Consider the following 55,402-nt stretch of genomic DNA (forward strand, 5'->3'; position numbering starts at 1 on the left):
GTGAGGAGCTTCATGACCTGATTTACAGGGGTGGACGAATTTACCAGGGGCGGTAATGGGGCCATAACGTCCACCGCCTTCAAGTTTCTTGAGGATGGAAGAGCAAGCTTCCTCATGAGAATGTAATCGTAAATCATTCCCATGAGTTTCCCGCCAGAGTTAACAACGGGCACCTGAGATATGTTATTGCTCTCCATCAACTCCACCACGTCCTTAACCCTGTCATCCATTTTAGCGGAGATTACGGGAGAATGCATCAGATTGACCGCTACCTCGGATACCTCAATCAGAGGCGTGAGTTCATCCAGGATCTTTCTGACCACCGAAAGCTTGGGGTCAATCTTTCCCTTCTCGATCTTGGCAATAAGGGACTGGGAAACACCCACCCTCTTGGCCAATTCCGTCTGCGTTAGCCCTGCCATCTCTCTCATTTTTCTTATATCCGATAAATTGACGAACAATTTGGAAGCCCTACGGTGGAATTATCTTGGTTATGGCCACCACTACGGCAACCAGCACCACGCTTGCAATGATCACGTAAATGGGATCCACCTTATATTTCTCATGCTCCTCTTCGTAGTACCTGATCAAGCCAGCCATAGACATTACGGGAACGTTTTCCTTTTTCTTCTTGGTGGAGGGCATTACTCAATCTTGTAAACTCTCTGCATGGCCTCTATTATTTTTATTGCCCTTTCAATATCACTCTCAATAACATTTCCGGTCACGATAGCCTTTGCTCCTGCCCTCACGAGTTCCACGGCCCTTTCAGGGGTCCTAATTCCACCGCCAACAATGAGGTTTATGTTGGAGTACTTGGACACGAACTTAACCATCTCCGGCCTTACGGTCTCCGGTGCGCCCGAACCTGCCTCTAGGTAAAGATACTCCATCCCCATGTATTCCGCTGCCAGGGCGTAGGCCACCGCCAGTTCCGGATTGTCATAGGGGACAACCCTAGCCCTCCCTATATGTGCTGCTGTTCCCCCATGCCCCACGATAAGGTAACCGGTGGGTATGGGTTCCAGGCCTATGGTCTTCACGATTATTGAAGCAGAAACCTGTGCCCCTATCACGTAGTATAGGTCGTCCGAATTGAGAAGGGACATGAAGAGAATTGCGTCAGCCTTCTCCGATATCAGGTTGATGTTGCTGGGGAAAATTATCTTTGGAATACGGAAGTCCTGGAGGACGTGTATTATTCCGTCCAGTTTCTCCTTTGAAACCCCCAGAGTGCCACCAATGAGAAAGGCCGAGGTGCCAGCCCTGTACAGGCTTGATGCAACTCTACCCAATCCCTCTAGGTCCTTCACCTTATCAGGGTCTATTAGAGAAAAATGAATTGGCTGCCCTTCGTCAATTAGTTTCTGCAGATAGCTCGCTGTCTTCCCCTTGATCCTCATGATCTTCAGTCTCTTCTTGATTTCCCTCTTTTATTTCCAACTTTCCTTCAAGGTAAAGATCGAGGAACTTTCCGTAAACGTTGGCCTCGTCATAGACCGGGGGAATTCCATCCAGATCCGCGCTGAGCCCGCAATTACCGCACTTTATATGGGCAGTTTTGGGACCACTATCTGACTTGTCGAATTTGATGGTAATTGCTATTTTACCGCACCTTGGGCATTCGAAGGTTTTAGGTAGCTGAGGCTTAACCCTTACAATCTTAGTCCTTTTCTTTCTTTTACCTCCCATGAGATCCACCTTTTCTCTTTCTCTCCACCTTAACCTGTTCCTTCTTTGTGGGAATCCCGGTTAATATTTCCTCAAAGGTCGCATAGGTCACTCCACCTATCACTGCCACGGCAGCAGCTATTAGCACAATTTGAATGGTTGCTAAATCGGTCATCTCGATGAAATTAGTTTTCTCAGTTTTAAGGATTTTCCGTAAGCGAAAATCTCGGTGAGTATCTGCTTAAGTTCATTCCTCTCCACGGTAAGTTTTCTGAAATTCTCCCTCTTTGATGCCAGGTTGTACGCCTCTATGTGTATACAGCTTCCCCCATCCTCCAAGATACCATGGAAAAGGAAGGACTCGCAATCGCAGGATCTGGGACCCACTATGTGATCCCTGTGTAGTCCCTTCTCCCTTGCCATGAAAATGAAAAGGGGAGGCCCACCTTCCCTAGATCTAAGCTCGATAATCCTCCCTTCCTTAACAGCCCTTTCAGCCTCTCTGAAATACCTGGAGTCTTCCTTCGCTATCCCCCACCACTATGGAATCATATAGGTTTTCACAAAATATACCCGTTTCCACTATCCCGGGGATTGTCTTGAGTTCTCTCTCTAGTCTGCATAGATCCTCAACCTTTACGTTAATATCGAGGATGAGGTTACCATTGTCCGTTACTATGGGACCCATCTTTCCTGTGCCTTCCCTTGGTGCTGGGTTGAGACCCATCTGACTCAGTCTGGCGAGAATCAGAGAGAAACCTGCAGGGACAATCTCTACCGGGACCTGGATCTCCTTTCTGGACACGAATTTGGATACCTCTCCTATAAATATTCTTTGTAGAGAGAAAAATGATAGTATCTTCTCCCTGAGTAATGCTCCTCCTCCACCCTTGATGAGCACCTTTCTCCCGCGGGATTCAACCAGAAAGTCAAAGCTATCCACGTAAATCTCTGGAATAACCCCGGAGAAGGGGGAAAGAACCATGGCTCCCTTACTAGAGGCCAACATATCAGTGTCGGTGGAACTGGTAACCACTTTCTTGTCCTGAAGGGAATTGTGTAGGGCCATGACTTCCACGAGTTTACGCACCGTCTTGCCGGTTCCCAAACCAATGATCTTCTTGTCGGCCAGAATTGGCAGGACGTATTGAGCTAGGACTTCCTTGGGGTCGGCCATGGAGTTTAGGTTAAATAACTTGAAAATAAAGGTTATGACGGACCCGTAGCTCAGCCAGGATAGAGCGTAGGCCTCCGGAGCCTAAGGTCCCGGGTCCGAATCCCGGCGGGTCCGCATTATCACACGGTGATTGAAGGGATCAAATCCACTATTGTCATTTTAGGGTCTGAACCTGAGATATGGTAACTTTAAGGGCTTTCTATGACCAGCTCAGAAATACCTGGGTGTCCAGTTCGGTTTGTTGTGTATTTTGCGTTAGAGTCTTCTTAAATACAAAATATTGAGTAGCCCCTTCTTGATTGATTCGACGCTTAAAACTCAGTAAGGGAGGACTCGCAACATCATGGGCACTTGCCATCGTAATTGAAGTCCTACACATATGTGCAGGGATACTGGCAACAGATAAACTAGCGTTATGCGGAATCTGGGAGGGATAATTGTTAAGGAGTTGAAAGAGAGGCATATGTAAAGGTGTCCGCTTCAGAAGAGAGGTGGGCCCGTTGGGATTTGAACCCAAGACCTCTGGCTTGTAAGGCCAGCGTCCTAACCAGGCTAGACGACGGGCCCAACACCTTACCAAGGGCTTATAATGCGAACTACATTTCCTTCATGTGGTATTAATATGTTTCTGAAGGAAATCCAGCCTAAACTCTCTTTCCTCCCACTAGTGCACAGTATAGAACTGCACTGGCATAGGGTATAGGTCCGGGGTCCATCTTCATGGACCTCAAGGTTACATGATCCCCTAATGATTGCTCTATTTTTGTAAATCCGTTTTCTATTCCAGAAAAAACCAGCAAGGAATCTTGAGATAGATCCAGCTCGTCCACTTCCCTATCAGCAAGGGGAGACAGGAGGTATACCTTTCTGGAACCAAGTAATTCTATGGCGTCCTTTAGGTCTGGTAGAACTATCAATGACTTCCCTGTCTTGACTGCAAGCCTTCCCACGTCCGGTATTCCAGCTTGTGCGGCCGTACCACCTACCTTGGTTAACACAAGTCTCTTAACGTCTAGGCCAAACACGAGTTTGGCGAAATCCACCAGCCGCTGCGAACTTGTTACGTTATGTAGAACCACGCTTATCTCCACTAAAGAGCACCGAGTATACTCGATGCTATTCCTCTTGATAAGACTACTGGTACAGCCTCGCCCACTTGATTGTACTGCTCTTCCTTGCTGCCATAGAACACGTGATAGTCTGGATAGCTCATCAATCTGGCCTGTTCCCTAACCGTCAAATACCTGGGACTGAAGGGATGGACAAACTTGGAATTCCCCATGACCGTGGGCGCAATATCCATAGGATCTAGCCTCACATAAAGCGGAATGTCCTTATTATGACCACGGAACATCGTCATGTAGTCTCCATACTCTAGGGATGCCATTTCCCTCAACTTCCTCTCATTTACCTCCACAACTTCGTGATTAGGAACATCGAACCTGTTCTCCAGGTCTGAGATCGCATCCCACACAGTTCGTTTGGGCACAGTCTTCAGTTCAAGCTTAAGATTGGAAATGAAAACCCTGGCCCTTCTTGAGGGATTCCCGTAGTCCTCAGCCCGTAAAAGGTTGAACACGGGTTCATATCCTACCTTTCTAAACTCGTGGATGAGGGCCTCTCTCAATTCCTTGGTCTCCACCAGGGATGGAACGTTTTCCATGACGAAAACCTTGGGTCTTAGCTCTCCCACCAGTCTGATAAACTCCAGAGTTAATGCCCCTCTATCATCTTCATACAGCCTATCCACCGGGTTGTCCATCCTTAGAGGGTTGGCGGCGGTGAAGGGTTCACATGGCGGGCTTCCTATTACGACGTCTGGCTCAGAACCAATCTCCGCCATTATCTCCCTCCCTGTGATCTCTCGAACGTCCTCCTCCAGGACTGTGGTTGTGGGAAAATTAGCCGAGTACGTTCTCGAAGCAGCGTGATTTAACTCCACAGCGACAGCGATCTGAAATCCTGTCTCCTTAAAACCTCTCCCGAATCCTCCGGCTCCTGAAAAAAGGTCCACTACCTTAGGAACTCCCAACCTTAGTCTCCCTGGAAATCTCCTCTTCTATTTCCCTGATTTTGCGTTCCAGGAATTCCCGCATCTTGGCTGAGTCGTAATAAACCAGCTGAACGCCACACTTGGGGCATTTGAACTCATTCTCAAAGGCCTCCTCAAAGGTATACTTGGTTTTGTCCTCCGGGCAAATATAGAATTCGTTATTGGTTTCATATTCAAGTCTGGCCTTGAGCTTGTTCAGGATTTCCCTCTTGCGCGATAGAAGAAGTTCATTTATCTGATCCACGTTAGCCTTCCAGTAATACACATACCATCCGGTCTCCTTATCTCTGGTTCTCCTGTAACTCACTAGCCCGTGTTCGGCAAGAGCATATAGTTTCTTTCTGACTTCGTTAACCTTAACATTGAGTTTGTTGGCCATGTCCTCGTCAGTCAGCTCTGTCTTGTTGTCAAGAAGGAACGAAAGTACGTCTATAACGTCCTCCCCCAAGAGATCCCTTGCCATATCCTTCATGAGCTGATCAATGTTACTGGTCGTCACGTCTGGTCACCTTCTTACCTCTCTCCATAGGGATAACACTAATTTTGCCGTCCCCAAACATAATATTTAGCTGTTCTCCCTTATATAGTCTATCAAGAAAGAGAGCTAGGGATGCCACCTCTGAGTGTGGCTGATTGGAGATGGCGACGTTGAAGTCTGCCATGTGATAGTACCACCCCTCAACCTTTTCTGCGCCCACAATCACTAGAATTTTGTCCAGCTCACGTATCTTTTCCTGCACGTCTGGCAAGTTTATTCCATACATGGTGAGATGTACAACCTTACCGCCCGTAGCTTTCCAGTCCTTTACTAATTTTCTTGGATTGGATATCATTTCAATTCTGAAATACTTTCCTCCCCAAATATTGATTACGTCCTCAATTTTCTTGATAAGTTTCCGATCATCCCCTTGAATGTAAATACCCTTGGCCCCAAATGCCCTCGCAACTAGGGCTACGTGTGTGGTGACCCTCTTATCCCTTTGAGGCCTGTGACCAAGCCTGAGCACGTATACATCTTTCAGTTGACTAGGGAGAATATCTTATCCCTCAGACTATCTAAGTTCCAGCCCCTTTTAGCTGAAACTAAAATAGTATCTGTTATGGGGGAGTATAGCTTGTCGCTCAGGGAGTATATCATTTCCATTTTCTCCTTAGATCTCCCGTCCACTAGGTCAGCCTTATTCCCCACTATCACCATGGGTTTGCCCGAGATTCCCAACTCCCGGAGAATTTCGAAGGAGGATCTGGTCATTTCTAGGAGCAGGGAGTCCTCCAGCGAGATATCCACCACGAGTAACAGGGCATTAGCGTATCTTATCTCTGACAAGGTCACGAAGAAGGCATCAATTATCTGGGGTGGAATTCCCCTGATGAAACCCACCGTATCAACCAGCGTCACCTTCTTGGGCCCGATGGAGATCGCGTATCTCTTGGGAGCAGTGGTGGTGAACATTGATTGATCCGTTGGCTTGTTCAGCCCCGTCAATGCGTTAAAGATCGAGGTCTTCCCGGCGTTTGTGTAGCCCGTGATTGCCACATAGGGAAACTCCTCTCTTCTGTTCCTGAGCTGTACCTCTCTGAACTTTCTCAGTCCCTCTAGCTCTTTCGTAATCTTCGATATTTTCCTGTTGTAAAGTCTTAACGTGGACTCGACGCCGTAAGTACCTGCACCCAGAGGTCCCTGTTGCTCTGATATTTTGGTTTTACTATATATATCCTTGATAATTGGTAATTCGTATTTTAATCTGGCCAGTTCAATTTGAAGTTTGGCCTCCTTGGATCCGGCGTGGAGGGCGAATATTTCCAGCAGAAGGAGGAGCTTATCGAGGACCTTCTTTCCGCTCAGCGACCTGTTTAAATTTATGAAGTGCCTAGGAGATAGGAGATCAAAGACCACGACGGCGTCGGTTTTCTGTTCCTGCAGGAGCTTCACCTTGTCCTGAGGAATGTAGTAAAGCCTGTTGGGTCTAGATGGGAGAGGATATGTCTTCTCAACCTCGTATCCAGCAGTTTCAAGCAGGGACATCGCTTCGTCGGCAAACTCGTGTGATACGAAGAGGGTTGCTTTCACTTCTTCCCCTCCCTGATCCTGATGATATCTCCTAGGGTTAGAGTTTGATCCTCAGGCTCCTGAGACTTGCCCTTTCCCTGGCTGACCTGTATCACAAGCTTCACGTTTAGTATGCGCTCCAGCATTCTTGCCTCACCTATGGTAGGTTTCAGTCTCCCCATCTCCATTCTCTTTATAATATTCTCTTGTACCTTCATCCTCTCCGCTAGTTCCTTAGTGCTCAGGTGTAATCTTTCCCGTGCCTCCTTGATTATCTTGGGATAATCCTCATCTATGTCAAGTTCCGTCTCCTCGGTCTTAGCCACCTTCTTCTGCTTAGCAGGCTGGGGTTTGGTCTCCCTGGGGACTAGGGTGGAGTGTTTTTTGATTTTCTCATAACATGACTTACAAACCGTTATGGTACTACCCTCAAATTTCACTGAGAAACTAGGTCCATCAATCCTGTTTCCACACATTTCGCAATATGTCTCTACGCCTTTTTTCATTGGTCTCATGTATAATAGTTGGCGATAAACATTTTTAGTCTAACTTAACAAATGAGTTATTCGATCTAGTTTGTCTGATGAACTAGAATTTTCAAGGGATACTTCTGTTACCGATGAGCACGCGGTGAGGATTCTGGAGGAGAAGATAAGGACCATGCAGATGGAGGCCGAGAGCCTGAGAAAGGAGCTGAACTACTACAAGTCTGAAATGGAGAAATTACTGAGTCCGCCACTAATAGAGGCAATTGTCCTGGATATTCTTGAAGATGGTAGAGTTGTGGTTAAGAGTACTTCAGGTCCAAACTTGGTGGTGAACGTATCAGGAACGGTTGACTTTAGCTCCATTAAGGTGGGCAAATACGTGGCCCTAAATCAAAGAGGTTCTGCAGTTGTTGAGGTCCTGAGGGACAGGGATGATCCTTTGGTAAGATCCATGGAAGTGGTGGAGAGACCCAATGTAAGGTATCAGGATATAGGGGGCCTAGATCAGCAAATTCAGGAAGTCAGAGAGGTAGTGGAGCTTCCCCTCAAGAAGCCTGAACTATTCAAGGAACTTGGGATTACTCCCCCTAAGGGGATACTTCTTTATGGTCCTCCAGGTACCGGGAAAACTATGCTGGCCAAGGCCGTCGCCTCCGAGAGTAATGCCTCATTTATACATGTTGTGGCCTCGGAGTTCGCTCAGAAGTTTGTGGGAGAGGGAGCTAGGGTAGTCAGGGACGTATTTGAGCTGGCTAGAAAGAAGGCGCCTTCCATTGTATTCATTGACGAGATAGATGCTATTGGCGCCAAGAGAATTGATTTGGGGACCAGTGGGGAGAGGGAAGTTCAGAGAACATTGATGCAACTCCTTGCAGAGATAGATGGTTTTCAACCTTTGGACAACGTAAAGATCATAGCTGCCACGAACAGGATAGATATACTTGATCCAGCACTTCTGAGACCTGGAAGGTTTGACAGACTGATAGAGATATCTTTGCCCAACGTTGATGGAAGGAAGCAGATACTAAGAATTTACCTGCAGAAGATGAAGGTGGATAACTCGGTTAACGTGGATGAGCTCGCCATGATGACTGAAGGATTCAGTGGCGCAGATCTCAAAAATCTCTGCACAGAAGCAGGTTACATTGCAATAAGGAACGACAGCAACGTGATTAACATGGCCCATTTCAGGAGTGCCATTGAGAGGTTAAGATCCAAAAAATTAAGTAAGGAAGTAGTGGATAGGGGAGAGAAGTATGTATGAATCAGAACCGATACAAGCAATTTGTAACAGAACCAGAGGACGCTCTCCCCTATCTTGACGTGTTAAAGGCCATAGCCGATTATCAATTTGGTTTTGGTATTGGTAACTGTTTATTTGACTCCCAAGAGTCGTTCAAGATTCAGAGGTCTGTGAACACGTGGCGTATTAGGAACGTTGTTTCGGATGATGGCCTTTTCCTGGTCTTAAGACCTCAGGATGGCCTTTTCTCCTTAACCATTAACGCAGGAAGAAAACTGAAAGAGTGTACTCCCTTCCCAAGCCTCAGGGTGGTGGTAAGGAAGGAGGTGGAAGATGCAATACTGAGGGAGGGTAATGTTTTCGCCAAGCATGTGGAGAACGTGGATAGGAGATTGAGAGCCGGAGACGAGGCCATTGTTGTGAACAAGGATGACGAGTTGTTGGCAATAGGAAAAATGAGGCTATCAGGCGAGGAAGTGATGGAATATAAAAGGGGAGTAGCATTAACAGTTAGGGAGAGGTGGAAGATACGAAAGTAATTCTAAAGGACATCTCAGAGAACGAGCTTGCAAATTCCAGGTTCATCTCAGGATTTAGGACCTTGGGAGAGGTTGGTTACCTGTCAGTGAGACATATCGTTTTATCCAGAAGAATGAGAAGAGTGGGGTTTGTGACCACAAAGTATCTCAGGGATGTTACCTTTCTGGACGATTACGGAGTTGCAACACCCTTCGAGCTATTCTATGACGATGAGTTCAAGGTTCTAGTGCTCCTGAATCATCTACTACCTTTTCAGAGGGAGTGGAGCAACTTCGCTCATGGTTTAGTTAAATGGTTGAAGAAGGTTCAGGTGAAGGACTCAATCCTAATAGGAGGTCTAGATAAGAGATACAAGGACGTCAATGAGTCCATAAAGTGGATGAAAACCAGCAAAAGTTCAATAGATTTACCCTATCCCACTCTTAACAAACAACTTATCATGGTTGGACCGCTTGCCCTCTTCACGGTTTATGCTGAAATAGAGGACCTTCCAGCCACTATCCTGCTTCCCTACGCGGACAGAGAGAGATTGGATCCAGGTGCGGCAGCTGTAGCCGTGGATGTTATAAACAAAGTTATTGGCTTCAACATAGACACCAAGGAACTTTATGAGGATGCCAAAAAGATAGAACAGGAACTTCAAAGGCAACTTGAAATGATACAGAAGGAGCTTTCAAAGAGTGGTGTTGATAGACATTACATGTGACAGTGCAGATTTTTCACATTCCATGAACTTTATCTCTGCGTAGTTTTTATTGCGCAATATCTCCTTTATTTTGGAGACCGTCTCGCTTATTGTGATTTCGTCGAGCGTATCTGGAATCTCAAACTGTGATAGGGGAAAGGCCTCCGATGCCATTACAGGAACTAAACCGTAGAAGGGAAGTGCAACGAATAGGTCGTAATCCTTATTCTTTCCCTGTATCGATTTAACCTTAGGATCTGAGATAAAGGGGCTGTTCAATCTATCTCCACAGATTATCAATGCCTTAGCTTTCTTGGGGCTTAACTCCTCCATAAATTCAGAATGCCTTAAAAGCTCAGGTCTCTTCATCGAGTTGGCGTCAAATAGGAGGACTCCCTTAACGTTACCCTTGACCCTCGGATCGTACTTTTCTAGATAACTGGAGTACTTGAGCATGGACTTGAATGCCGAGTAAAGGGCCGGATGGGAATAGGCCTTCTGATGAATATACTCGAATAATCTCCCCTCCTTTATGGCCTGCTTTACTCTGTTCATCTCTTCCTTTATCTTCCAGAGGTTGTGGATAGCTAGAAGTTTGTACCTATCCTCCGATTTCATCTCCAATAACTCAGATGGATCGTATCTAGAACATACGGGACAACTACAGGGGAAGTACTCAAGATCCTCAAGCCTATATGTTCTCTCCCCCGTTAAGTACCTATTATCTCTAGCGAAAATTGCATAGGAGGCGGAGTCAAAGGAATCCACACCTAACGCCACTGCAAAGGGGATGATGTGAGGTACTCCTCCCCCGAATAGGTGAAATGGAATTCCCCTGCTAACGTTAGATTTGGCGGTGTAAATCAGGTCCATTAGGGTGTCATACTTGTATTTCTCCAAAAAGACTGTAGGGCTTCCAAGGGCTAGCATTTTGTAGCTTGCCCTTCTACTGGCTTCCTTAGCGGAGTATTCCACGAGGTCAAGAAACGGGCCACCTTGGATGGGGTGAACCCAGATTATATCTTGGTTTTGATCTACTATGTCAATAACTTCCTTTCCTCTCTCTAGGGTTGTCTCCACGGAAAGTTTGGCTTCCTCTCTATCGTCTGCATTTCCTGTTGGTATGTCCAAAAACACTGCTATGTCTGGCCTGATTTTGGCCTCGTATGATACAATATCCCTGTTTGTCTGTTCTATTTCCCCATATTCAAGTATCTGATAGGCTCCCGAATCCGTCATAATAACGAAATTGTCTCCAAACTTCTCATGAATGGTATTGGGAATAACACCGTTCTTCTTTAAAATAAACGAATTCGTAATAAAATTATTGAAACCTATGGATCTGAGCTCCTCAAGGGAAATCTCCTGTTTCAGGGGATTTATGACGGGGAAAAAAGCAGGAGTTTCTAGCTTGCCGTGCTTAGTTTCCAGTACCGCTATCCTACCGGCCAGATCCTCATCCTTGACCTCAAAGTCACCTATCATTTCGTGTCTCCTTTCTTCTTGGCAATATACTCGTTGTAAAGGTCATATATTCTCTGAGCCATAGGACCGCTACCTTCAACTCCGCTTTCAGATACCTTAATTCTCTCCATCACTGTGATAATTCCAACTTCTTCGTACACTTTTACGTCACCAGGTCTCAGGCCTAGGTTCTTCTGAACCACTTCAGCAAACTCTCTAGCATCGAAGATTGGAACGGACTTTACTAGGATCTCTGAAATAACGTTGCCATTTATTAATACCTTGTAAAAGGAGTTATTTTCACTGTCCTTCGCATTAATTAGGCTTATCATAAATGGAGTCAGCTCGTATGAGGATAACTGCCCCGAATAGCTTTTACCATTACTTAGTTTAACCACCACTGTTTTATCCAGTAGTGAGTTCATGTCAGCCACGATTCTTTTTGAGGCGCTCATAACCAAACCCACATAAAGTTAAAATATGGGGATTTAAATAGTGGAGTGATTCCCGTGCTCAGTAGTTATGCATTTTCAGAAACTTGCAAAATAGATTCTATAAAAAGAGGAGAACTGAGAGACCTTTTGGTGATTTCCATGAAGTGTCAGGACACTGAATTTAATCTGGATATGATATCCTCGCTTAACATGTTTAATGACGGAGAAAGTGTAAATATAGTGCTTTCCAAGGAAAGACCGGATTTCACCGAAAGGGATTTCTGCGCACATGGTTATGTAGTAACCCAAAAGAAGAAGAATGAGGGTGCATATGTAACCATCATCTCATTCTTCGGTCCACTTCTAAGAATATCTAGCAAGGACGACTTTCTGAAGAGAGCAGGACTAAATGTTATGGACCATGTATACTTCTGTGTAAAGAAGAGTGGGTAAATGTGAGAAGGCTAAGCGATATAGTTCCTTTAAAATTTGAGAATGGAAAGGTGGTCTGGCTAAACACCAGCGCCATACCATGGAAAGAGGAGTACAAGGAGTCTTCTAACTATGAGGACGTTGCAAGAGCTATAGAGACCATGGAGGTGAGAGGTGCCCCCGCAATAGGTGTTATGGCAGCGTTGGGTATCGCGGCGGCGGTGTATAATTCGCAGGGTGATATCCAGACATTGTACCAGGTGGTGAATAAGGCGGCGGAGAGACTCAGCAGAACTAGGCCTACCGCATATAATCTGTTCTGGGCCATAGACAGGATGAAATCAAAGGCCAACTCACTGCTTTCAGATGGTGTATCTCCTCAGGAATTCAAAAATCAGATAGTTGAAGAGGCATTGAGAATTCAGAAGGAGGATATAGAGATTAACAGGAGAATGGGAGAGATAGGTAGCCAAGTAATTAAGGATGGGGACGTAATTCTCACCCATTGTAATACAGGCTCGTTAGCTACTGCAGGTTTTGGTACCGCTCTTGGAGTTATAAGAACTGCGTGGTTGCAAGGGAAATCCATCAGGGTTATCGCAACAGAGACAAGGCCTTTATTACAGGGAGCTAGACTGACCATGTGGGAATTAACCAAGGACGGAATACCCTCAAAGCTGATCACAGATAATATGGTGGCATATGCCATGAAGCATGAAGGGATTACTAAGGTGATTTTGGGTGCAGACAGAATCCTGGTTTCCGGCCACGTGGCCAATAAGATAGGAACCTATGGAATTTCCATACTAGCCAAATATCACGGAGCGGATTTCTACGTGGTTGCTCCAACAAGTACCATAGACAGGACAGGGGCTAACGACATTGTAATTGAGAAAAGGAAACCAGACGAGGTAAAAACTGTACTAAACATGGTTGAGATCACGGTAAAGGACGCAGAGGTCCTTAATCCCGCCTTTGACGTAACTCCGCCAGAACTAATAACGGGAATTATAACCGAAAAAGGAATAGCATACCCGCCATTTAGAGATAGTTTAAAGAAATTTATAGAGTAGGTTAAGAGGATAGAAACTCTGTATTTATTTTTCCATCCTTCGAGATGGTTAGTATATCAATTCCATCTCCAGAAGTTACATCTCTCTCTGCTGAAGCCCTCAACGACTTGATAGCAAGCTCCCTTCCCTGAGCCAATGTTAGCTTCTCCGAGTACTCAGCCTCTAGGACTCCTATGGCTACCCTAGCTCCGGAACCTACAGCTGCGTATAAGTCATCGAGAAGAGATCCCAAAGGATCTAGAACGTATAGCTGAGGTTCTCCGTTATCAACTCCTCCGAATAAAACCTCAGAGATAAAGGGCATGTATTTGTATTGGTAAAGTATAATCGAAAGTAGTTTCGCCGCTGCTCTGGTGGAAATAGGCCTATTGTTATAGAGCTCGTAATACTTAATGTTGGCATTCATTATTCTTGTGAGCGCCTGAAGATCTCCGAAAAGTCCCGCTCCTCCTATTCCAAACCTTGAAATGGGGAAGACTTTCTTAGCGGACTTACTTAGTACGTAACCTCCATAACTTAATCGCCTGACTGCTCCTAAAACTACTCCATCTTGAAGTCTAATACCAACAGCTGTTGAAGGTAATTCTTCCATTAATATTCCCTCTCAATCTACTCTTCTAAGGGTTATAATATTTGTCTTAATTCCATTCTCTCTTCTGTATGGTTACGGTATCGCTGAGTTGTGGTAATCTCCAGATCTATACAGTGCTAAGAGGTCTAGCGTAAGGTACATGCAAATATAACTAGGGTGGTTGGTATGCCAAAGAGATCCTTGTATCTCATTTGTCGGATAGAACTATCATATCTGGCAGTTCCTTTAGTTCTGCCGATAATTGCTCCCGTTTAATTAGGTTTCTCACTGTGACTTTCCCTGACGTAACCTCCTTCTGTCCTATAATTACCAAATGCGTGAACCCCTGTTCAGCATAGAATGGTACTAGTTTAGATAGGGAGATTTCCTTGTTATTCAGAATAGTTACGAATCCCCTATCCCGAAGCATAGATACCACTGTGAGAGCATGCGGAATTACCGACATGTCCAGAGCTACAACAGCTATGACCGGCACCTCTGGGTTTAATTTCATCTTGTCCCTATCAATGGCATACATGGTTCTTTCAATTCCTATGGCAAAGCCAACAGCAGGTGTCCTGTTCCCCCCGTAGACTTCCACCAGTGAATCGTATCTCCCTCCCCCTGCTATACTGAAGGGAAGATCTTTTTTCACCGCCTCGAAGATGGGACCTGTGTAATACGCCAGTCCCCTGACGAACCCAAAATCTAGCGTGTGATTAAGATTAAGAGAGGACAGAACATCGGAGAGAAGTCTTAGTTTTTCTATTTCGTTTTTTAACTCTGGTACTTCTGTCTTTTCGGCCTCATCCATTACTTCATTCAATTTAACGGATTTACCGTTAGTGATTAAAATCTGAACGAATCGTCTAATCTTAGAGTTCTCGCTTATTTTCTCATCCAGGATTTTCTCAGCCTCCTCTATTTTTCCCTTATCCAAGAGGTGTAACAGATGCTCCTGTACCTGGTCATTAAGTGAGAGATAATTAAAAATTATTCTGAAAATTCCAATATTATTTATTTTAATTGAAATCTTATCCTTAAGATGAATTTTTCTATAGAAATTTTCTAATAAATGAAGTACTTCTATATCTGCCATAATAGAATCGGAGCCCAATAGCTCTACTCCTGCCTGTCTGAATTCCCTGTATCTACCCTGCTGCGGTTCATCATATCTGTAAACCCTACCTATGTAAAAGATTCTCAAGGGTTTAGGGTAGTGCTGTAAGGAGTTTAGGTATAGTCTCACTATACTCGGTGTTATCTCTGGCCTCAAAGCTACTTCCCTATCCCCTTTGTCCTTAAAGACATACATTGTATTCCTTAACTCTTCTCCACCCTTAAGGGAGAACAGCTCAAAGTCTTCAACTATGGGAGTCATTGCTTCCTTGTAACCTGCAATCTCTGCCGTTTCTCGGAAACTGTCCTCAATCCATCTAATTACCTTTGAGTCCGCATCAAAATAATCCTCCATTCCGCGCATAGGCTCATAGGATACCATCGAAATCACTTCGTTAAGTTTATCTCCTCCAGAGTATAATATGTTATATCTCCGTACTTATCCACAAGCGCCATGAAAATTTCTATCCTCATCGATTTTGCAAATTTTACTAATTCTACTATTTTCTCTATGTCTATCGATTCATTCTCAGATATAACTAGCACTAATCCGATTAATTTGTTATTTTTGTCCAAAATCCCTAGGCTAGAATTTATGTTGGAGATTGATACCTTTTTGCCCTTGGTTCTCAAATCTAGGTAAACTACAAATCTGTTCCATGCCGATGTATCGCTCTTCTCTAGTTCCCTTGCGCGTGATATGACATCCTCCATATCGTTCTTTGAGAGGCTATCCATTAAATCCTCGAAAACGTTGTCCATTTTCATGACATCAATATGTCATAACTAAATTAGTTTCGATTTAATCTCCCACAATTTACTAGGGTAAAGAAGCATGGATGAACTTGTCTATCACTCTGCTATACATGGATACCTTGATATGTGACTACTGTGGCTCAAAGAATCTACTATGGGACTATGTAAGAGGTGAGATCGTATGTGGAGATTGTGGGACCACATTGGATAAGGTCTACGACTATAGGCCTGTTTATGCAGAAGAGGTGTCAAGAACATCGGGCCAGGGTTATATTCTTAAGAATAATAGGCTAGATTCTTATAGAGAATTTATAGAATTAATGAAGAAAACAAGGTTTATGAGAAAGTTTAAGGGAGTTAAACTAAATTTATCTGGTAATGATAGACGTATTCATATATCCAGAATCTATTCCCCGATTTCATTGGACGCATTATATAAATTGCAAAGTGATAGAGTAGCCTTCCGAATATACAAATATCTGGAAGATAAAGGTATATTCAGCGGGTTAAAATTTAAGACTAGAGTATTATTAACATATTATTTAATCTATGGTAATAATAGAGCCCGTATTAAAAACCTTTTTAAACAGTATTATACAGATGAAGAAAATATAAAGAGAGTTGCAAAACAAATTCCATTTACTATAAAACTGGAAATAATGAGAATACTTGACCAATCTGAGATTAAAGTATAATTAAATTAGAAACAAGAAAATATAATATATTTAGAGTTTTCTGAATATACTTAGTTATAGAAAAATGTTATTAGTAAGTTTTATTTTTGACTAGATTATTTCTGGTCAATTAGCCGGAAAAGGATTACTGGTTAATCGATACCACATCGATCGGTAAACCAGATAAGAAAAGTTTTTATATAACCTCTTTCTAAGAGATGCTGAAAGGTGACCGTTATGGCTTCACAAGCTACAGTTGCTACAACTCCGGAAGGTATTCCCGTAATAATTTTGAAAGAAGGTTCAAGTAGGGCTTTTGGAAAGGAGGCACTTAGGGCCAATATTGCGGCCGTCAAGGCAGTGGAAGAGGCGCTAAGGACTACATACGGACCTAGAGGTATGGACAAGATGCTTGTAGACAGTCTTGGAGACATTACAATTACCAACGATGGAGCTACTTTGTTGGATAAGATGGATCTGCAACATCCTGCTGCCAAACTCCTTGTTCAGATAGCTAAGGGTCAGGACGAAGAAACAGCCGATGGAACCAAGACAGCTGTGATTCTCTCTGGAGAACTGGTTAGGAAAGCAGAGGACTTGCTATACAAGGAAGTACACCCAACGATTATTATCAGCGGGTACAAGAAGGCTGAAGAGGTAGCCCTTCAGACGATTCAAGAGATAGCTCAACCTGTTAGTATTAATGACGTAGAGCTGATGAAGAAGGTTGCCATGACTTCGCTAAGCAGCAAGGCAGTTGCAGGTTCTAGGGAATATCTGAGCGATGTGGTAGTTAAAGCAGTGTCCCAGGTGGCAGAGCTCAGAGGGGATAAGTGGTACGTTGACCTAGACAATATCCAGATAGTTAAGAAGGCAGGTGGAAGTATAAATGACACACAGCTAATATATGGTATAATTGTAGATAAGGAAGTCGTACATCCTGGAATGCCCAAGAGAGTGGAGAACGCAAAGATAGCATTGATTGACGCTCCACTGGAGGTAGAAAAGCCAGAGCTTGATGCTGAAATAAGAATCAACGATCCAACCCAGATGGAGAGATTCTTGCAGGAAGAGGAGAACATTATCAAGGAAAAGGTAGACATGATAGCAAAAACAGGAGCTAATGTAATAATTTGCCAGAAAGGTATAGACGAGGTAGCACAGTCCTATCTAGCAAAGAAAGGCATTCTAGCAGTGAGGAGGGCAAAGAAGAGTGACCTAGAGAAGTTGGCAAGAGCCACAGGAGGTAGGGTAGTGTCCAACATTGAGGAGATATCAGAGCAGGATCTAGGACATGCGGCACTTGTAGAGGAGAGAAAGATAGGAGAGGATAAGATGGTGTTTGTGGAAGGAGCCAAGAATCCAAAGGCCATTAGTATACTCATTAGGGGAGGTCTAGAAAGAGTTGTAGATGAGACGGAGAGAGCATTGAGAGATGCTTTGGGAACAGTGGCGGACGTTATCAAGGACGGAAGGGCAGTGGCAGGAGGAGGAGCAGTAGAGATAGAGATTGCAAAGAGGCTAAGAAAGAAGGCTCCACAAGTTGGAGGTAAGGAGCAACTGGCAATAGAGGCATATGCCAACGCACTTGAGAGCCTCGTGATGATTCTAGTTGAGAACGCTGGCTTTGATCCAATAGATCAGTTAATGAAACTGAGATCTCTGCACGAGAATGAAGCAAACAAGTGGTACGGCGTAGATCTCAATACTGGTCAGCCTACCGATAACTGGGCTAGGGGAGTTATAGAGCCCGCTCTTGTAAAGATGAATGCAATTAAGGCTGCAACAGAGGCTACCACACTCATACTCAGGATAGATGACCTAGTAGCAGCAGGAAAGAAATCGGGCGGAACTGGAGGAAAAGACAATAAGTCTGAGAAGCCCTCAGAAGAGGATTAACTTTTTTAAACATCTATTTATATTTATTCTGTTTCTCTTATTTTCACTACAACTGGTATTCTAACATTTGGAGCAGACAACAGGGCCTCTCCTACATCCAGCTTATCTAGGCTATCGTAGAGTGAGGGAGTTAGAGACAGGGATTCGGCTAGAATTCGCTTGTCTGTATCTGACTTTATTGAGTGTATGATCTTGATATTTGTGTTCTTCAAAACTTCTGGAGATATAGACGACGGAGATTGGGAAATTATACACAATCCCAATCCGTACTTTCTAACCTCACTGATTAGTTTTTCCAAGAAATCATTATCATGAGCAAAGAAGTTATGGGCCTCCTCAATCATCAGGAGAGAGGTGCTCATAGGTTTCTCCCTCATGAAATAATCTGATATCACTTTAATTATCATTAAACCGTATATCCTCCTGAGTCTAATATTTCTGATAAAACTTAAATCTATAATAGTATTGAAAAGACCTTCCTTAACCTCCACGTTGTCTATCTTATCGTCAAATATCAGTTTAGCTTCCTTTGTAAATAGTAGATATATTTTCCTCAAAAGTCCGTATTTAACCTCTCTCATCCAATTGCTACTTTCCTCGATATTCCTTAAGATAGAGATCAGCATCTTCATGTCGAATCTATTGGCCCTTCTCATTTTCAGTAAGATGGAGTAGAGAAGGAATCTCTGAGGATCGGTAAGTCTGAGCACGTCTCCCATAATCTCTACTACCTCCTCTATATCGCCCAGCTTCAGTGGATTGATTCTCACAGGGCTCTCCTTGTTTGCAACTTTAAGGGTTGATATTTTCCCAACATGCTCACCATGCCAATCCAATATAGTTATAGATATTCCTTTCTTAATCAGTTTTTTTGCTAATAATGTAGCAGTTGTAGATTTTCCACTACCTGTAGTTCCAAATATTGCAATATGTCTGGTGAGATCTCTTATGTTTATCCCTGTCTTGATCTCCGCAACGTCAGTCTTCATATAGCCTAGATCTACGTCATATTCGTTCAGGAGCAATGTATTCTTTGGAGAGTCAATGACCCTCTCATAAACCTTGGCGAAGGATAACTCTCCCCATCCTCTGGGCAGTGGAATGGCGGAGTTCGATGAGGATGTAACATCTAACTGTATATGAGGTGCCACTGCATTGGAAATATTTCTTATATTTTGGACTTCTTGAAGTATTTCCTCTATACAATTATTACACTCTCTTAGCAATATAAGGGAAGATGAGGTCTTCTTTTTTGATAGGCTTGTTACAACATAATATTCGAATCCTACATCCCTTCTTCCAAGAGTCTCCATAAGTGATTCTAATTCTTTCTGAAAATTAATATTATCTTTGTTTAACTCAATTTTTCCATTTAATTTTAGAATAATCCCAGAATATGTGTGATTATTTGACTGAATTTCGAACACATTTTGCTTGTCTATGATCTTGCTAGTTAAGAGCGTGGTTTTCTTGAATCTAAAAATGACGATAAATAGCAAAACAGGAATGAAGGCTATGATAATGTATAGTAGGTGAAAATGGAAAATGGGATAAAGAAGTATCATCAAACCTATCAAGATGAGCAATATGGGTGGAAGTCTGGACCACATCTAGAGATAGTGATAATAAATTAATGTCTCACCCAAGCGAAAGTACGGCATTTCTGCTCAAGCTAATTCTTTCTTGGTTAGATGAGATTTGAATTGGGTCAGAAAAGGAGTCATTTTTACAGCATTTTATAATGTAGGCCCTTCCAACGTAGTCCTTAGGAAGGGTATTTTTCATTGCCTCGTTTAGCTGGTCCGTGGAACTGAGCAGAGCTAAGAAATAGAGGGTTTTATCCCTTATTTTAGTTCTATTTTTCCCGTTAAAGAAAATGTAGCATGCCTGTCTTATTACAGATAGTGGAGGTAAGCTAAATAATACCTGGGACACACAGTTCTCATCGTATTTAATGAGGGATTTGACATCCAGTCCTTTTTCTATTTGTAATTCTAGTATTTCCAAGACTTAACCCCCATGGTTTATAGGGATAATGTCCACGGTATCCGAATCTTTCAGACTGCTACTCTTCAACAGCCTAAAATCAGCTCCGTTTACCAGGATAAGGTAACCGGGCTTAATTTTCCCATCATTAACAATAATCCCACGATTGTCGATTTTTGACAGTACCGAGAGTAAATCATCACCATCTACCAAGAATTCGCTTTTGTTAAAAATTGATACTAGAGGACCTCTAAGCAATACTTTAACCATTTCACTCCTCTAGATCTTCCTGCTGTTCTGTAGCTTCTACAGGTCTGCTGGCCTGTTTAGCCTTCCTAGTTATATATCCAGCAATCCTGTTTCTAACTTTCTTAGAGTATACATCAACTACCTGTTTTACCAGTTCCTTGTTTTTTTCATAGTCAGTACTAATTTGGTCCTTATACAGCTCGTATATCTGTTGGCCGATTCTCTTGATGTCCCTCGTATATATATTACCCACGTGATCACCCCCTGTTGTTAATCATTGAGTAAAATAAATTTAGTCCATTCCCTGATCCTTTGACGTGTAAACGCTGGGTTTAGCTTTAGCTACATCCTCTTCTTTCTTAAACCTAGGTTTCAACTTCTCTATTAGCGTTGGCAAGGTAGTATACTCCATCTCCGTTGGTTCAAGCCTGTGGGGCATAAATGGACCATGTCTTCTCATGTAGTCAGTTATCATGGCTGCCATTCTCCTAGTTTCGTCAAAGGCAGGATCGTCAAAGAGGTCAGACGGCCCAGTTAGTCTTCCATTTTTCACATTGAAGCCTAGTCCTATGAGTCTTGGTGGTCCATCGAATCTAGTGGCTTTGGCGTCTCTTTGCGATACAGGCATTATGGGACCATAATGGCTTCCTCTCATCCATCCAGGGACTAGGTACGGAAATGAGAACGCCTCTAGGGCTTCTCCAAGCGCGGGAAACCCGTGCTGTAACCTGACTATGAGAACAGGATCATCCTTACCTACATATTTCCCTGCAATCAGGTTCAACCTCTCTATGGATGTTACAGAGCCCAGCATATTATCGGCCTTTCTGTAAACCCTTCTTATCACGTACCTAGCTGGAGTGCCGATTAGTCCTAGGAGGGAATAGATCTCTTCAGGGCTATTCAGGATAACGCTTTGCCCCTCGTACACATCCAATACCTCGAACTTGAACCCCTCATTCATTGTGGGGTCAATCACAAGACCTGCGGTGTTGAACGGATCCGCAAACATCTTATAAAGAGGCAGGTTGAATGCTCCTGGCTCTGTCTTATCGGCCATGAATATGGCAATTGGTTCTGAAGGCCTTTCCTCTATGTCCAGTTCTGCCATCCCTGGACCCATTCCCTTCAGGTTTCCAGAGAACGAATCGGAGAGTAGATCTTGACCTGCTGCATACAGACCCAATTCCTTAGATACTTTGGTTGCTTCCTTGAACGCATCCCAGGCCGTTTCATGGACCTTTGTATCCAATTCCCCTCTGGTATGACTCATTATTAATTCCAGATCATCCCCCACGTTAGTAATGTAGTAGTCAAGGATAATTCCCTGTCTCTTAGCCTCTGCCAAAACCCTGTTGGCTGCTGCCATTGTATCAGGATGGACTACATGATGCCCGGCTAGACTTCCAATATCTGCCTTGATTACACTAACAGTAGATCTCATGAAAGAGTTTACGCGTCTAATAAATAAAAAGTCTTATTGAAGAAAAGTTAGGATCGAGAGTTCCTCTAAGCCTCTGGGCAGTTAATCTGCTACGGTCTCCGTCGAGTAATATTCATTTCTTTCCCTCTGAAGCCTATCAAGGTAACTCCCTATCTTGTTTGCCCTAGGTCTTCCACTTTCGGCATCCCTTCTGAAGGTTAGTCCTATTTCTTTCAGGAACATGTTCATTCCCTTACTCAAGGACAGGGGTTCACTGGCATGTCCACTTTTACCCGGAATACCTGTGAAAACTATGAGCCTATCAGCTATGTAGTCGTGAATTGCTAGATCGTGGTCCACAACAAACGATACGCTCTTCCTCTCCCTTGTAATCCTCTTTATTGCCTTAGCCACCACATATCGTTCCTCCACATCTAGATACGAGGAAGGTTCATCTAACAGGTAAATATGGGCCTCCTTAGCTAGCGCTCCAGCAACGTAGAGCTTCTGCAGTTCTCCTCCACTTAGATCCTTGACGTTGGAATCTAATAGCCTATGAAGTCGAAGCCGCCGCGTGACCTCTGTGTAAAACCAAGAGGAAGTGGATAGGATATCTTTACTTACCGATTCTAGATAATCCCTCACAGTCCCATCATAGTCAGGAACTATACGTTGCGGCTTGTAGGACAAAGCGAGTCCCGTGGGGGTGATGGAACCTGAATCTGGTTCCATCTCTCCAACAAGGATTCTAATAAAAGTGGTTTTACCTATTCCATTGGGTCCCACTATCCCTATAACTTCGCCTTCTCTAGCATATCCTTGATCCGTATCAAGCGTGAAGTCTCCCAGAGTTTTAGTTATATTGCTCCAGCGTACTTTCTCTGTCGAATTTTTAGCTAGATCTAAATCTGTAATATCCTTCAGATAAAACTGGATCTTATGATCCATGACCCTCATGTTTTCAGCGGGCAGGTATCCATTAAGGAAGTTGTTAATTCCAACTCTTGTGGAATAAGTTTTTGAGACCTTTCCATAAACTCCGCTTTCACCATAAATAATTGAGACGAAATCCGCAATGTAATCTAAGACTATCAAGTCATGATCTACAGTGACCACGTATTTCCCTTTGGTGAGTTCCCTTATTCCCTTAGCTACGTTAATCCTTTCCCTTACATCCAGATAGGAGGATGGTTCATCTATAGCGTAGACGTTAGCTTCTCTAGCTAGTGCTGCTGCGATTAGCGTTTTTTGCAGTTCTCCTCCACTGAGAGTAGAAATTTCCTTATTCCAAATAGAGTTCATATATAACAGTTCTCTTATCTCGTCCAGCTTTCCTCGCTCATCTATCTTTCTCAGTAGCTGAGAAACCTCTCCTTTTAATAGACGAGAAGCATACTCTATATACTGAATTTTATGGACTACCTTTAATTTTTTATTATATAGATCACTAAAGTAGGAGAACAGTTCTTTTCCCTTGAATTTTTGTAGTACTGTATCAACGCTAGGTTGGTTGTCAACCTCCCCAAAATTCGGTATAATTTCACCGCTTAGAATCTTCAGGATAGTAGTTTTCCCAGCTCCATTTTTACCTAGAAGACCTATAATATAACCGCTCTTTAAAATAGGAAGACCAAACAGTTCAAATCCATTAGTCCCATATCTATGGATAACTTCCTTGCTGAAGTTATCCGGTACATTTACTATGGATATTGCCTCAAAGGGACACTTCTTTACACATATATTACATCCAATACATGTTTCCTCATATACAACAGGTTTACCTAACTTGGTTTGATCTATCTCTATGGCCTTACTCCCGGCCCTATTTATGGGGCAGAACCTGACGCATTCAATTGAGCATTTATCAGGTTTACAGGAATCGTAATTAATGACAGCAACTCTCAAGTGGCACACCTCCCGCAAAAAACAAAAATTATGTGTTTTACTTTACCATTCATCCTCTTCCCAATCTTCCTCTTCCTCTATATCTTCCCATTCCTCTTCCTCTATATCTTCCCATTCCTCTTCCATCAACGCAAGCACCAATCAATCCTCATTTGAATAGTACTTATAATTTTCGACGGCCTAATTCTAACGAGGTATACATGTGGTCTTCAGGTCGTCAGGATACGTAGGTTTCCTTGGTGCTTTAATTCTAGATATTTTATAATATAATTTTGAGAAGTAGTAAAAGAAGTGGCTTAGGTGCCATATCTCCATTGCTTTGAGTACTCAATCTGTTCCTTTGTTAACTCCTCTACCTGAATTCCCATTGAATCCAGTTTCAATTTAGCTACCCTTTCATCTATATCTTGGGGAACGTCATAAACCTTAGGCTTCAGGGATCCTCTGTTCTGGTAGAGGTGGACTACTGAAAGGGCCTGATTTGAGAAACTGAGGTCCATGACCTCACTGGGATGTCCTTCACCCGCAGCTAAGTTTACCAGCCTCCCATCTGCCAGAAGGTATATTCTTTTTCCATCTGGTAACACATGTTCCTCCGTATATGGCCTAATCATCCTCCTGCTCTTAGCTATCTTTCTCAGACCTTCAACGTCAATCTCCACATTGAAATGGCCCGCGTTTGCCAGAATTGCGCCATCTTTCATGTTCAGGATATGTTCCTTAGATATTGCCCTGATGTTACCAGTAGCAGTGATAAATAGATCTCCAATTTTTGACGCCTCCTTCATGGTCATCACCTCGAATCCTTCCATCACTGCCTCCAGTGCCCTCAAGGGATTGGCTTCTACTACTATTACTCTTCCTCCAAGCCCTCTGAGTCTAGATGCTATTCCTCTTCCTACCCATCCGTAACCTGCAACTACGCATGTCTTTCCTGCTATCAAAATATTGGTCGCCCTGAGAACCCCATCGATGGCACTTTGCCCGGTCCCGAACCTGTTATCGAACAGATATTTGGTAAAAGCATTATTCACCGCTATGACCGGATATTTCAGAACGCCGTCCTCTTCCATGGCCTTTAGCCTGACCACGCCAGTTGTGGTCTCCTCGGTACCGCCTATCACGTGGCCGTAAAGATTGTTCTCATGCAGGTAAGCGTGTAAATCACCGCCATCATCCATGACTATTTGTGGTTTGATCTCCACTATGGCCTTTATGTTGTTATAGTAATCCTGCTCATTTTCTCCCTTCCATGCAAAAACATTAATTTCATATTTTTTTACAAGTACTGCGGCTATGTCATCCTGAGTAGATAGGGGATTACTGGCTGCTAGGGACACTTCCGCCCCTGCGAGTTTAAGGGTTTTCATGAGAACTCCTGTTTCCTTGGTTACGTGCAGTACTGCAGCGATTCTAACTCCCTTTAGTGGTTTTGTTCTTTCTAGTTCCCTCTGTATGCTCATGAGGGCTGGCATATGCAGTTCGGCCCATTCCAGCTGGGCTTGACCCTGGTCTGCAAGGGATATATCCTTAATGCGGTAATTCATGAGATCAACGATACAAGATAGTATAAATTTGTATGCTAGGTCTGAGGCAAGCGTGGACTTCAGATATATCCTAACAAATTGCAGACCAGAAATATCTTTTCCCAATCCCAATAATAGTAATATCATGATATTTTATAGAGTTAATACTTTAGATAACCGTAATAAAATGAATGAGATCAAGCTCCTGATAAGCGGTTGATTCACCGAGTCGTAAGCCTTAAAAACAAAAATGTCCTATTTAGGTGAGGGGCCCGTAGCTCAGCTAGGTAGAGCGCGCGGCTCATAACCGCGTGGTCGAGGGTTCAAATCCCTCCGGGCCCACACGTATTCATTTGATACCCGCGTTTGAACTCCCTAAGCTTCTGCCAGTGGATGTCAGTAAAGGTCGCACCCTGAGATTTTCTCAATAATCTTTAATGTAACACTATTATTTCTAGATATTGGTACGGGAACTAATTTTAAAATTTCACTGCCTTATGAGCTTTGGTTATCATGTTCAAAGAGAAGGACTTTATTTACATAGATTACACAGGTAAAGTTAAAAATACAGGTGAGGTTGTGGATACTACCATAGAGGAAGAGGCCAAGAAGGCCAACATTTATAGCGAGGACAAGAAGTATGAACCACAACTTGTTATCCTTGGGGAACATAGGCTAATTAAAGGACTCGAAGACAGTCTATACAATTTTGAGCTCAATGAAGAGAGAGAAATCGAAATACCGCCAGAGAACGCCTACGGTCAAAGAGACCCCTCTAAGGTTAAGGTCATGTCCCTAGGCGAGGTTAGGAAGCAGGGAATAACTCCCTATCCTGGAATGCCTGTAAGATTTTCTGATGGTTCAGTGGGGACAATAAAGAGCGTGAGCGGAGGAAGAGTTTACATTGATCTCAATCATCCCCTAGCCGGAAAGACCCTAGTATATAAGGTAAAGGTGGTAAAACAAGTGACCGATGTGAAGGAGAAGATACAGGCTTTAATCAAAAGGTGGTTTGGAGGTGTAGAGATGCCCGCACCAGAACTTTTGGAGGATCAGAAAACCCTGAAGATTATCATACCAGAAAAGATATTTCTGCTAGAAGATCTTCAAACCAGGAAGCTACTTCTGGCCAGGGATATAATTAAGTATGTGCTGGATGACGTAGTTGTGGTATATCAGGAATCCTACACCAAGGCTTTTATTACTCAATAACTCCCGTATCCCGTGCAACTTTTTCTGCTGACGACCAGGTTAATCCCCTGTCGCCCAGTATTGTGTATCTTTCAGGTCTTATGGTGTGAGCTATGGTGAGGGCCTTTATGACTACATCGTTTGGAATTCCAAGCTGCTTGGCAGTGGTGGGTGCTCCTATTCTGTCTAGGGCATTTCTTATTTCCCTCCAGTTTATTCCGTGAATATAAGCCATTATGATGGAACCTATTCCCACCAGCTCACCGTGAAGTGCCGCATTTGGTTGAAGAAGATCCACAGCATGGGCGAACAGATGTTCAGACCCGCTTGCTGGCCTTGTACTTCCGGCCATACCCATGGCCACTCCGCTACTAATTAGAGCCTCGGTTAACAGGCTGACACTGTATTTCAGGTCCCTATGGATTATCTTGGTACAACTAAGAGCATGTTTTGCGGAAAGTAGAGCCAGAGACGCCGTATAATCTCCATAATATTCTCCAGTGAGTTTAGACGCAAGTTTCCAGTCTCTAACAGCCACCAGCTTTCCTATGGTGTCTCCTATTCCAGCATTTATGAGTCTTCTAGGTGCAGAACTGAGCACGTTTATATCAGCAATGATAGCATAGGGCATCTTCGCCTTAACTGACACAGGCTTACCAAGTCCCTTTATTGATGCAAAGGGGGAGGTAATCCCGTCGTGAGAGGGAGCGGTGGGAATACTGATGAAATTTACGTTTAGTTTGTACGCGACGTACTTGGCCACATCTATAGTCTTTCCGCCTCCTATTCCCAGGACAAACCTAGGGTTTAGTTCCTTGGCCTTCTCCTCTACCCTGTTCACCTCATCAACGGAAGAATCCATGACCTCCACGAATTCTATCATACCCAATTCGTTGAGTCCCTTCGCGATCTCGTCAATTACAATTTTCCTGACATTGGGACCAGTAACCACGAGGACTGGTTCGGATACGCTCAATTGAAAGAGATAATCTCTGAGCTTCGACAGTATTCCGTTGCCCACATAGACCTTCTTAGGGAGCTCAATGATATGCTCATGAATCTCCATACTATGAAAGAAGATTTAAATATAATAAAGAGTTACCTATGCCTGTTAGATTTCTTTGTTTTTGGTGAGATAAGTGTCCAATTTTAGGTTAGGAATAATATCGTCCATATACAATGGAATTCCAAAAGAAGCCCAAATTACAAGGATCGAATTCGAAGGTCCTGAAATTGCAGTATATGTCAAGAATCCATCAGTTCTGAGCGATAAAATGGAACTGGTGAAGAAGATAGTGAAGGAAATAAAGAAAAGGATCGTGATCAAGGCTGATAGTAGTGTAAGAAAGGATAAGAAGGAGACCATAGAGATAATAAAGAACTTCGTACCGGCGGAGGCCCAAATTTCTGATATAAAATTTGACGATGAACTTGGGGAGGTCCTCATTAAGGCAAAGAAGCCTGGACTGGTGATAGGGAAGAGGGGATTGATCCAACAGAAAATCTTCATGGATACCTACTGGAGGCCGGTGATAATCAGGGAACCTCCAATTAAGTCTAGAACCGTGGAGGGTGTACTCACCCACATTTACAACGAAACTGAGTACAGGGCAAAGATGCTCAAAACCTTTGGGGAGAGAATACACAGGGAGTTACTGTTTAAGGATAGGTATGTCAGGGTAACAGCGCTGGGGGCCTTTCAAGAGGTTGGAAGATCCGCAGTTCTAGTGGAGACTCCAGAGAGCAGGGTATTAATGGACGTAGGAGTCAACCCGAGCGTGAATTTCGGAGAAAGAATGTTTCCAAAACTGGATATTGACCAGTTGAGACTTGAGGACCTAGACGCAGTGGTGCTAACTCACGCTCACCTAGATCACAGCGGAATGATTCCATTCCTTTTCAAGTATGGTTATGACGGACCTGTCTACACAACACAGCCCACTAGGGATATAATGGCGTTAATGCAACTGGATCTACTGGATGTGGCAGACAAGGAAGGAAGGCCATTACCCTATTCAGCCAAGGAAGTTAGAAAGGAGTTACTGCACACGATAACCCTTGACTATGAGGAAGTCACGGATATTGCCCCTGATATTAGGCTCACCTTCTATAATGCCGGCCACATCATTGGTTCTGCGATGGCCCATCTTCACATAGGGGATGGAGTACACAACCTTGTGTATACTGGAGATTTCAAATATGCTAGGACTAGGTTATTGGACAGGGCAGTTTCTGAGTTCCCTAGAGTTGACACGTTAATAATGGAGACCACTTACGGTGCACAAACCCAGACCAATAGGGAAGAGTCGGAGAAGCAGTTAATTGATGTGATAAACAGGACCCTAAACAGGGGTGGTAAGGTTCTCATCCCAGTTTTGGCTGTGGGAAGAGGACAGGAGATTATGCTGGTGATAAATGACGCTATGAAGAGAAAACTCATACCGGAAGTACCGGTTTATGTTACTGGACTATTCGACGAGGTTACGGCGATACATACTGCGTATCCAGAGTGGCTAGGTAAGGAAGTAAGGGATTCCATATTGTTCAGGGACGAGAACCCATTTACCTCAGACTTCTTTAAGAGAATAGAGGGATATAGGGAAGACATTGCTGAGGGTGAACCCAGCATAATCCTTGCAACTTCTGGGATGTTAAACGGTGGACCTGCGGTAGAGTTCTTTAAGCAGTTAGCTCCAGATCCAAAGAACAGTTTAATATTCGTGAGTTATCAAGCCGAGGGAACGCTTGGCAGGAAAGTTAGGGACGGAGCAAGGGAAATACAGATCATAGGAAGGGACGGGAGAATAGACAACATTAAGGTGAATCTAGAGACTACCCCCATAGACGGATTTTCAGGTCATTCGGATAGGAGGCAACTTCTAAAATTCCTCGAAGATCTAACGCCCAAACCCAGGAACGTAATATTAAATCACGGAGAGGCCTCAGCCATTAGAGAGTTCAGGAGGCATATCGAAAACTACAGGGAAAGGGAGAGGCTGGGATTAAGGTCAGCAAATATCTACTCGCCAGCAATTCTGGACAGCATAAGGTTAGACAAGGCTTCCTGACAGAGCCTGGTTTAGAATGCGTAAGTGGAGAAGCCTAAATTTTTTAAGTGTGCAAGGCTCTAGTTCATGAGGGCCCGTCGTCTAGCCTGGTTAGGATGCCGCTCTGACACAGCGGAGGTCCTGGGTTCAAATCCCAGCGGGCCCATGTCCACGTCCCATCTGGTTGAGTTGTGTTAACTAGGCTTGATCCTAGCAATTGAGACTCAATCTCGCAATATTCATAGAATTTAGAAGTATGCGGGGGGCGGGATTTGAACCCGCGCAGGACTACTCCAGTAGGGGTCTCACCTTATGGTCCTGAGCCTACCCCCTTTGACCTAGCTCGGGCACCCCCGCACATTTATCTAACATCTATCCGATTTAAAAAATCACGGTTAATGCGCCGGGGGCGGGATTTGAACCCGCGTGTCTCGGTGAGACAGTAGGTCGCACGCTCTAACGCTGGAAAGGTCTCGAGCCTACCCCCTTGGTCCGCTCGGGCACCCCGGCATAATCAATCTACGATTTTCAACTTAAAAAATCAAGCAGGGACAGTGATGGGACTAGACTCTGTGGAAATTCTACTCTCTGATGATAACTTGTCCCTAACATTCTTGGGAATACTGAAAAGCATCGAGTGAGTTTCGCCATCATAATATCTCAGTCTTCCCCTTATTCTTTGGCCTATTAGGGTGTTTACAGTGGTGGGGGATAGCTCGTTTGGCGTCACCCTATTTGATGCATATACAAATCCCCATAACCCATCAAATGATGGAACATAGGTTATTGATGCTGAAACCTTTCTAAATACAGACCTAAGCGTGTTATATATCACAGAGAACGTATCTAAGCTGAAGGATGGAGAAGTAGCCTGAGTTACTATACCTCCGTCAGTGCTAACCAGTCTAGATAACTTTTCGTAAAATTCCCTAGTATACAGCTTATATGACGAGTTGCCCATAATGGGATCCGTTAAATCTAGAATCACAGCATCGAACTTCTCCTGTGTCCTTTCCACATACTTTAGAGCATCATCAATAACCAGCGTTGTCCTGGGATCATCAAAGGAGCCCATATGCCATTCAGCTAAATGCTTCCTTGCAAAGTCTATGACAGCTTGATCTATATCCACCATTACTGCCCTGCTTACAGACTCATGCTTGAGGGCTTCCCGTAAAGTGGCACCCTCTCCGCCGCCCAGTATCAACACGTTTTTGGGTCTGTCCAAGGAAAGGAGAAGAGGATGAACTAGAGTTTCATGATATATGTATTCGTCAGATACGGTGGATTGAACCTTGCCATCTATAATGAGTGATTTGCCGAACCTAGTTAAACGGGCTACCATTACTCTCTGAAACTGGGTAGTTACGTCTTCCAGAACTTGGTCAATATGATGGCCGTGGAACTCATAGGAGGACTGCCACTCTATATGCCAGCTCCAACCGAAATCCATTACTTTAACCTGACCCCATTGACCTTTTTAGTTTTCCAGCTATACCTTGTTATTCTCTTTGACCTTCCGAACCCGCATGCTGCACATTTGTGTTTGGTAGGGTTATACGAATTTCTACCGCATCTTCTGCATCTAATGTGACTGCCTCCCTTATTCATCTTTCCGAATGATGGAGTTCCCTTCATTCATCCCACCTACTGTTGAATTGGGGAAATTAGAATAACATTGTCTCCTCTAATGACTATGGTTCCCATCTTCTTTCCTCCACCATCGCTCTGAATCTCCTCGGAATCTGATAGAACTAGATTCATATGCTGATCGTAACTCTTTAGAAGCCCCCTCACTTCCTTATTTCCCTTTAATTTAACTAGCACTAGGCTACCAACGGACTCTGCGAGTAGTTTGTGTGCTGTTTCGGCCATGAAGTGAAACACCTATTATGAGTAGGACTCAGTCTCGTTTATAAATTGAGTGGCTCTTTGTAACGTAAAGTTATCATGTCGCAATGGAAACAGAACAGTCCCACCGCGGGGACTTGAACCCCGGACCACCCGGTAACTGCCCTTTATCTACAGCCGGGCGCTCTGAACCGGGCTGAGCTACGGTGGGACAAGATTCACTGTTCCTTTGCCCATAAAAGTTTTCCGCTACATTATCGGCAAGGAGAACTGTAATATCAGAACTTTGCCAACAACACTTTCTCGATGAAAGTGGAGAGGCATAACTTAAAGTGTGGAACAGGAATTTCATTATGAGAGCATGAGAATTGCCTATGCCAACGCAATGGATTTTAAAACTGTTATAGAGGCGCTTTCTAAGCTAATTGATGAGGTTACCTTCACTTTTACCTCCTCAGGATTAGATGTTATTGCTGTGGATAGAGCTCACATTTCGCTGATCAAGTTGCACTTCCCCAAGGAAGCCTTTGAGGAATTTGATGTCGAGGATGAATTCAGATTTGGGTTTAATACCCAATACATGCTGAAGGTCATGGCCAGTGCTAGGAGAAAGGAAAGGCTGGAAATGGAATCCAGAGAGGAATCCGAGATAAACATAAGGATGTTGGGCGAGCCACCCAGAGAATTCACCATCAGGAACATAGACGTGCCAGTCCAAGAGCTACCAGAGCTAAAACTAGACTTTGACGTTAAGGCGAAGATCACATCTTCAGGATTTAAGAAAGCCATTTCGGAAATCTCAACGGTTAGCGATTCGGTGGAGATAGATGCTACAGAGATGGAAATAAAGCTCAGATCTAAGGGGTCAACCGAGGTTGAGGTTGAGTTCACAAAGGAGATGGGAGGATTGCAGGAGATAGAGGTTAAGAGACCCTCTACATCCAGTTATTCAGCAGATTACCTTGAGGATGTCCTGGTACTAACTAGGTTGTCAGGCTTCCTTACTCTCCTTTATTCGGAACAGAAACCACTACAGTTAGAATTTAATATGGATAATGGCGGTAATGTAGTGTACCTGCTAGCTCCCAATATGGGGTGATAAAATTTACAATAAGTATAGTTGGAAGTTATCCTAGGGCAATATCGCTCGGAAAAGTTTTTTCAAGATACAGGTCAGGAAAGATAGATAAGACAGTTCTAGATAAGGAGATAGCCAAGAGAACAAGTGGCTTCATGTCCTTGGCCAAGGATGTGGGCGCGAGTTACACTACTGATGGACTCCTGAGATGGGACGACCTGATGGATGTGACATTCTCCTATATATCTGGCCCTACCAAAGGTGAATTAATGAGATTTTATGATAATAATTTCTATTATAGGAAACCTGTTATCAAGGGAGAGATAAAGGCCCAACCTGATGAGTACATTAAGACCCTCCAGGAAGATATGGAGATTGCCAAGAAGGTAGGTTACACGGGTAAACTAAAGGCCGTCATTGTGGGTCCTTTAACATACGCCCTCCTCAGCGATAACAGACATTACGACGATGAGGAATTGGTCTTTGCTTACGCAAAGGAAGTAAACTCCGTGATGAAGGCCATATCCAGCGAATTGGTCATAGAGATCCATGAACCCTCTTTCTTTGAGAAGGGGATCAAGACCTCGTTAATATCTAAACTTGAAGAGGCTTATTCGGAGATGGTGAAGGGAGTGAACAACGAAAAACACCTCATAACCTATTTCAGGGTGAATCCTTCAAAGTTGGAGACCTTCTTTAAGCTTCCAGTTGAAGTCCATGGATTAGATGTGATTGAAAACATTAATTTACTAGCTCAGGTTTACGCTAGGATTGCCAAGAGAAGGGTGTTCTTTGGAGTGCTTAACACTAGAAACACTAAGCTGGAGAAGATATCCACCATCAGGAGAATCATTAACAAGGGTTATCAGAAGGGCGCTTCACAGGTAATAGTAGGGAACGCAGCACCAATGGATTTTATACCCGAGATGATCGCTGTAAGAAAATTGAAACTTCTCAAGAAGCTGGGTGACAAATCATGAATCTTCCACCCCTTCCAACAACAGTTATAGGAAGTTATCCCAGGCCTAAATGGTTAAGGGAAGCCATTTCCTTGGCTAAGAACGGTAGAATGTCACAGGAGGACCTGCAAGAGGCGTTTAACGACGCAGCTATTACCGTCATGAGAGATCATCAAGTGGCCGGCATTGATGTTCCCACGGACGGTGAGGTGAAAAGGGATGAAATGGTTGAGTTCTTTGCTGAGAGACTCAAGGGTTTCAGGTTTTATGGACCAGTGAGAGTTTGGGGAACAGCATATTACAGGAAGCCCTCAGTGGTCTCAAAGATAGAGTATAACAAACCAATGCTTGTGGACGAAGTCCAATTTACAAAGAGTATAACATACACCCCCTATTTCAAGGTAACAATAACAGGTCCGTATACAATGGCCTTCTGGTCCTATAACGAGTATTATAAGGATAGGAGAGAGATGGCCTTTGATCTAGCCAAGGCTATAAACGCTGAGATCAGGAATCTAGTGGAGGCGGGAGCATCAGTGATCCAGGTTGATGAACCCGCTATTCACTCCAGCGCTGAGGAGGTGGAGTGGGCAGTTGAGGCGGTTAATGAATCGGTTAAGGGAATAAATGCCAAGCTGATGTTGCACATATGTTATGGAGATTACAAGATTGTTGCGCCATATCTAAATGATTTCAAAGTAGATCAGATAAATTTTGCATTGAAGATATATAACTACAAGCCTCTCAAATTGTTTAAGGAACATGGGTATGACAAGGAAATAGGTGCGGGTGTTATAGATGTTCACAACAGGAACGTTGAATCTCCGGAAGAGGTATACAAGGATATCAAGAGACTCATGGAGTACTTCCCAATGGAAAAGATATGGATAAATCCAGATTGTGGACTGAAACTGCTTCCGAGAAACATTGCCTTCTCCAAGATGATGTCAATGGTGAAAGGAGTTCAGATGGTGAGGGAAGAACTTAAAAAGAGCGGTACAGTAGGAAAATAACCAAGTGGTGATTACGTTTGAACAAGAGGAGAGCCAACGGCAGTTCCCATTCAACCAGACCAGTAAGAACCGGGTCCCCTAAATGGGTCAGGTTCTCAAGAGAGGAAGTGGAGATGCTCATAGAAGAGCTGGCGAAAAAGGGCTATACTCCGTCTATGATCGGAATTGTACTCAGGGATCAATATGGAATACCTCTTGCAAAGCCCATTATTGGAAAGAAGGTCAATCAGTTCCTGAGGGAAAAGGGATTGGCTTCTCAGATACCAGAGGACCTCTTTAACCTTATCAGGAGAGCAGTGAACGTAAGGAGACATCTTAATGAGTATCCTGGGGATAAAACCGCGAAGAAAGGTCTCGAGGAAATAGAGTCTAAGATAAGAAGACTATCCAGGTACTACAAGAAAACGGAAAAATTGCCTCAGGACTGGACATACGATCCGGCAAAGGCGGAACTGTTAGTGAGTGCGTCCTCATAACGCAGTTTCAGTCGCATCCTATTTTCTTTAATTCTCCCCTTAGCGCCTTTTCCAGCGCTATTCTGGTCATTTTATCAGCATCCTTGTTCTCTTCTCTTGGTATCCACACGATCTCCACAGAAGAGAACTTAGAAAGAAGTTCCTTAGCCTTGTTGAAAAGTGGTATGATTCTCTTGGACTTTACCGAATATTCTCCCTTAAGCTGCCTGATCACCAGCTGGCTATCTCCCTCTATCCTAGCTTCGGTTACCCCAAGACTCAACATTTTCGATAAAAGACATATCAAACCAGTGTATTCAGCAACGTTATTGGTGGAGTCAGGGCTCCATGGTTCTGATGCAAGTCCCATACCCTCTAACACGTTCCCGTCAATGTAGATCACATATCCAAATGTGGCTATTCCTCCAGGGTTTTTAGGCTCACATAGACCATCAAACTTGCCTAGGACTTTCAAGGGCTTGCTCTACCCTCTCCTTCAGTACCTCTGCAACCCTTTTATCAATACCTATGGGTCTAGCTATGATTACCTTCACGCTGTTTCCATCAACTGTAACTCTTCCGTTCTCGTCTATGCCGATTAGCCTTGGAATATCCCTGTAGAAATGTGCTCCTGCTGCAAATAAAAGCGGAACTGCTACTATCTCAGTAGCTCCCATTCTAACCAGCGACTCTACACTCTCTCTCAGAGTGGGCTGGTTAAATTCTATAAATCCAAATTCAACTAATTCAAAGTAGTTCCTGAGAAGATCCTTATAATTTACTGCAACGTCTTTCCACTCATTTACTCTGCTTCCGTGAAGTACAAGTAGGATTCCTATTTTCATATCAATAATCATAACCCTGAGTTTATATACTCGTGTCATTATACCTTTGTGAAAAGGGGAAAGACGAATTGGCTGACTTCAAGATTGTTATATCTGATCCTGCGTCAAAGAAGGTTGTTCCAACCAAGGTAAAGGTCAGGCTAGTGGATAACGTGCAGTCGGAGGAAGGAGAAAAGGATGGAAGGACTTTGCCTGTATGTCTTGTTAATCCAAAGACAAGGGAGAAACTGGGCGCAGATCAGTTCATCACGGTTGAGATACAGAAACAAGAGGGGGATAAGAAGGTCAAGGTAAAGGTTCATTTCATTGCTAGAGACTCAACAGAGGTGCCTGAGGGCGAGATTCACGCCAGTAAGGCGCTTGCTGAGAAATTTGGAGCGGAGGAATTCGAGGCTACTGCATATAGAACTAAGTCTTTCCAATTAAATGTGGATCAAGGTCAGGTAAATCTGGTGGGATCTAAGATAGGTGATAATTTCACCCTATCCGTAGGCGGGATAGCACTTAAGCTAGCAATAACAGGAGGTTCAGATAATACAGGTTTCCCCATGAGACCCGATGTTCAGGGAGCTGCAAAGCGTAGAATACTTTTAGCAGGTCCACCAGGATTTATACCATCCGAGGACGGAGAGAGAAGAAGGAAGGTAGTAAGGGGAAACGTAATCAGTCCCGAGAATGTTCAGATTAACTGTATAATTGTAAGGTGATTTTTTGCCCTGGCCAGTAGTACAGCCAGAAGTTAACATAGGTGTTGTTGGGCACGTAGATCACGGTAAAACTACCCTAGTTCAGGCCCTAACTGGAGTCTGGACATCTAAACATTCTGAAGAACTGAAAAGAGGAATGACCATAAGACTAGGGTATGCGGAAGCGTCCTTTGGTCTCTGTAAATCCTGTAGGAAACCTGATGCGTACGTTAATGAACCGTCGTGCAATTCGTGTGGTAGTGATGAGGAACCGGAATTCTTGAGACGAGTCTCATTCGTTGATGCTCCAGGGCACGAAGTATTGATGGCTACTATGCTCTCCGGTACCGCAATACTCGACGGAGCGATCCTAGTTGTTGCTGCAAATGAACCCTTTCCTCAGCCTCAAACCAGGGAGCACTTCGTGGCATTGGGAATAGCAGGGATAAACAAACTCGTGATAGTGCAGAATAAAGTGGATGTGGTATCTAAGGACGCAGCACTTGCTCAGTTTAACCAGATCAAGGAATTCATTAAGGATACCTGGGCCAGTGAGGCAGAGATAATACCAGTTAGTGCACTTCATAAAATAAATATAGATGCTCTAATTGAGGCGCTGGAAAGGAGAATTCCAACACCAAAAAGGGATCCAAACCTTGATCCAATAATGTTAGTTATAAGAAGCTTTGATGTTAATAAACCTGGTACTCCATCCAGTGAGTTAAAGGGAGGGGTAGTTGGAGGGAGTATAATTCAGGGAATGTTTAAGGTTGAACAGGAGATCAAGATACTTCCAGGAATCAGATTAGAGGAAAAGGGGAAAGTTACGTATAAACCGATTTACACTAGGGTCTCTTCTCTGCGCTTTGGAGACTTGGAATTTCAGGAGGCACGTCCAGGAGGTCTAGTGGCCATGGGTACTTACCTCGATCCATCGGTAACTAAGGCTGATAGTCTGATAGGAAGTATAGTAACTGGCGCCAATGTGGACATTCCAGTTCTTTGGAAGATAACCACCACCTATAATCTCCTGGAGAGAGTTGTGGGAAGTAAGGACATGACAAAGGTAGACCCAATCAGACCAAAAGAAACGCTTCTCATAACGCTGGGTTCTGCTACCAGTCTTGGGGTGGTTACCAGGGCCAAATCGGATGAAATAGAGATGGAGCTCAAGAGACCCCTTGCAGTATGGGACAAGAAGGCTAGACTTGTGATAAGCAGACAGATTGGCGGAAGATGGAGATTGGTAGGATGGGGACAGGTGGTTCTGTAGGGGTTTTAGTAGATACTAACGTTCTTATGTATGTTTATGACAAGGTAGATCCATTTAATAGGGTAGTGGAATATTTTGAATATAAACCTCTATTCTATATTCATAAATTAGTTCTTCAGGAACTGGAAACATTGAAGGGAAAATATAAAAATTCTTCAAAGATTCAGTCTAGGGTCTCATTGGCTAAGAAATATCTAGAGGTCTACAGGGACTGGTGGAAGTTGATAGACCTGCATTCAGATCTTCCTACAGACGAGGCGTTAATTGCCACTGCAAGGGATCTAGAACTTATCCTGTTTACAAATGACGAGGAATTAAGAAGGCAGGCGCTAAAACACAATGTTGAAATAATTTTCATGGGAAGGTGGGGTAAAATTATAAAATCCTTTCACACTATTTAGCCCCGATTCTTTATGTTTAAAGTTGTAAAGGCCAGAGGAGTTGTCAGAATACCACCTGAACTCTTTGGCGAACCCTTAAACAAAACAGCAACAGAGATACTTAATAATGAATATAAGGAAAGGTTATTTAAAGATTTAGGTCTGGTTCTGTCCGTAATCAGGGCAAATGTTAGTGAGGAGGGGATGATTGTCTTTGGTGACGGTGCAACCTATCATGAGGTAGAGTTCGAACTCTTAACTTTCTCACCCATGATTCAGGAGGTTATAGAGGGCGACATAACCCAGGTTGATAACTATGGAATCTATGTAAATATGGGCCCAATGGATGGCCTAGTTCACGTATCTCAAATTGGTGATGATAACTACAAATTTGATTCAGTAAGAGGAATTTTAATTGGAGAGAAATCTAAAAAGACTTTTCAGAAGGGAGATCTGGTCAGGGCCAGGATAATGACCATTTCTTCCACGGCAAGCAACAGGTTACCAAGGATTGGACTAACCATGAGACAAATAGGTCTAGGGAAGGTGGAGAGGAGGAACTGAGATGTCGGCCAAGACCCTTAAGGCATGTAGATCATGCAAGGCTCTAGTGAATAGGGAGGTACAGCAATGCCCCATATGCAACGGTACAACTTTTAGCGATGAGTGGGAGGGGATGGTTATTCTCCTTAGCGAGAAATCGGAGCTTGCTGAGACCATAGGTGAGTCGAAACCTTGGAGGTACGCCATAAACGTAAAGTAGAGATATGTTTTAGACCCCCAAAGAACGTAAGAGCGGAACTAGCTAGACCCTACGGCATTCTTTTTTTGAATAACGGGAAGTTACTCTCCTATCTAACCCGATTTGAAAGGATAATCACGGTTGGGGACGTGGTGACCAGCTTAGTGACGGGAGCTGGAATCACGCCTTTCTTATCAGTTGTGGATGGTAAGACGAGAAGGAGCGTGTCTATCTCCACTCAGAGATCTAGTGTGGTTGTGACGAATGAAGCTGGCATTCTTAGATTCAGTGCCATGTCCAAGATAAAGGAGATAATGCATGGGCAGGGACCAACATCCGTATTCATCGAAGGAGAGGACGACATGATGGTGATACCCATAATACTATATGGAAAAAGTGGAGATTTGGTTGTTTACGGCCAACCCAATGCCGGAGCGGTTTGTCTGGAAAATTGGGATGGAGCGAAATGGAGAGTCATGGATATCTTCTCCAAGTTTACGGCTGAACTCTGCTGATCAGACCTGCGCGAGTTCTTCATCTATCCGACCTTTCGAGCCTCATCAATTACGCGCCGTATTTTGTGGCCCTGTTAGAGTAGTTTAAAAGCAAGTCTATTATATTTAGCCCGACGATCCTGAGAGAGCCTTTTCTACCTTGCCTTTCATTGAAGTCCTCTACGTTATCCGGAATGATATTGGTTGGCACGTAAAGCAGAACTGGTACAGGATCGCCAGAGTGCTCCTTTAGTTCCACTGGCGTTGCATGATCGCCTGTGAAGAGGATAACGAGTTCTGAACCATACCTATCCAGAACTCTCCCTATTGATCTATCTATCATTTCAATTGCTCTAACTTTCTCAGAAATTTTCCCATCGTGGGAGGCCGCATCGGTGGCTTTGATATGCAGGAAAACCAGATCATGATCCTCTAACAGTTTAGCTGCGGCTTCAGCTTTAGCCATATAATCCGTATCTATACCCCCAGTTGCACCAGGCGGGGTAACCACATCCATTCCTAGGGATTTACATACGCCTTTGATAAGGGCAGTCGCAGAGACTGCAGCCCCGCTCAGGCCAGTGTAATCTCTAAGTTTTGGTAGTTCAGAATGAATTGATGCGCCCCTTAATAGAATTATATTGGCTGGTGGTAATCCCTCCTTAGCTCTTCTCTCATTCAGTGGTGAGGTAGAAAGAACCTCGTATATTCTCCTTGTTAACGTGTTTATCACATTTGCAGTTCTCTTTGAATTGAGAGAGTCATCAAGGGGTTCGCTGAATAATACTCTTTTACCTACCTCATGAGGATCCGTGTCCGATATCTTATCGCTCAGGTTCTCTCCTGAGAGGACTACGGAAACCCTATGCTCAGTCCCATGATAAAATCTAACCTTTACTCCATCTATCTCATGGATTTTATCGTTCAATTCTCTAACCAGGTCATCTGCCTCATCGATTTTCCTACCGGCCCTTCTGTCCGTTACCACAAGGTTTGAATCCACAGTGGCGAAATTTCCTCTGAACGCAACATCTCCCTCATTAAGAACCGCTCCAGCGCCAAGAGCCTCAAAGCTACCACGTCCCTTATAGTATTTCCTTGGATCCAATCCAAAAATGGCAAGATGTGACGTATCACTACCAGGTACCACTCCTGGGCCTATGGGATCCATTAACCCAACAAGGGATGAATGAAGAAGTGACGCGATAGTGGGCTTATCAGCCTTTTCTAGGGGAGTTTTACCACCTAGCGCTGTTACCTGCCTATCTCCTAGACCATCCCCTACGACAAGGAGGATCTTATACCTGTTCATCCTAGGGCACTCCTCTTCAGCTCCTTGGCCATTCTTTCGTACCTTTCAATCTGGGCCTTCGTTAGACTGGGCGTTACCACTTTCATTGCTTCTTCAAAGTGGGCCGATGTTACCTTGGGAGCATTGGAATCGATACACGATTTGATTACTTTATTATGGCACTCAGTAACCCCATCTCCCTTAGCACTCTTACATTCCTGTTCCGCAGAACTGTTACATTTGGAGTAGATCTCCCTCAAAGATATCATGGTGGCCTCCCTAACTAGGGCTTCTAGGTCAGCTCCAGTATATCCCTCAGTTTTCTCGGCCAGAGCCTCCAGATTAACATCAGGGGCAAGTGGTACAGATTTCGTATGTACCTTCAGTATCTCCAATCTTGCCTGCTTATCTGGTGGAGGAACGTAAATCAGTCTATCAAATCTACCAGGTCTCAGTAGGGCTGGGTCAATTATATCAGGTCTGTTGGTTGCCGCGATCACTACTACCTTACTTAGGGGAACAATTCCGTCCATTTCAGATAGCAATTGGTTCACCATCCTCTCGGTTACTCCGCTATCATGTCCCATCCCTCTCATGGGAGCTATGGAATCAATTTCATCGAAGAACACCACAGTAGGTGCTGTTTGTCTAGCCCTCTTGAAGATTTCTCTGATTGCCTTCTCGCTCTCTCCAACCCATTTGGATAAGACTTCCGGTCCCCTCACTGCAATGAAGTTAGCACCGCTCTCCGTTGCCACCGCCTTAGCAAGCATGGTTTTGCCGGTTCCAGGAGGACCAAACAGGAGTACGCCCTTAGGTGGCCTTATACCAGCTTTACTGAAAACCTCAGGGAACCTCATGGGCCACTCTATTGCTTCGCGTAATTGCTGTTTTACGTTGTCCAGACCTCCAATCTCTGACCATCTTACCCTAGGAACTTCCACATAAACTTCCCTAAGTAAGGTGGGCTGAACGAATTTCATTGCATTCATGAAGTCATCCATGGTAACCTTGAGTTCCTTAAGAACTTCAGGGGACAATCTTTCCTGTTCCAAAAGTTTCTTCCTATCCCCGGCATTGATGAATCTCCTCAGGGCATGCATTGCCGCCTCCTTAGCCAGTGCGGCTATATCTGCACCCGTATAACCGTTGGTCATTTCCGCTATTACGTCCAAGTTTACATCATCAGCTATGGGCATGTTCCTAGTATGAACCTGCAGTATCTCCTTTCTGGCCTTGGTGTCTGGAGGCCTTATCTCTATCTCCCTGTCGAATCTACCTGGCCTCCTTAGTGCTTGGTCCACTGCATCGGGCCTGTTTGTGGCCCCTATGACTACTATCCTTCCGCGTCCCTTTATTCCATCCATGAGGGTCAGCAATTGAGACACAACTCTCTTCTCAACCTCGCCTGTAACCTCCTCCCTCTTTGGAGCTATGGCGTCTATCTCGTCTATAAAAATGATTGAGGGGGCATTCTTGTCAGCATCATCGAAGATTTCCCTTAACCTCTGCTCGCTTTCCCCATAAAACTTGCTCATTATTTCAGGACCGTTAATGGTAACAAAGTAAGCCCCTATCTCATTGGCCAGTGCCCTAGCCAGTAGGGTCTTCCCAACGCCCGGAGGACCGTAAAGGAGTACGCCCTTAGGTGGCTCTATGCCCAAGTGTTGAAACAGCTCTGGATGCTTCATTGGAAGCTCTATCATCTCCCTTAGCTTCTCCTTAACTTCATCTAAGTCTCCAATATCCTCCCATGTAACCCTCGGATACACCTGGGCTTCCCTAACTGGTTCCTCCTTTATGTTGATCTCCGTACTGCTGGTAACGAACACATAGTTACTGGGCTGGGTGTTGGACACAACCAGATCTATCGTTCCAGTATAAATGGGGATGGAAATAGTTTCTCCCTTGATAAGGGGTTTGTACATGAGGTACTCCTTCACGTAATCCACAAACGTCTGATCAAAACGAATAGGCTGAGTTGGGGCAAGGGTAACTTTAGTCGCTGGGTCAACTTTAGCCTTCTTAACCGTAACTTCATCCCCAATGGAAACTCCAATGGTCTTTCTAACGTAACCGTCAACCCTAATTTCTCCGTCACTCAGGTCATAAGCGGGCATGGCCTGCAATAGGGCGGTACCGCTGGGCCCCGTGAGCTCAATGTAGTCCCCAGTTTCAATTCCCAATTTCCTCATTGTGTGTTCTGTCATTCTGGCTATTTTACGTCCCACATCCTTCTGTCTCGCTTCCAATATTCTCAGTCTCAGATTCGATGACATGTCTGAATCTAGTATAACCATTTAAATAAGTCTTTTTGACATGGTAGATAATGAATACTGATGAACGACTTCCAGACGTAGTGTACATGGATTCGTGTCCCAATTGCGGTTCTAATATAACGTCTCTTCGTTTGGGCAAGGGAAGTGTATGTGAGAAGTGCTTGAGGGAGGACTTTGAGGTCAGCGATTTACAACAGTTAGTTGAAATATTGCAACGAACAGGGACCATAAAATCACTATTGAAGGAGAAGAGTATCCTTGAAGAGGAGAGGAAAGTAATAGATCTGTTTAAACGTGTGGTTGGTTCCGAACCTTTGGGTCCTCAGAGATCTTGGATTATTAGAGCCCTTAGAGGAGAGAGCTTTCCCATTATTGCTCCTCCAGGGTTAGGTAAAACCACCTTTGGAATGATAATGTCTTTGTATTATGCCTCTAGGTCCGAGAAATCCCTGATGATTTTCCCGACCAGAACTTTGGTTTCTCAGGTAGTTCAGAAGATCCAAGAGATGGGAAAATCCCTAGACTTTACTCCCAGATTGGTATATTATATGAGTGGATTAAACCAATCTAAAAAGGATGAACTAACCAAATCGCTTATTGAGCAGGACTTTGATATCTTTATCTCTACGTCAAGATACGTGATTCAGCACCTAGATGAAATAAACAAAATTGATTATAGGTATCTCTTTGTTGATGACGTCGACGCAGTGCTCAAGTCAGGCAAGAGTTCACTCACCATCCTCAAGTTGATGGGTTTCAGCGACGAGAACGTAACGAAGGTGAGGGAATTATTAAAGACTTCTAGGGATGATGTTTCATCCTTTGATGAAATAAGAAAAATCAGAGAGAAGTACGTGAAGGACAGGGTGGCCATATTTTCGTCGGCCACTATTACCAGAAGTAACCCCGTTTTCACTTCCCTAATGGGTTTCAAGCCTGGCGGTGCAACCATTTACCTGAGGAACGTGATCGATTCGTACGTCATGGGGACAGATATAATATCTCAAACAGTTGACTTGATAAAGAGATTAGGACCGGGAGGGCTAGTTTTCGTTCCAGTGGATAAGGGTTTAAGCTTTGCCCAGGAAATTTCCCAGAAGATTGACTTTCTCAAAGCTTCAGTGGTTTCTTCCAATACAACGAAGAAGTTGGAGGAGTTTGAGCGAGGTTCCATAGACGTGCTGATAGGAGTTGCTACTCACTATGGACTCCTAGTAAGGGGGATAGATATTCCTTGGAGGGTCAGATATGCGGTGTTTGCGGGAATCCCGAAGTTCAGATTCAAGCTTGGAGAGGCCATGCATCCGCTGGCCATGTTGAGAATACTTACCTTGCTTTCAGTTGTTCTTAAGGACCCTGAGATAACTAGGGTTCTTAGATTTGTGAAATACAGACTGAGGAGGACCTCGACAGCAGCTTTGGCAATGCTGGCTAAATCGGTTAAGGATGGGACCTTAGAGGACAGGAATATGATAAGGGCATACGAGATCGTAAATACGTACCTCAAGGATAAAAGGATAGTAGAGGCTATATCCAAGTTCGGAGACATTTCATTTTCTGGGGATTACATCTCTATACCCGATTATCTTACCTATATACAGGCAAGCGGGAGAACTTCCAGACTCTATGGCGGACATCTAACTACAGGTTTGTCTATTCTCCTCGTGGATGACGTGATCCTCTTTGAGCTGTTGAAGAAGAAGCTATCCTTTATCTTGGACGAAATGAAGTGGAGTCCTCTAGACCTGGACAACCAAAGGGTTGGAGACAAGGACCTGCAAGATATAGTGAAACAGATAGATAAGGAAAGGGCCGAAATCATGAGGAGAAGAAACATAGAGCCAATTTCTATGCCAATGGAGAAAATCAAGACTATTTTATTAATTGTGGAATCCCCAAACAAGGCCAAGACAATATCCAATTTCTTCTCAAGGCCCAGCGTAAGGGATTTTGAGGGATTAAGGGTCTATGAAACTGTAATAGGAGATAAGATACTAATGGTAACTTCCAGCGGTGGTCATGTATATGACCTCACCACAAAGAACCTGGGCATTTACGGAGTTGAAGTGAGGACCAATGGGGACATTAATGTTATTCCCTTCTATAACACAATAAAGAGGTGTGAAAATGGTCACCAGTTCACCGAGTACGCAGAGGGAGGAAAGTGCCCCATCTGTATGTCCACCAATGTGAGGGATAAGAGGTCCTCCATAAATGTTCTCAGAAGGCTCGTGCTAGAGGCTGACGAAGTGCTCATAGGAACAGACCCAGATGTCGAGGGTGAGAAAATCGCCTGGGACCTGTACCTTAATCTTAGACCCTTTAATTCCAATATATTTAGGGCCGAGTTTCATGAGGTCACAAGAAGAGCTATAACTGAGGCATTGAACTCGCCTAGGACGTTCTCAGTTAACATGTTACGTTCTCAATTGGTCAGGAGGATAGAGGATAGATGGATAGGTTTCAAGCTCTCCAATAAGCTCAAGGAAGAGTTCTGGAAGGAGTACTGCGCCAAGATATATACCGATAGAGACTGTAACGAGGAGAACAGAAACCTAAGCGCAGGCAGAGTCCAAACGCCAGTTCTAGGCTGGGTTATATCCAGATATGACGAATATCTCAGAACCAAAAGGACGGTCTATATAGCTAAGGCAGGTAATCTCAATATACTTGTACCCAAACAACCTGGAGTTAGAAAGAATTCAAAGATAAAGATAATAATTCAATCGATCGAGAGAAAACAGGATACCATAGGTCCCTTTCCGGCATATACAACGGATACCTATCTTTCAGATGCATCCACTTTCTTTTTCATATCTGCACAAGACGCCATGCGTATAGCCCAGGATCTCTTCGAGAACGGTCTCATAACTTATCATAGAACGGACAGCACAAGAATATCTAATGTGGGTATAGGAATTGCAGAATCCTATCTCAAGGATCTCTTGGGGGAAAAGTATAGGGAGGTGTTCGTGCCTAGGAGCTGGGGAGAGGGAGGCGCACATGAAGCTATTAGACCGACCAGACCTTTAAACGGTGAGCAATTAAGGGCCATGATAGAACAGGGTGAGATAGAACCTTCGAAACGTCTCACGTACAACCATTACAGACTTTATGATATGATATTCAGGAGGTTCCTCTCAAGCCAGCTTGTTCCGCTGGTCATAGAGAAGGAAATATTACAAATTTCTGCCAAAAAAGGTAATGATAGTTTGACCTTGGAGAGCAATGTACTTGAAGTCGTGACCAATGTTAAGCTTTCCAAGGACATTTCGTTCCCTTCAGAAATACTTTACATTCCTTTCAGATCCATCGGAGAAGCATTCTCTTTGCAGGTCAAGGAGAAACTTCCAGCAGAGATTGATGCAATCGTAACAGGCTCGTTTCAAAAAAGTGATCATGCCCTTTATACCCAGGGCGAATTGGTATCTTTAATGAAACAAAGGAAAATCGGGAGACCCAGCACCTATGCCTTCATAATATCCACTCTTCTAAAGAGGGGATATGTGTTTGAGACCATGAAAGTAAAGAGACTTATACCCTCTAAATTGGGTCAGCATGTTTTCGAGTTCCTCAACTCTAGGTACTCTAACTTTGTCTCAGAGGATAGGACAAGATCACTCCTAGAAAGGATGGATCTCATTGAGGAGGGTAAGGAGGATTATAGGCAAGTATTAAAGCAATTGTACAACGAAATACAGGACATAAGGTGAAATAATTATGCTGATCTCGCTCACTCACTTAAAGCTTAAGGAAATGGCGAAGAAGCATAACATTGAGAAGGCTAAGAAGCTAGTTAAGACCGCAAAGGAGAGAGGTGCAAAACTTGTGGTTCTACCCTCTCTCTTTCCTGTGGGGAATGGATTTGAGGTCTATGATAACGAGAAGAAAATGAGAAGTGTAGTGAAGAACCTGGCTGAGAAAATACCCGGCAATACTTCAGAAATTGTAATAAAATTAGCCATGGAGGGACAGGTCCACGTGATAGCAGGTCCATTGCTAGAGCAAGCCGGTCCTAAGGTATTCCTGACCACTCTTGTGATATCTCCCGACGGCGAAATCATAGGTAAGTATAGGAAGGTTGCATCATCGGAGAAGGATATTAGGTTGGGGATCTCCAATGGTAAGGAACCCATGCATGTGGTTCTAGACAAGAAGTATGGTCTAATAGCTGAGGATGATCTCATGTCACCCGAAATAAACAGGCTTCTTTACTTTGGAGGTTCACAGGCTGTTATAGGGACAATGAAGGCCTATCCAAAGAAGCAGGACTCTGTGAAGCACTTGGCCATAGCTAGAACTCTAGAGAATGATATGTCTTACCTTATCAACGGGGAGATAATAGAGAATGAAGAAGGAGATATAGTAGGCTACTCCCCCACTTTCATCACAACGCCTGACTCATTAATCTACAAGGAGGCAAATGAGGAGGATTCAATAGTTTTAGTGGAAAGCACCATGATAACTACCAACCACGACAACTTGATATCGAAGGCAGGAGACCTAGAATCCATAATAACTGGGTTATGCAAGAGTGTAAAAAGGGCTAAAACTGTGAATAACGTTCAACCAGTTAGAGATCACGCAGCTACGTAAATAGCGGTCCTCCTATTTCTGAAGGCTTCCCTTATTGTGCCCTGTTCATTCAGGTCTTTTAATATTCTCTTAGCTACGCTAAGTGTTATATTAGCCTTAGTTGCTAACGTATAAGGTGTGATGATCTTCTCCTTCTTTATCTCTTCTTGAACTCTCTTTATCATTTCATCGCTGATGGTTATGTTCTTAGAGATTACCTCGTTCCCTGTCTTGCTTACCTTCTTCTTCTCTTTCTTTTGTTGAGCTTCCGCTTCCTTCTTTATTCTCTTCTCTATGTTACTAATGGGTTTCTTTGAGGCTCCACCCAATCCATTCACCCGTTTTATTCATTAATGGAAACAGGGATAATAATCTTTAATGGATCAGGATCTACTGGACGATCTTCTATCGAGAGTTAGCAAGTTCGCATCAATATTGGGAATATCTAGAAGCGAACTGAAAATCTACTCTACTCTTCTGCTTGAGGGACAGAGTAGTGCTAGGGACCTTTCGGATAAATTGAATATTTCCTACACAAAAATTTACTCAATTCTGAATAGACTAGAGGAAAGGGGCTGGATAAAAAAGGTAGGGAAAAGGCCGGTTAGGTATGAGGCCGTATCGCTGAGAGACCTGTGGTCAAATATTAAGAAGCTACTTGAATTAAGGGTCTCTCAGTTTGAAAGGGAGTTCATTGAACCACTCTCCACGATGATAGACTCTTCATCGGCTTACACTGTGGTCGTTGTTCCGCCAGCCAATCTAAAGAGGACATTAGTTGATGTGTTAAACGAGCCTAGCAAGCAGTATCTCATAGCTATCTCCTCTCAGGAGTTGATGGATGATGAGGTTTATCAGATAATAAATGGAAAGTCCTTCACCTCAGAGGTTAGGGTGATCGTGCAGAAGGGGATAAGGATACCTGAAAAGGTAAGCATCCAGCTGAGGGTTCTGGATAACATGTTCGGAAGCGGAATTGTCACCTCATCATCGGTTTTATTGGTGATTAAGTCTCACAATAATCTCTCTGGTATAATTTCTAATCACAGATATCTGGTAGATATAGCCCAGGTATATTTCAATCACCTTTGGGATCAAGCCTCGCCTATAGGCACAAATCCTTAAAAGAAAAGGCTAGGTTATGATCTATATCGAGGTCAAATGAAAATAATAACGGTAAAGCTACCAGAACAATTTCTAGAAGCTATGGATGAGTTAGTGAATACAGGCAGATATGAGACGAGGAGTGAGGTAATAAGGGCAGCAATAGGGGACTTTATTAGAAAGGAGTTATGGATTAAGGATTGATGATGAAGGCTGGTATTCATGATTGGTGAGTTGAGACACCAATTCTGACAAGACAAGATTTTTTACGTGTGAGTCTCTTTAACCACCGTGGTTTTACGGGAAGGAGACTTAGCGGTAGTTTGGATAGACCCCAAGCGCGTTTACCTGGTGAGGTTGGAGAAGGGAAAGAAACTCGATACCGATAGGGGTTCATTACCCTTTGACAGCGTGATAGGCAGGGAATATGGGGACTTCGTTGAGATAAGTAAGGGAAGGGCATTCATTATGTATCCCAGTTTGGATTACATCTACGATGGTCTCCATAGGCCTTCTCAGGTCTTATATCCAAAGGATATAGGGTACATGATTTTTAAATCCGGAATAAGACCTGGAGATACGGTGGTAGAGGCAGGTACTGGATCGGGTTTTCTTACAATTTCACTTTCACATTTCCTAGGTCCCAGCGGGAAGGTAATAAGTTACGACGTTAGGGAGGACATGCAGGAGCGTGCTAGGAAGAACTTGGAGCTTGTTGGGCTTCTTGATAGGGTGGAGCTTAAGCTAGGAGACGTGAGGGAGAAGATAGACGAGGTTAATGTGGACGCTGTTTTCCTTGACATGCCAGACCCATGGTTAGCCACCGAAACGGTCTATAAGGCCCTTAAGCCCTCTGGCTCAGTGGTGGTCTTTGTTCCCACCGTGGGACAAATAGAGAAGACTTTCCTGTCACTGAGGAAGAATGGTTTCGTAGATGTGGAGGCTGTGGAGCTCATATTGAGGGAGTACCAAGTGAAGGAGAATGCCACCAGGCCTAGAAGTATAGGGGTAACTCACACTGGTTTTATCATTACGGGTAGAAAATCAATAAAAGGGAGTTCTGAAATAGGTGAATGAGTTGCAATGAGCGAGGCGAAGCTTAACATTTTGACCAAGGCCATAGTTGAGTTTGAGGAGGAAGTAAAGAAGGCAAAGCATGACACTGCTGATAACGCCAAGGCACTCATTCTTAAGGCTCAGAGCCTCTCCTCAGAGCTGGAAAAGGTAGCAGAGTCCACGTTAAGCGAGGCAGAGAAGTCCATAGAGAGTGAGAAAACGGCTACAATAGACGCTTTAAGGAAAAAGTTCAACGAGGAGAAAGAGTCGCTTTTGGCTCAGATCAGACAAAGGGCTGAAAAGAACCTAGAGCAGGCAATAGAGGAAACAGTAAAGGCCTTAGAGGGGGCTTATAAGTGAGCTCAACTTCAGCCTACATTTCCTCCGTATCTAGATTGTTTAAGGCAAGGACTCTAACCAAGGGAACCATCAATGAGCTCTTTTCATCAAGAGATTGGAAGGAACTACTTGGGATTTTGAAAGAGAAGGGTATACTTGAGGAAACTCCCGATTCTGTAGATAGGGCCGAACTACTGCTTAAAAAGAGAGCATTGGATCAGTTACAGGAACTTTACAATCTTTCCAATTCGTTGAAGCTTGCAAGAGATATAGTACAGGGATATATTTATAGAATGACCTTGGACGAGCTGACCTACGTGGTCTCATCTATCTGGAACAAGGTAAAAGAAGATACGTCTAGGTTAATCTACCTCAAGGCCAAGTTGGACCAAATACCTTCAACGCTAGAGGAATTGAACTCTATTCTTCAAGGGACCATATATGGACAGGCTCTCGGATTTGCCCAGTCTAAGTCACCCAAGGACCTATCCCAGTTCAATTCTCTACTAGAGTATTTCTTTATTCACTACATGTCCATGTTAACTGAGGGTCTGAAAGGAGATTGGAAGGTATCCGCAAACAATATCCTTTGTGGATACAAGGATTACTACTCTACTAGCTTGGCGGTTAGGCAGAAAATTGCATTTGGACCCACTTGTCGCATGAGCGAAGACGACATAAGGGATCTAGCTTCATCGAAAACTCCTGAGGACGTCTTAAACGTCTTAAGAAGAACCAGTTATTCCAAGAGCCTGGACCTATCTGGAGTATACACAGCACTCGCTTCATTCAATAACATAGCAAGGAGCAATGCCAGGTTAGGAGCTTTAGGGGTTTTCATGGGCTCTCCCTTTAACCCAATAGTTGCCATGGGCGTATCTGAGCTAATCAAGCTCGATACCGAGGACTTGATAACTTTGATCAATGGGATGAAGCTTGGAGTTATGCCTGAAAAACTAAAGTCCTCTGTATCTTTTCAGCAGGTTTAACAGCGAGTCATCAAACACGTATACGGAATCTTCCCTGACTATGGTACTCTCAGGCAGAGAGGGAGGATCTGGGAGCTGTTCTAGGGGTTTCGCTTTACCGAGATATATCCACTTCAATTTCCCATTTAGTTTCTCCAGTCTGTACCAGTATTTACCAATATAGATGTATCTCTTTCCCTTCTTGTAGACTACATGGAATGGCTTCAGGTATACCCCATATTCCCTTATTTTCGTATTATAGTCGTAAACTAGGGACTTTAAGGCAGATAACACCTTGTCAAATTCCCTTTCAGTCATTCTAATCTGCATAAAATAGAAATCACCTTATTAGGATAAAACCCTACCTATTATTTAGGTAGTATGACATGTTACTCAGGGAACTAGGTCATACTGGGATAAAGACGTCAGAATTGGGAGTAGGAATGTGGACTTTGGTTACAGACTGGTGGGGTGAGCCGGAAAGGGCACAGGAAATAGTTAAACGCGCGATGGATCTGGGAATCAATTTCTTTGACACGGCAGACATGTATGGTAATGGAAGGGCAGAGGAGATACTCGGAAGATCCCTGGGATCAAAAAGGGACAGGGCAGTGATACTCACTAAGGTAGGCTATGATTTCTATTCATCTCCGCAGAGGCCCAAGCAGAAATTTGATCTGGACTACCTTAGAACCGCTGTGGATAGGTCGTTGAAGAGACTCTCCACGGACTACGTTGACGTCCTGATGATACATAACCCGAAGATGAGGGATATTACTAGGAGGGACTTACTGGATTTCATGAGGTCGCTTAAATCAGATGGAATTGCAAGGGCGGTCGGAGTAGCTCTAGGTCCTACCCTAGGTTGGGAAGACGAGGGATTGAAGGCAATTGAAATGGGATATGAGGCCCTAGAACACATATTCAATTTAATCGAGCTTTACCCAGGCCTAAAGTTTCTAGAATTTGAAGTTGGCCATGTGGTTAGAGTTCCACATGCCTCTGATGTACTAAATGAATCAAAATGGCCTCTGAATTATGATCCAAAATTGCATAGACATTTCAAGAATCAAGATTGGATAAACACTGCAATGGAAAGAACAAAGGGTCTACTGGATTACGCCAGTAAAAGGGGAATCACACTGAGTCAGTTGGCCTTGAGCTTCGTGCTATCCTACAGCAGAGTTTCAACAGTGATTCCAAATATCACTACTATGAAGGAACTGGAACAGTTCGTGAAATCCACAGAGTTTGTCTTAAGCAAGGAGGACGTAAATTTTCTCTTGGACTACTATGAGAGAAATTACAGGGATCTTAACGAGGAGAGCATCAGGGAGACTCAGGTCTATAAATAACTTCTTAATTTCGGTCTTTTCATGTCCAGTTACTGTTCAATACTTTCATAGAATTTCAAAAACTCCCTGAAAGCTCTACCCCTATGGGAGATGGAGTTCTTCTCACCAAGCTCCATCTCCCCGAAGCTAACCCCATATCCGTCCGGTATAAAGATTGGGTCAAAGCCAAATCCCTTATCGCCTCTCATGGTCTCCGCAATACGACCTGACACTTCTCCCTTAAAGAGGGCCAATCTCTCCCCATCTATGTAAGCGATCACAGACCTAAAGTAAGCCTTCCTGTCGCTCAAGCCCTCCATGAGCTTCAGAATCCCCTCACAATCAAGCGTCCTCTTAACGTAATTTGTGTAGGGTCCAGGGAAACCCCTTAGAGCTTCTACAAATAGCCCGCTATCCTCAACTATCAGGGGGGACCTGTAAAGGGAGTAAAACGTTACCGCCGAGTATCTGACTATTTCCTCAAGACTATCTGCTTGAATCTCCAGCTTGGGAGCATCTACCTTGCTCAGTATCACCTTATCTTTGGCAAGATCTTGAAATTCCATAAATTTGTAACTGTTACCTGTTACCACTTTTATTTCTCCTTTCATCCACGTACCTACCTCTCATTCTGATTTCTTCGACTTTCCTCATTATCTCTTTCCCACTCCCCGTTACCTCGTTGTATCCATCCATGAAGAGAGAGAAAGCCTCGTCCTTTATGTCGGAGTGAACACTTTCCAGAGATCTGAGAAATACGTGAACCTCAGTGGCCATGTCCTCTGTATCCCTTGATCTTCTCGACAAACCAAAATCAATGAAGAATACCTTATCGTCATGAAATATCATGTTGTTAGTGGTGAGATCACCGTGTATGATTTCATTGAGGTGCATCTTTCCTGTCATGTATCCTATTTCCTTGAATATCTCCAGTCCAGTGACACTGATCGCATCCTTTATGGTCTTCCCTTCTAGGAATTCCATTATGATTGTGAATTTATCAGGATCCACATAAAGGATCGCAGGGACATTGACCCCACTTGTGAGGGCAGCTAGCATAATTTTAGCCTCTGAGATAGTTCTTTCCATGTTTATTTTCCTGTCTAAGAGGGGATGTCTGTAACCCTTTGGAGTCCTTACCTTGTATATTGCTTTTATACCTAAGAAATTACCGTAATAGATTAGGGATTCCGCCCCACGCTTGATAAGGGTCAGGCTCTCCATGGAATATCTACCTCGTCTATGCGCCAACGAGGCCTAATAACCGAGTTCTTTACGTCTATGGAGACTCCATGTCTCAAAGCGAGTAGTCCTGCATAGGCTATCATGGCACCGTTATCTCCAGCAAAGGATGTGGGCACAACCTTAAGTTCAACATTCCAATCACTGCTTAACCTTTCAAGTTTAGACCTCAAACTGCCACTGGCCGCAACTCCTCCCACAATCATGATTTCATCCTTCTCAGTCAGGGCTAGGGCTCTCTCAGTAGCCTCCAAGAGCATGTCATATGCTATTTCTCTAATGCTGAGACATACGTCATGAAGGTCATGCTTCTTAGAAGCCCTAAGGGCCGCAGTGAGTAGTCCTGAAAATGACATATCCTCTCCTTTCACAGTATATGGTAGCTCAATGATGTTGGAGCCCTCCTCGGCACAGATATCAATCTTGTGTTTACCGTTCACAATGTAAGGTGGAGCAAGACCTACCTCCCTGACGAAAGTGTCCATCATATTACCAAGAGCTATATCCAGAGTTTCACCAAATATCCTAAACCTGTTTTTATAGTAAGTCGTGATAATGGTGTTTCCTCCTGACAGGTACAGAATCAGCGGATTCTTGGCGTTAGTTGTAAGATACCCAATCTCAATATGACCTATCCCGTGGTTTACGGGTACAAGTTTCTTGTTGAATTTAAGGGCTAGGGCACGAGCTACCACTGCTCCGACTCGGAGAGTTGGACCCATACCCGGTCCAAGTGCCACTGCTATCCCATCTACTTCCTTGATAGAGAGCTTGGCCTGGTTCAGTGCCCTCTTTAGAATCTCGTGGGCAACCAGAGTATGATGCCTGGCAGCTTCGCTGGGCTTCATGCCCCCCGTCTGTGGCACAAAGGTGTCCCTTTCATTTGCTAAAATAAAGGGAGGCCGATCCTGAGCTATACCCACTCCAAAAGTATGAGCAGTGGACTCTATACCTAAAACTATCATGCCTTAGATTTACCTGCGAACTCAGTATATCCGCACTTGCCACAGGTCCATCTTTCCTTTGGCTTCATATGGTGGGCCATTACGCTTCCACATCTGGGGCATTTCTTGTTCTTCAGCTTTACTTTCCCGTCAACTATCTCATAATATAATCTAGCCGATGCCTTCTGTTCACCCTTAGCCACTGGACTCACCCTGAGACTTGGCCTTATTTCCTCTGTTTAGGAGGTGTACCGGCTCGAATTTATCCAAAAGATCCTTCTCTGAGTATACATGAATCAGGGCTTCGCTTATACCTGCACCGTATCCTGTATTTATCTTTCTTATGACCACTAGATCCTCTTTTGCTCCAATGAAACTCGAAATGGCTTTCCTTATATCCGCCCTAGATGGGGTAGGACTACCAATATGATAAACCTTAATTTTGATTTCCTTCCTTCCAATTACCTTATTATCCTTAAGATTCTCAACTAAGGCTTCAGCCTTGTCAGAGACCTTGATCTGTTGTGCCTGAGACATCTCTCCTTACTCTTTCTGGGCGGATTTAAGTGTTGCGGAGTTAGCCTTGAGGTTCTGAATTATATCCTCTGCAACCTTCTTTCCTGAAAGCAGCATTGCTCCAAATATGGGTCCCATTCTGGGCAATCCCTTGACTTCGGTCACAGCCATGCCTGCAGCGTAAAGTCCTGGCGCAACCTCGCCAGACTGCTCAACGGTCAGCTGTTCAGCCACTTCGCTATATGCAGATTTCTCACCTGGGATAACTATCCCGAGTTCAGGAATTTTCCTTGATGCCACTGAGATAACCTCAGCGTCATGT

Annotated in this window: 68 protein-coding genes and 7 tRNA genes (2 of these 75 running past the window's edge); 30 read left to right on the forward strand and 45 right to left on the reverse strand. The window is 43.9% G+C overall.

The annotated features are described in order from the left end of the window. The 7 genes from L3N51_RS00720 to rpiA all read right to left on the reverse strand — a co-directional run. Positions 1-431, reverse strand: the 5' portion of a protein-coding gene (locus tag L3N51_RS00720) for a CBS domain-containing protein (protein WP_238024702.1). Its footprint begins 94 nt before the window's first position; 431 of the gene's 525 nt are visible here — the first part of the coding sequence; its start codon is at positions 429-431; the stop codon falls past the left edge of the window. A 40-nt stretch (positions 432-471) separates the two neighbouring features. After that, positions 472-645, reverse strand: a complete 174-nt coding sequence (locus tag L3N51_RS00725; protein ID WP_238024703.1) for a preprotein translocase subunit Sec61beta — start codon at positions 643-645, stop codon at positions 472-474. After that, positions 645-1,403 carry a geranylgeranylglyceryl/heptaprenylglyceryl phosphate synthase gene (locus L3N51_RS00730; RefSeq protein ID WP_238024704.1) on the reverse strand — a complete coding sequence of 253 codons (759 nt, stop codon included), beginning with the start codon at positions 1,401-1,403 and terminating at the stop codon, positions 645-647. The genes L3N51_RS00725 and L3N51_RS00730 overlap by 1 nt, the downstream gene beginning before the upstream one ends. After that, positions 1,357-1,692 (reverse strand): transcription elongation factor, encoded by a 336-nt coding sequence (locus L3N51_RS00735; RefSeq protein ID WP_238024705.1) that lies wholly within the window; start codon positions 1,690-1,692, stop codon positions 1,357-1,359. Before L3N51_RS00735 ends, L3N51_RS00730 begins: the two co-directional genes overlap by 47 nt. Next, on the reverse strand, positions 1,682-1,846 hold the full coding sequence (locus L3N51_RS00740) for a hypothetical protein (RefSeq protein WP_238024706.1): 165 nt from the start codon (positions 1,844-1,846) through the stop codon (positions 1,682-1,684). The genes L3N51_RS00735 and L3N51_RS00740 overlap by 11 nt, the downstream gene beginning before the upstream one ends. Beyond that, positions 1,843-2,094, reverse strand: a complete 252-nt coding sequence (locus L3N51_RS00745) for a metal-binding protein (RefSeq protein ID WP_238024707.1) — start codon at positions 2,092-2,094, stop codon at positions 1,843-1,845. The genes L3N51_RS00740 and L3N51_RS00745 overlap by 4 nt, the downstream gene beginning before the upstream one ends. 70 nt (positions 2,095-2,164) lie before the next feature. Next, positions 2,165-2,848 (reverse strand): ribose 5-phosphate isomerase A, encoded by a 684-nt coding sequence (gene rpiA, locus L3N51_RS00750; protein WP_238024708.1) that lies wholly within the window; start codon positions 2,846-2,848, stop codon positions 2,165-2,167. 39 nt (positions 2,849-2,887) lie between these two features. Between rpiA and L3N51_RS00755 the strand changes: the two genes are divergently transcribed. After that, positions 2,888-2,962: transfer RNA gene (locus L3N51_RS00755), tRNA-Arg, on the forward strand. 378 nt (positions 2,963-3,340) lie between these two features. Here the strand turns inward: L3N51_RS00755 and L3N51_RS00760 are convergent. From L3N51_RS00760 to L3N51_RS00790, 7 genes are all read right to left on the reverse strand, one after another. Further along, positions 3,341-3,415 (reverse strand) — tRNA-Val (locus tag L3N51_RS00760). A gap of 77 nt (positions 3,416-3,492) precedes the next feature. Then, positions 3,493-3,939 (reverse strand): RecB-family nuclease, encoded by a 447-nt coding sequence (locus tag L3N51_RS00765; protein WP_238024709.1) that lies wholly within the window; start codon positions 3,937-3,939, stop codon positions 3,493-3,495. Beyond that, the gene (locus tag L3N51_RS00770; protein WP_238024710.1) at positions 3,939-4,880 is read right to left on the reverse strand and encodes a DNA cytosine methyltransferase; all 942 of its coding nucleotides are present in this window, start codon (positions 4,878-4,880) and stop codon (positions 3,939-3,941) included. Before L3N51_RS00770 ends, L3N51_RS00765 begins: the two co-directional genes overlap by 1 nt. Then, positions 4,867-5,373, reverse strand: coding sequence for a transcription factor E (gene tfe / locus L3N51_RS00775; protein ID WP_238024891.1), 507 nt, complete (start codon positions 5,371-5,373; stop codon positions 4,867-4,869). Before tfe ends, L3N51_RS00770 begins: the two co-directional genes overlap by 14 nt. 13 nt (positions 5,374-5,386) lie before the next feature. Further along, positions 5,387-5,923: a tRNA methyltransferase gene (locus L3N51_RS00780; protein WP_238024898.1), complete on the reverse strand. Its 537-nt coding sequence runs from the start codon at positions 5,921-5,923 to the stop codon at positions 5,387-5,389. Then, positions 5,920-6,972: a GTPase HflX gene (gene hflX / locus L3N51_RS00785; RefSeq protein WP_287689858.1), complete on the reverse strand. Its 1,053-nt coding sequence runs from the start codon at positions 6,970-6,972 to the stop codon at positions 5,920-5,922. Before hflX ends, L3N51_RS00780 begins: the two co-directional genes overlap by 4 nt. Further along, positions 6,969-7,457, reverse strand: coding sequence for a multiprotein bridging factor aMBF1 (locus L3N51_RS00790; RefSeq protein WP_238024711.1), 489 nt, complete (start codon positions 7,455-7,457; stop codon positions 6,969-6,971). The genes hflX and L3N51_RS00790 overlap by 4 nt, the downstream gene beginning before the upstream one ends. A 70-nt stretch (positions 7,458-7,527) precedes the next feature. Here L3N51_RS00790 and L3N51_RS00795 point away from each other — a divergent pair, with 70 nt between their 5' ends. The 3 genes from L3N51_RS00795 to L3N51_RS00805 are packed head-to-tail and all read left to right on the forward strand — an operon-like array spanning position 7,528 to position 9,928. After that, positions 7,528-8,703, forward strand: coding sequence for a proteasome-activating nucleotidase (locus L3N51_RS00795; protein ID WP_238024712.1), 1,176 nt, complete (start codon positions 7,528-7,530; stop codon positions 8,701-8,703). Next, positions 8,700-9,221, forward strand: a complete 522-nt coding sequence (locus L3N51_RS00800; protein WP_238024713.1) for a PUA domain-containing protein — start codon at positions 8,700-8,702, stop codon at positions 9,219-9,221. The genes L3N51_RS00795 and L3N51_RS00800 overlap by 4 nt, the downstream gene beginning before the upstream one ends. After that, positions 9,203-9,928, forward strand: coding sequence for a proteasome assembly chaperone family protein (locus tag L3N51_RS00805; RefSeq protein WP_238024714.1), 726 nt, complete (start codon positions 9,203-9,205; stop codon positions 9,926-9,928). Before L3N51_RS00800 ends, L3N51_RS00805 begins: the two co-directional genes overlap by 19 nt. Here L3N51_RS00805 and tgtA read toward each other — a convergent pair. Both tgtA and L3N51_RS00815 read right to left on the reverse strand, forming a co-directional pair. Beyond that, the gene (gene tgtA / locus L3N51_RS00810) at positions 9,896-11,392 is read right to left on the reverse strand and encodes a tRNA guanosine(15) transglycosylase TgtA (RefSeq protein ID WP_255775958.1); all 1,497 of its coding nucleotides are present in this window, start codon (positions 11,390-11,392) and stop codon (positions 9,896-9,898) included. The genes L3N51_RS00805 and tgtA overlap by 33 nt on opposite strands. Beyond that, complete coding sequence (locus tag L3N51_RS00815) at positions 11,389-11,826, reverse strand: Lsm family RNA-binding protein (protein WP_238024715.1); 438 nt, start codon at positions 11,824-11,826, stop codon at positions 11,389-11,391. The genes tgtA and L3N51_RS00815 overlap by 4 nt, the downstream gene beginning before the upstream one ends. 54 nt (positions 11,827-11,880) lie before the next feature. On the opposite strand from L3N51_RS00815, the gene L3N51_RS00820 reads away from it, so the two are divergent. Both L3N51_RS00820 and mtnA read left to right on the forward strand, forming a co-directional pair. Next, positions 11,881-12,258 carry a DNA-directed RNA polymerase subunit G gene (locus L3N51_RS00820; protein WP_238024716.1) on the forward strand — a complete coding sequence of 126 codons (378 nt, stop codon included), beginning with the start codon at positions 11,881-11,883 and terminating at the stop codon, positions 12,256-12,258. Between the two features lie 2 nt (positions 12,259-12,260). Next, complete coding sequence (gene mtnA, locus L3N51_RS00825; RefSeq protein ID WP_238024717.1) at positions 12,261-13,310, forward strand: S-methyl-5-thioribose-1-phosphate isomerase; 1,050 nt, start codon at positions 12,261-12,263, stop codon at positions 13,308-13,310. Between the two features lies 1 nt (position 13,311). On the opposite strand, the gene psmB is transcribed toward mtnA, so the two are convergent. From psmB to L3N51_RS00840, 3 genes are all read right to left on the reverse strand, one after another. Beyond that, positions 13,312-13,902, reverse strand: a complete 591-nt coding sequence (psmB, locus tag L3N51_RS00830) for an archaeal proteasome endopeptidase complex subunit beta (RefSeq protein ID WP_238024718.1) — start codon at positions 13,900-13,902, stop codon at positions 13,312-13,314. Between the two features lie 187 nt (positions 13,903-14,089). Then, entirely contained in the window at positions 14,090-15,382 is a 1,293-nt protein-coding gene (hisS, locus tag L3N51_RS00835; RefSeq protein ID WP_238024719.1) for a histidine--tRNA ligase, read from the reverse strand. A gap of 5 nt (positions 15,383-15,387) precedes the next feature. After that, on the reverse strand, positions 15,388-15,762 hold the full coding sequence (locus tag L3N51_RS00840) for a ribonuclease BN (protein ID WP_238024720.1): 375 nt from the start codon (positions 15,760-15,762) through the stop codon (positions 15,388-15,390). Between the two features lie 113 nt (positions 15,763-15,875). Here L3N51_RS00840 and L3N51_RS00845 point away from each other — a divergent pair, with 113 nt between their 5' ends. Both L3N51_RS00845 and thsB read left to right on the forward strand, forming a co-directional pair. Continuing rightward, on the forward strand, positions 15,876-16,451 hold the full coding sequence (locus L3N51_RS00845; RefSeq protein ID WP_238024721.1) for a TFIIB-type zinc ribbon-containing protein: 576 nt from the start codon (positions 15,876-15,878) through the stop codon (positions 16,449-16,451). A 216-nt stretch (positions 16,452-16,667) separates the two neighbouring features. Beyond that, positions 16,668-18,329, forward strand: coding sequence for a thermosome subunit beta (thsB, locus tag L3N51_RS00850; RefSeq protein ID WP_238024722.1), 1,662 nt, complete (start codon positions 16,668-16,670; stop codon positions 18,327-18,329). Between the two features lie 23 nt (positions 18,330-18,352). Here the strand turns inward: thsB and L3N51_RS00855 are convergent, their stop codons facing one another. From L3N51_RS00855 to ahcY, 7 genes are all read right to left on the reverse strand, one after another. Then, a complete protein-coding gene (locus L3N51_RS00855) occupies positions 18,353-19,756 on the reverse strand; it encodes an ATP-binding protein (protein WP_238024723.1) in 1,404 nt (467 codons plus the stop codon). 211 nt (positions 19,757-19,967) lie between these two features. After that, complete coding sequence (locus L3N51_RS00860) at positions 19,968-20,336, reverse strand: hypothetical protein (protein WP_238024724.1); 369 nt, start codon at positions 20,334-20,336, stop codon at positions 19,968-19,970. A 3-nt stretch (positions 20,337-20,339) separates the two neighbouring features. Beyond that, positions 20,340-20,585, reverse strand: a complete 246-nt coding sequence (locus L3N51_RS00865) for a ubiquitin (RefSeq protein WP_238024725.1) — start codon at positions 20,583-20,585, stop codon at positions 20,340-20,342. A gap of 1 nt (position 20,586) precedes the next feature. After that, entirely contained in the window at positions 20,587-20,817 is a 231-nt protein-coding gene (locus L3N51_RS00870) for a 30S ribosomal protein S17e (protein ID WP_238024726.1), read from the reverse strand. Positions 20,818-20,856: 39 nt separating this feature from the next. Further along, positions 20,857-22,008, reverse strand: a complete 1,152-nt coding sequence (fbp, locus tag L3N51_RS00875) for a fructose-1,6-bisphosphate aldolase/phosphatase (protein WP_238024727.1) — start codon at positions 22,006-22,008, stop codon at positions 20,857-20,859. A gap of 81 nt (positions 22,009-22,089) precedes the next feature. After that, positions 22,090-23,892 (reverse strand): ribosome biogenesis/translation initiation ATPase RLI, encoded by a 1,803-nt coding sequence (locus L3N51_RS00880; protein WP_238024728.1) that lies wholly within the window; start codon positions 23,890-23,892, stop codon positions 22,090-22,092. 296 nt (positions 23,893-24,188) lie between these two features. Next, positions 24,189-25,439 (reverse strand): adenosylhomocysteinase, encoded by a 1,251-nt coding sequence (ahcY, locus tag L3N51_RS00885; RefSeq protein ID WP_238024729.1) that lies wholly within the window; start codon positions 25,437-25,439, stop codon positions 24,189-24,191. Positions 25,440-25,686: 247 nt separating this feature from the next. Here ahcY and L3N51_RS00890 point away from each other — a divergent pair. Continuing rightward, positions 25,687-25,760 (forward strand) — tRNA-Ile (locus L3N51_RS00890). A 171-nt stretch (positions 25,761-25,931) separates the two neighbouring features. Further along, positions 25,932-26,630, forward strand: coding sequence for a peptidylprolyl isomerase (locus tag L3N51_RS00895; RefSeq protein ID WP_238024730.1), 699 nt, complete (start codon positions 25,932-25,934; stop codon positions 26,628-26,630). On the opposite strand, the gene L3N51_RS00900 is transcribed toward L3N51_RS00895, so the two are convergent. Continuing rightward, positions 26,620-27,675 carry an NAD(P)-dependent glycerol-1-phosphate dehydrogenase gene (locus L3N51_RS00900; RefSeq protein WP_238024731.1) on the reverse strand — a complete coding sequence of 352 codons (1,056 nt, stop codon included), beginning with the start codon at positions 27,673-27,675 and terminating at the stop codon, positions 26,620-26,622. The two genes, L3N51_RS00895 and L3N51_RS00900, sit on opposite strands and share 11 nt — an antisense overlap. Positions 27,676-27,748: 73 nt before the next feature. On the opposite strand from L3N51_RS00900, the gene L3N51_RS00905 reads away from it, so the two are divergent. Then, positions 27,749-29,677, forward strand: a complete 1,929-nt coding sequence (locus L3N51_RS00905; RefSeq protein WP_238024732.1) for a beta-CASP ribonuclease aCPSF1 — start codon at positions 27,749-27,751, stop codon at positions 29,675-29,677. Positions 29,678-29,747: 70 nt separating this feature from the next. Beyond that, positions 29,748-29,822 (forward strand) — tRNA-Val (locus L3N51_RS00910). 91 nt (positions 29,823-29,913) lie between these two features. Here L3N51_RS00910 and L3N51_RS00915 read toward each other — a convergent pair. The 6 genes from L3N51_RS00915 to L3N51_RS00940 all read right to left on the reverse strand — a co-directional run bounded on the left by L3N51_RS00915 (position 29,914) and on the right by L3N51_RS00940 (position 31,718). Next, positions 29,914-30,013 (reverse strand) — tRNA-Leu (locus tag L3N51_RS00915). 44 nt (positions 30,014-30,057) lie between these two features. After that, a tRNA-Ser gene (locus tag L3N51_RS00920) sits at positions 30,058-30,166 on the reverse strand. A 31-nt stretch (positions 30,167-30,197) separates the two neighbouring features. Further along, positions 30,198-31,109 carry a methyltransferase domain-containing protein gene (locus tag L3N51_RS00925; RefSeq protein ID WP_238024733.1) on the reverse strand — a complete coding sequence of 304 codons (912 nt, stop codon included), beginning with the start codon at positions 31,107-31,109 and terminating at the stop codon, positions 30,198-30,200. After that, complete coding sequence (locus L3N51_RS00930) at positions 31,109-31,294, reverse strand: 50S ribosomal protein L37e (RefSeq protein ID WP_238024734.1); 186 nt, start codon at positions 31,292-31,294, stop codon at positions 31,109-31,111. Before L3N51_RS00930 ends, L3N51_RS00925 begins: the two co-directional genes overlap by 1 nt. A gap of 9 nt (positions 31,295-31,303) precedes the next feature. Continuing rightward, entirely contained in the window at positions 31,304-31,531 is a 228-nt protein-coding gene (locus L3N51_RS00935) for an LSM domain-containing protein (protein ID WP_238024735.1), read from the reverse strand. 98 nt (positions 31,532-31,629) lie between these two features. Beyond that, positions 31,630-31,718, reverse strand: a tRNA-Tyr gene (locus tag L3N51_RS00940). Between the two features lie 123 nt (positions 31,719-31,841). Here L3N51_RS00940 and pcn point away from each other — a divergent pair. Genes pcn through L3N51_RS00960 form a run of 4 tightly spaced genes read left to right on the forward strand, consistent with a single transcriptional unit; the run spans position 31,842 to position 35,033 of the window. Beyond that, positions 31,842-32,606: a proliferating cell nuclear antigen (pcna) gene (gene pcn, locus L3N51_RS00945; RefSeq protein ID WP_238024736.1), complete on the forward strand. Its 765-nt coding sequence runs from the start codon at positions 31,842-31,844 to the stop codon at positions 32,604-32,606. Continuing rightward, on the forward strand, positions 32,603-33,565 hold the full coding sequence (locus L3N51_RS00950) for a hypothetical protein (protein ID WP_238024737.1): 963 nt from the start codon (positions 32,603-32,605) through the stop codon (positions 33,563-33,565). Before pcn ends, L3N51_RS00950 begins: the two co-directional genes overlap by 4 nt. Further along, on the forward strand, positions 33,562-34,557 hold the full coding sequence (locus L3N51_RS00955) for a methionine synthase (protein ID WP_238024738.1): 996 nt from the start codon (positions 33,562-33,564) through the stop codon (positions 34,555-34,557). Before L3N51_RS00950 ends, L3N51_RS00955 begins: the two co-directional genes overlap by 4 nt. A 17-nt stretch (positions 34,558-34,574) precedes the next feature. Further along, positions 34,575-35,033, forward strand: a complete 459-nt coding sequence (locus L3N51_RS00960) for a 30S ribosomal protein S15 (protein WP_238024739.1) — start codon at positions 34,575-34,577, stop codon at positions 35,031-35,033. A gap of 7 nt (positions 35,034-35,040) precedes the next feature. On the opposite strand, the gene rnhA is transcribed toward L3N51_RS00960, so the two are convergent. Then, positions 35,041-35,487 (reverse strand): ribonuclease HI, encoded by a 447-nt coding sequence (gene rnhA / locus L3N51_RS00965; protein WP_238024740.1) that lies wholly within the window; start codon positions 35,485-35,487, stop codon positions 35,041-35,043. Next, the gene (locus L3N51_RS00970) at positions 35,465-35,857 is read right to left on the reverse strand and encodes a CbiX/SirB N-terminal domain-containing protein (protein ID WP_238024741.1); all 393 of its coding nucleotides are present in this window, start codon (positions 35,855-35,857) and stop codon (positions 35,465-35,467) included. The genes rnhA and L3N51_RS00970 overlap by 23 nt, the downstream gene beginning before the upstream one ends. A gap of 68 nt (positions 35,858-35,925) precedes the next feature. Here L3N51_RS00970 and L3N51_RS00975 point away from each other — a divergent pair, with 68 nt between their 5' ends. The 6 genes from L3N51_RS00975 to L3N51_RS01000 are packed head-to-tail and all read left to right on the forward strand — an operon-like array spanning position 35,926 to position 39,453. Next, positions 35,926-36,564: a 30S ribosomal protein S6e gene (locus L3N51_RS00975; RefSeq protein ID WP_238024742.1), complete on the forward strand. Its 639-nt coding sequence runs from the start codon at positions 35,926-35,928 to the stop codon at positions 36,562-36,564. 4 nt (positions 36,565-36,568) lie between these two features. Beyond that, a complete protein-coding gene (locus L3N51_RS00980) occupies positions 36,569-37,816 on the forward strand; it encodes a translation initiation factor IF-2 subunit gamma (protein WP_238024743.1) in 1,248 nt (415 codons plus the stop codon). Continuing rightward, the gene (locus L3N51_RS00985) at positions 37,780-38,217 is read left to right on the forward strand and encodes a PIN domain-containing protein (RefSeq protein WP_238024744.1); all 438 of its coding nucleotides are present in this window, start codon (positions 37,780-37,782) and stop codon (positions 38,215-38,217) included. Before L3N51_RS00980 ends, L3N51_RS00985 begins: the two co-directional genes overlap by 37 nt. Positions 38,218-38,229: 12 nt before the next feature. After that, positions 38,230-38,760 carry a DNA-directed RNA polymerase gene (locus L3N51_RS00990; RefSeq protein WP_238024745.1) on the forward strand — a complete coding sequence of 177 codons (531 nt, stop codon included), beginning with the start codon at positions 38,230-38,232 and terminating at the stop codon, positions 38,758-38,760. Position 38,761: 1 nt separating this feature from the next. Continuing rightward, the gene (spt4, locus tag L3N51_RS00995) at positions 38,762-38,959 is read left to right on the forward strand and encodes a transcription elongation factor subunit Spt4 (RefSeq protein ID WP_238024746.1); all 198 of its coding nucleotides are present in this window, start codon (positions 38,762-38,764) and stop codon (positions 38,957-38,959) included. Next, positions 38,932-39,453: a GTP-dependent dephospho-CoA kinase family protein gene (locus tag L3N51_RS01000; RefSeq protein ID WP_238024747.1), complete on the forward strand. Its 522-nt coding sequence runs from the start codon at positions 38,932-38,934 to the stop codon at positions 39,451-39,453. The genes spt4 and L3N51_RS01000 overlap by 28 nt, the downstream gene beginning before the upstream one ends. A 49-nt stretch (positions 39,454-39,502) precedes the next feature. On the opposite strand, the gene L3N51_RS01005 is transcribed toward L3N51_RS01000, so the two are convergent. Beyond that, entirely contained in the window at positions 39,503-40,744 is a 1,242-nt protein-coding gene (locus L3N51_RS01005) for a 2,3-bisphosphoglycerate-independent phosphoglycerate mutase (RefSeq protein ID WP_238024748.1), read from the reverse strand. Further along, positions 40,741-43,002: a CDC48 family AAA ATPase gene (locus tag L3N51_RS01010; protein WP_238024749.1), complete on the reverse strand. Its 2,262-nt coding sequence runs from the start codon at positions 43,000-43,002 to the stop codon at positions 40,741-40,743. The genes L3N51_RS01005 and L3N51_RS01010 overlap by 4 nt, the downstream gene beginning before the upstream one ends. 50 nt (positions 43,003-43,052) lie before the next feature. Between L3N51_RS01010 and rgy the strand changes: the two genes are divergently transcribed. Together rgy and L3N51_RS01020 are read left to right on the forward strand one after the other, a co-directional pair. Next, positions 43,053-46,715, forward strand: coding sequence for a reverse gyrase (rgy, locus tag L3N51_RS01015; protein ID WP_238024750.1), 3,663 nt, complete (start codon positions 43,053-43,055; stop codon positions 46,713-46,715). 7 nt (positions 46,716-46,722) lie between these two features. Further along, positions 46,723-47,598 (forward strand): carbon-nitrogen hydrolase family protein, encoded by an 876-nt coding sequence (locus tag L3N51_RS01020; protein WP_238024751.1) that lies wholly within the window; start codon positions 46,723-46,725, stop codon positions 47,596-47,598. Here L3N51_RS01020 and L3N51_RS01025 read toward each other — a convergent pair. Then, positions 47,583-47,906: a 30S ribosomal protein S25e gene (locus L3N51_RS01025; RefSeq protein ID WP_238024752.1), complete on the reverse strand. Its 324-nt coding sequence runs from the start codon at positions 47,904-47,906 to the stop codon at positions 47,583-47,585. The two genes, L3N51_RS01020 and L3N51_RS01025, sit on opposite strands and share 16 nt — an antisense overlap. Before the next feature lie 49 nt (positions 47,907-47,955). Here L3N51_RS01025 and L3N51_RS01030 point away from each other — a divergent pair, with 49 nt between their 5' ends. From L3N51_RS01030 to L3N51_RS01050, 5 genes are all read left to right on the forward strand, one after another. Further along, a complete protein-coding gene (locus L3N51_RS01030) occupies positions 47,956-48,702 on the forward strand; it encodes a TrmB family transcriptional regulator (RefSeq protein WP_238024753.1) in 747 nt (248 codons plus the stop codon). Positions 48,703-48,738: 36 nt separating this feature from the next. Continuing rightward, on the forward strand, positions 48,739-48,885 hold the full coding sequence (locus L3N51_RS01035; protein ID WP_012022157.1) for a ribbon-helix-helix domain-containing protein: 147 nt from the start codon (positions 48,739-48,741) through the stop codon (positions 48,883-48,885). A gap of 87 nt (positions 48,886-48,972) precedes the next feature. Then, the gene (locus L3N51_RS01040; RefSeq protein ID WP_238024754.1) at positions 48,973-49,758 is read left to right on the forward strand and encodes a tRNA (adenine-N1)-methyltransferase; all 786 of its coding nucleotides are present in this window, start codon (positions 48,973-48,975) and stop codon (positions 49,756-49,758) included. Between the two features lie 6 nt (positions 49,759-49,764). Next, a complete protein-coding gene (locus tag L3N51_RS01045) occupies positions 49,765-50,097 on the forward strand; it encodes a hypothetical protein (protein WP_238024755.1) in 333 nt (110 codons plus the stop codon). After that, complete coding sequence (locus L3N51_RS01050; RefSeq protein ID WP_238024756.1) at positions 50,094-51,065, forward strand: V0D/AC39 family V-type ATPase subunit; 972 nt, start codon at positions 50,094-50,096, stop codon at positions 51,063-51,065. Before L3N51_RS01045 ends, L3N51_RS01050 begins: the two co-directional genes overlap by 4 nt. Here L3N51_RS01050 and L3N51_RS01055 read toward each other — a convergent pair. Further along, entirely contained in the window at positions 51,033-51,374 is a 342-nt protein-coding gene (locus L3N51_RS01055; RefSeq protein ID WP_238024757.1) for a hypothetical protein, read from the reverse strand. The genes L3N51_RS01050 and L3N51_RS01055 overlap by 33 nt on opposite strands. 56 nt (positions 51,375-51,430) lie before the next feature. Between L3N51_RS01055 and L3N51_RS01060 the strand changes: the two genes are divergently transcribed. After that, positions 51,431-52,399 carry an aldo/keto reductase gene (locus L3N51_RS01060; RefSeq protein ID WP_238024758.1) on the forward strand — a complete coding sequence of 323 codons (969 nt, stop codon included), beginning with the start codon at positions 51,431-51,433 and terminating at the stop codon, positions 52,397-52,399. 29 nt (positions 52,400-52,428) lie between these two features. Here L3N51_RS01060 and L3N51_RS01065 read toward each other — a convergent pair whose 3' ends face one another. The 6 genes in view from L3N51_RS01065 to L3N51_RS01090 are tightly spaced (at most 6 nt apart) and all read right to left on the reverse strand, a layout consistent with a single transcriptional unit that may run on beyond the window. Beyond that, the gene (locus L3N51_RS01065; RefSeq protein ID WP_238024759.1) at positions 52,429-52,989 is read right to left on the reverse strand and encodes an XTP/dITP diphosphatase; all 561 of its coding nucleotides are present in this window, start codon (positions 52,987-52,989) and stop codon (positions 52,429-52,431) included. Then, entirely contained in the window at positions 52,958-53,602 is a 645-nt protein-coding gene (locus L3N51_RS01070) for a Kae1-associated kinase Bud32 (protein ID WP_238024760.1), read from the reverse strand. The genes L3N51_RS01065 and L3N51_RS01070 overlap by 32 nt, the downstream gene beginning before the upstream one ends. Next, complete coding sequence (gene kae1, locus L3N51_RS01075; protein ID WP_238024761.1) at positions 53,590-54,585, reverse strand: KEOPS complex N(6)-L-threonylcarbamoyladenine synthase Kae1; 996 nt, start codon at positions 54,583-54,585, stop codon at positions 53,590-53,592. Before kae1 ends, L3N51_RS01070 begins: the two co-directional genes overlap by 13 nt. After that, positions 54,582-54,767 (reverse strand): 30S ribosomal protein S27ae, encoded by a 186-nt coding sequence (locus L3N51_RS01080; protein ID WP_238024762.1) that lies wholly within the window; start codon positions 54,765-54,767, stop codon positions 54,582-54,584. The genes kae1 and L3N51_RS01080 overlap by 4 nt, the downstream gene beginning before the upstream one ends. Beyond that, positions 54,760-55,101, reverse strand: a complete 342-nt coding sequence (locus tag L3N51_RS01085; protein ID WP_238024763.1) for a 30S ribosomal protein S24e — start codon at positions 55,099-55,101, stop codon at positions 54,760-54,762. Before L3N51_RS01085 ends, L3N51_RS01080 begins: the two co-directional genes overlap by 8 nt. A gap of 6 nt (positions 55,102-55,107) precedes the next feature. Next, on the reverse strand, positions 55,108-55,402 hold the final stretch of the coding sequence (locus L3N51_RS01090) for a sulfide-dependent adenosine diphosphate thiazole synthase (RefSeq protein ID WP_238024764.1). 521 nt of this gene lie beyond the right edge of the window; 295 of the gene's 816 nt are visible here — the last part of the coding sequence; the start codon falls outside the window, past its right edge; the stop codon is at positions 55,108-55,110.

Source organism: Metallosphaera javensis (ex Hofmann et al. 2022) (assembly GCF_022064045.1).
In the GTDB taxonomy this organism is placed as follows: domain Archaea; phylum Thermoproteota; class Thermoprotei_A; order Sulfolobales; family Sulfolobaceae; genus Metallosphaera; species Metallosphaera javensis.

Coding starts and splice junctions, on each gene's coding strand:
- L3N51_RS00840 (WP_238024720.1), bottom strand. CDS start 15,762: ATGGACAACGTTTTCGAGGATTTAATGGATAGCCTCTCAAAGAACGAT.
- L3N51_RS00955 (WP_238024738.1), top strand. CDS start 33,562: ATGAATCTTCCACCCCTTCCAACAACAGTTATAGGAAGTTATCCCAGG.
- ahcY (WP_238024729.1), bottom strand. CDS start 25,439: ATGAATTACCGCATTAAGGATATATCCCTTGCAGACCAGGGTCAAGCC.
- rgy (WP_238024750.1), top strand. CDS start 43,053: ATGAATACTGATGAACGACTTCCAGACGTAGTGTACATGGATTCGTGT.
- kae1 (WP_238024761.1), bottom strand. CDS start 54,585: ATGATAGTTTTAGGTATAGAGTCCACTGCTCATACTTTTGGAGTGGGT.
- L3N51_RS01085 (WP_238024763.1), bottom strand. CDS start 55,101: ATGTCTCAGGCACAACAGATCAAGGTCTCTGACAAGGCTGAAGCCTTA.
- L3N51_RS00800 (WP_238024713.1), top strand. CDS start 8,700: ATGAATCAGAACCGATACAAGCAATTTGTAACAGAACCAGAGGACGCT.
- L3N51_RS00935 (WP_238024735.1), bottom strand. CDS start 31,531: ATGGCCGAAACAGCACACAAACTACTCGCAGAGTCCGTTGGTAGCCTA.
- L3N51_RS00985 (WP_238024744.1), top strand. CDS start 37,780: ATGGAGATTGGTAGGATGGGGACAGGTGGTTCTGTAGGGGTTTTAGTA.
- L3N51_RS00900 (WP_238024731.1), bottom strand. CDS start 27,675: ATGGAGATTCATGAGCATATCATTGAGCTCCCTAAGAAGGTCTATGTG.
- L3N51_RS00990 (WP_238024745.1), top strand. CDS start 38,230: ATGTTTAAAGTTGTAAAGGCCAGAGGAGTTGTCAGAATACCACCTGAA.
- L3N51_RS01045 (WP_238024755.1), top strand. CDS start 49,765: ATGAGCGAGGCGAAGCTTAACATTTTGACCAAGGCCATAGTTGAGTTT.
- L3N51_RS01060 (WP_238024758.1), top strand. CDS start 51,431: ATGTTACTCAGGGAACTAGGTCATACTGGGATAAAGACGTCAGAATTG.
- psmB (WP_238024718.1), bottom strand. CDS start 13,902: ATGGAAGAATTACCTTCAACAGCTGTTGGTATTAGACTTCAAGATGGA.
- L3N51_RS00735 (WP_238024705.1), bottom strand. CDS start 1,692: ATGGGAGGTAAAAGAAAGAAAAGGACTAAGATTGTAAGGGTTAAGCCT.
- fbp (WP_238024727.1), bottom strand. CDS start 22,008: ATGAGATCTACTGTTAGTGTAATCAAGGCAGATATTGGAAGTCTAGCC.
- L3N51_RS01065 (WP_238024759.1), bottom strand. CDS start 52,989: ATGAAAGGAGAAATAAAAGTGGTAACAGGTAACAGTTACAAATTTATG.
- L3N51_RS00730 (WP_238024704.1), bottom strand. CDS start 1,403: ATGAGGATCAAGGGGAAGACAGCGAGCTATCTGCAGAAACTAATTGAC.
- L3N51_RS00925 (WP_238024733.1), bottom strand. CDS start 31,109: ATGGATTTCGGTTGGAGCTGGCATATAGAGTGGCAGTCCTCCTATGAG.
- spt4 (WP_238024746.1), top strand. CDS start 38,762: ATGTCGGCCAAGACCCTTAAGGCATGTAGATCATGCAAGGCTCTAGTG.
- L3N51_RS01055 (WP_238024757.1), bottom strand. CDS start 51,374: ATGCAGATTAGAATGACTGAAAGGGAATTTGACAAGGTGTTATCTGCC.
- rpiA (WP_238024708.1), bottom strand. CDS start 2,848: ATGGCCGACCCCAAGGAAGTCCTAGCTCAATACGTCCTGCCAATTCTG.
- L3N51_RS00930 (WP_238024734.1), bottom strand. CDS start 31,294: ATGAAGGGAACTCCATCATTCGGAAAGATGAATAAGGGAGGCAGTCAC.
- L3N51_RS00970 (WP_238024741.1), bottom strand. CDS start 35,857: ATGAAAATAGGAATCCTACTTGTACTTCACGGAAGCAGAGTAAATGAG.
- thsB (WP_238024722.1), top strand. CDS start 16,668: ATGGCTTCACAAGCTACAGTTGCTACAACTCCGGAAGGTATTCCCGTA.
- L3N51_RS01010 (WP_238024749.1), bottom strand. CDS start 43,002: ATGTCATCGAATCTGAGACTGAGAATATTGGAAGCGAGACAGAAGGAT.
- L3N51_RS01030 (WP_238024753.1), top strand. CDS start 47,956: ATGGATCAGGATCTACTGGACGATCTTCTATCGAGAGTTAGCAAGTTC.
- L3N51_RS00895 (WP_238024730.1), top strand. CDS start 25,932: ATGTTCAAAGAGAAGGACTTTATTTACATAGATTACACAGGTAAAGTT.
- L3N51_RS01005 (WP_238024748.1), bottom strand. CDS start 40,744: ATGAACAGGTATAAGATCCTCCTTGTCGTAGGGGATGGTCTAGGAGAT.
- L3N51_RS00790 (WP_238024711.1), bottom strand. CDS start 7,457: ATGAAAAAAGGCGTAGAGACATATTGCGAAATGTGTGGAAACAGGATT.
- L3N51_RS00865 (WP_238024725.1), bottom strand. CDS start 20,585: ATGGTTAAAGTATTGCTTAGAGGTCCTCTAGTATCAATTTTTAACAAA.
- L3N51_RS01020 (WP_238024751.1), top strand. CDS start 46,723: ATGCTGATCTCGCTCACTCACTTAAAGCTTAAGGAAATGGCGAAGAAG.
- hisS (WP_238024719.1), bottom strand. CDS start 15,382: ATGGTATCCTATGAGCCTATGCGCGGAATGGAGGATTATTTTGATGCG.
- L3N51_RS00740 (WP_238024706.1), bottom strand. CDS start 1,846: ATGACCGATTTAGCAACCATTCAAATTGTGCTAATAGCTGCTGCCGTG.
- L3N51_RS00745 (WP_238024707.1), bottom strand. CDS start 2,094: ATGGCAAGGGAGAAGGGACTACACAGGGATCACATAGTGGGTCCCAGA.
- tgtA (WP_255775958.1), bottom strand. CDS start 11,392: ATGATAGGTGACTTTGAGGTCAAGGATGAGGATCTGGCCGGTAGGATA.
- L3N51_RS00815 (WP_238024715.1), bottom strand. CDS start 11,826: ATGAGCGCCTCAAAAAGAATCGTGGCTGACATGAACTCACTACTGGAT.
- L3N51_RS01070 (WP_238024760.1), bottom strand. CDS start 53,602: ATGGAGAGCCTGACCCTTATCAAGCGTGGGGCGGAATCCCTAATCTAT.
- L3N51_RS00725 (WP_238024703.1), bottom strand. CDS start 645: ATGCCCTCCACCAAGAAGAAAAAGGAAAACGTTCCCGTAATGTCTATG.
- tfe (WP_238024891.1), bottom strand. CDS start 5,373: ATGAAGGATATGGCAAGGGATCTCTTGGGGGAGGACGTTATAGACGTA.
- L3N51_RS01035 (WP_012022157.1), top strand. CDS start 48,739: ATGAAAATAATAACGGTAAAGCTACCAGAACAATTTCTAGAAGCTATG.